The following is a 41,015-nucleotide window of genomic DNA, read 5'->3' on the forward strand; positions in this document are numbered from 1 at the left end:
TCACGCCTGCCATGAAGTTGGCGATGGCCACTTAGCTCCACTTCTGGCGACCGCTAGAAGTGGGGGGATTACCCTGGTTTCGTAGTCCCCGACTGTGAGCAAGAGCGAGAGCGCAATGCCCCTAATCAATCCCGCATCGCACCGATGATCGCTTAGGCCCCGCAAGCAGACTGCCAACATCGCGGGAACCAGATCCTCGCGCTTTGATTGCAACCGATAGAGGGCCCTATCCCAGGCCAGTCCCGCATTGACAAGAGTAGATACCTGCTTCTGCATCGATAGAAGCGTGTCGGCATCGAAGGGAGAGCGCTCTACGACAATGGTGAAGTGAGTGATTAGTCCCGAGTAGGTTCGGCTTTTCGAGCCTTGCTTCGCGAGGATCTTCATAAGTTGCTCGGGAGACATTCGGCTCGGAAAGAACTCAATCACGGCGCGCTGGACAAGAAGGGGTGGACAGTCAGGCACACCGGAAGCGATCTCATCGAGGATTGCAGGCAGTCGAGAATCATCGAGCCGCGATAGCGCTGCCAGGGCGCTGATACGACTTCCAATCTCGGCTAGCGCATCCACCGCAACTTCATAGGCCAGATCGGCATTTCCCTTCATTTGTCCCCAGCCGATCAGCCCTAGCAAGGTGTCTCGAACCTCTGGGTTTTCAATACCAACCTTCCAGAGGCGCGCCACATCTGCGGTGAAATCTTTCGACGCGAAACGTTCGACTTGGAGGCTAGGCACGGCCTGGCCTCGCCACCCGCCCTTTCCAAAGCGGCGAACATAGCCTTCAAGTGCTGCGCGGCGAAGGGGCACATCGAGCGACTCAGGGTCGCCTGCGTGGAGAAGCAGTTCGGGTTCGTGCGTGATGACTTCTCCACGTATAAAGGCGTCATGCGGAGCTAGCCACGCCACCAAAGGCCGCATTGCTGGCTTTACGATGCGCTCACCCTCCTGCGTGTCTGCGAAGAGCAGCCGCGCAACTTCGCGATCTGGAAGCCCCTTTTCTCTAAGTTGGCGAAGTCGCTCGGCGGCCAAGAATTCGATGGCAGATCGGTGGTAGAAGCGCACACGGCCGTAATTGGCGAACCCGAAAAGCCCACGTTCGAGCAGGGTATCAAGCTGATCGCCCGTCCAGTCGGGGAGCACTTCGGCGGGACCAAGCGCGCCGTCTCCGGAGGCGCGGTCTCCCCCCTGTCCATGCCAGATGTTGAACTTGCGACCTAAGAGAGCAGCGAACGCAAGCCTTGCAGCGCCTTCGCGTGCCTTGATGGGCTCCAGTGAGACACGCTCATCGCGGTCTTTGTTCGGGCGCAACCTGATCTCAATTGCCGTATCCACATGTTCGCGGTGCGAGCGAATGTAGCCGTTCTCTTTCCAGTCACCACACAACTCAAGGAAGTCCAGCGGCCTGCGCGCGAAGTCGTGTGCGTTTTGCGAACTGATTGCCTAAAATAACTTGTCTAGATCCTTGACACCAGCGGTCTTCGCCATTCCCCGCATTTGCTCCAATCTGAGCGGCGCGAGAGCGACATTTCTCCACGTCAGGGCCTTACCTTCTTGGTTTTCTGGCTTCCTCTCGCGCATTGCAACACGCGCGAAGGCAACCTCAGGGTCCACCTGCGCTTCGACCACCGGGACTGGGAGATGCTTGGCAATGATCTCGCGATCCACCGGAATAGGACGCGTTGTAATTACGATCGTGACTCGTCCCAGATGCCCCGCAAGTGATCTAGCGACGGACTTGATTGCGCGATCAAAGCTTGAAAGCGTCAGCTTCAACTCATCGATCGAGTCGAGAAAGAAGATCGCACGCTCTGTCTGGGCCAACTTCCAACTGTCGAAGCGAGCTTGTTCCTCTGGGGAGAAGCCGTTTTCAATTGAAAGTGAAGCGAGCGCTGACAACTCCACGAAGAAGGCAGCACGTCCCTCGTTCCACAGAGATTCTGCCGTTCTCTTGCACTCAAACGTCTTGCCCATTCCGGCTTCGGACACGATCAACACCCGATCCGATTCCAACAGGGTTGCCCAGTCGATCTTAGCCCCGCTTGGAAAATTGGCCAGGAATTCGGCAGCTTCCATGCTTTCAACCTTATCGTCCGGTAGATCGAAGAATGAGCGAACGACAGCGGCATCGGTAATCGGCATGCGGTTGAGTGTTCCCTTGTTGTGATCGTTATGAATCTGCGGCGTTTAGGTGTGTTAGCAACCGCCGAGAGCCGAGGCTATTGCACCAAGACCAACGTGCATTTCAGCCTGATGGCTTCCGCTGCTCCTAGATCGGCCTGACCTGATCTTTGATTAGGGCGCGCTTGACTGAGTCCGCCTTTGCCTTCGCTTCTTCATAGCGAAGCTCTTTCAGCACCTCAGCCGCGACCTCCCCCAGCTCATCGGCCAATTCCTGCTCGCCAATGATCCCCATCACTTGCTCCCAGAAGCCTGCCACCCGCACGAAACCGAGACGCGGCCCAATGGCAGACCGTCGTCGGGAGGACGAAGGATTGATGATGGGGGCGACCGGCTGAGGTGCGGGCGCTGGATCCAAGATCTCGGCCAACGCTTCAAGGGGCATCTGGATCAATCCGTCGATCTTGCGAGCACCTGGATAGCGCCCCGACTGCATGCCTTCGCGCACGCGTTGCACGACCCCTCTCGTGCTTTGGCCACGAAGCACATGTGCGACTTCGTCCGGCCGAAGTGCATAGCGCTGCGGATATAGCTCTCGAAGTGTTTGAAGCGCGCTTGCAGACATGCGAGATGGCCCATCCCTAGACTCATTACAAATGTCTTATAGCGCAGCCTAGGAGACCTTGGAAGCGGTGGCAATGCTGTGGCGAACAAGCGCTGCTAGAAGCTGCTTTGGGATGCCTAGACCTGCATCGCACCCGCCGAAAGAGCGACCCGAGGCCTTACTAAACAACAGGTTAGACAAAATAGCGGTGACCGCACAATTCCCCCTCTTCCTTAGGAGGGGGACGCTCTATCCAGCTGAGCTACGGGGCCAAGGTGGGCATTGTCGCACGATCGTTGCGATTGCCAAGCCGGTGGGCGGTTGGCGGAGCCTGCTAAAATCGGCGGCTACTCGTGTCGCGGGGGCCCTGGCCGCCGCGCGACCGTCCCGACCTTTGGAGATCCCATGTCCGCTGACCTGCTCAAGGCGCTCGACCTCGCCGCGTCCAATTCCGGTACCTATCTTGGCGAGGCGACCTGGTCGCAGGCGACCGGCGCCGGGGTGCTGCAGCCGCTCAATCCGACCACCAATGCGGTGATCGCCGATGTGCAGGCGACCACGCCGGAGGACTACGAGCTGATCGTCCAGCGTGCGCAGGCGGCCTTCAAGGTCTGGCGGACCACGCCGGCGCCGCGCCGTGGCGAAGCCGTTCGCCTGTGTGGCGAGGCGCTGCGCGCGCACAAGGATGCGCTGGGCTCGCTGGTGGCGCTGGAAATGGGCAAGAGCAAGCCCGAGGGCGATGGCGAGGTGCAGGAGATGATCGACATCGCCGACTTCGCGGTCGGCCAAAGCCGGATGCTCTATGGCTACACCATGCACTCGGAACGTCCGGGCCACCGCATGTACGAGCAGTACCAGCCGCTGGGCCTGGTGGGCATCATCAGCGCGTTCAACTTCCCGGTGGCGGTGTGGGCGTGGAATGCGTTCCTGGCGGCGATCTGCGGCGATATCTGCATCTGGAAGCCGTCCAACAAGACCCCGCTGACCGCGATCGCGACGATGAAGATCTGCAATGCCGCGCTCAAGGACGCCGGCTTCCCGGACATCTTCTTCCTGATCAACGATGCCGGCACCTCCCTGTCCGAGAAGCTGGTCGAGGACGGCCGAGTGCCGCTGATCAGCTTCACCGGGTCGACCCAGATCGGCCGCGTGGTTGCGGAAAAGGTCGCGCGCCGCCTGGGCCGTTGCCTGCTGGAACTGGGCGGCAATAACGCCATCATCCTGGACGAAACCGCCGACCTGAAGCTGGCCATCCCCGGCATCGTGTTCGGCGCGGTCGGCACCGCCGGGCAGCGCTGCACCACCACGCGCCGCCTGATCGTGCACGCCTCGATCTACGACAACGTGCTGGCCACGCTGGTCAAGGCGTACAGGCAGCTCGACAGCAAGATCGGCGACCCCACCGACCCGGCCAACCTGATGGGCCCGCTCAACAGCCAGGGCGCGGTGGAACAGTTCCTGGCCTCGATCGCCAAGGCCAAGGCGGCCGGCGGCACGGTCGAAGTGGGTGGCACCGCGATCGACCGCCCCGGCAACTTCGTGCTGCCGGCCATCGTCACCGGGCTGCAGAACAGCGACGCGGTGGTGCAGCACGAGACCTTCGCGCCGATCCTGTACGTGATGAAGTACAGCACGCTGGACGAGGCGATCGAGCTGCAGAACGGCGTGCCGCAGGGCCTGTCGTCGTCGATCTTCACCCAGAACCTGAAGGCGGCCGAGAAGTTCCTGTCGGCGGCCGGCAGCGACTGCGGCATCGCCAACGTCAACATCGGCACCTCGGGTGCGGAGATCGGCGGCGCGTTCGGCGGCGAAAAGGAGACCGGCGGTGGCCGCGAATCCGGCTCGGATGCGTGGAAGGTCTATATGCGTCGCCAGACCAATACGATCAACTACTCCGACTCGCTGCCGCTGGCGCAGGGCATCAAGTTCGATCTTGATTGAAGGCCATGGCGCGCCGGGGAGTGACCGGCGCGCTGCTGGACCTGCGGTCGGGCAAGACCGCTGTGCTGCGGTCGGCAGCTTGCTGGCAGTGACAACGTCGGTCGCCGATGTACCGCGACCGGCAGTCGATAACCGCCAGCACCAAGGCCACCGGACCAGCAATCTGCGGCGCGTCCGGCAACCCTTGTTGCCGTAAGTAGCCGCGCCCAACGCCGCACAATCGGCTGCTTCGAGCGCGCAAATGCGTCAAACCCGACCACGCGATCGCGTTTGGCCGCAAACGGCACGCCTTTCGGGCGGCGGCTCTGGGATAATCGGGCCACGCCAGCCGTCGGCTGCCGCCACTTACAGGAGTTCATGATGAACGTCGTTGTTCGACAGACCAGCGCCATGGCCATCGTCAGCCTGGTCTCCGGCATTCTCGGCTGGACGCTGATCCCGTTCCTCGGCAGCCTCTGCGCCATCATCACCGGCCATCTGGCGCGCGGCGAAATCCGCCGCAATCCGCAGGGGCTGGACGGCGACGGGCTGGCCATCGGCGGGCTGATTCTCGGCTGGTTGGCGGTTGCGCTCTGGGTGGCAGGGGTGGCGATCTTCATCCTGTTCTTCGGCGGCCTGGCCTGGCTTGCGGCCGCCAACAGTTGAGCATGGCCGCGCCCTCCTCCGCCCAACGCTTCAACGACCGCGTCGCGGCCTATGTGCGCTACCGGCCGAGCTATCCGCCACAACTGCTGCGCTGGCTGCACGAAGAGCTGGGTGTGACGCCGGCCACCACGGTGGCCGATATCGGCGCCGGCACCGGCATCTCCAGCCGGCTGTTCCTGGAGGCCGGCTATCCGGTCACGGCAGTGGAACCCAACCCGGCCATGCGCGAAGCGGCGCAGCAGTGGCTGGCGGAATTCCCCACCTTCCGCGCGGTCGACGGCACCGCCGAGGCCACCGGGCTGGCCGATGCCAGTGTCGGATTGGTGTCCGCGGCACAGGCCTTCCACTGGTTCGACGTTCGGGCGGTGCGCGCCGAATGGGCGCGCATCCTGCAGCCCGGCGGCCTGGCGGTGATCTACTGGAACAGCCGCGAACTGGACACCACCGACTTCCTGCGCGGCTACGAACAACTGCTGCTGGACTACGGCACCGACTATTCGGCCGTGGCCGAACGCTATCAGGACGATGCCACCATGCAGGCGTGGTTCGGCGACGGCTTCCGCGCGATGGCGCGCTTTCCCAACGTGCAGCGGCTGGATTTCGATGCCTTGCGTGGCCGGCTGTTGTCTTCGTCATATGCGCCGCTGGCGCATGACCCGCGTCATGTCCCGATGCTCGCCGCGCTGCGCACGCTGTTCGATGCGCACGCACGCGACGGGCTGATCGACTTCCAATACCAGACCCGGGTGTTCGCCGGGGGATTGAACTGACCCACATGTATTCGCTTGCCCGCCCCTTGCTGTTTTCCCTCGATGCCGAGCGTGCCCATGCGCTGGCATTGCGCTCCATCGATGTCGCCTACCGCACCGGTACCACGTCGCTGCTGGCCAGGCGCCCGGTGCCGCTGCCAACGCCGGCCTTCGGGCTGATGTTTCCCAATCCGGTCGGGCTCGGTGCCGGCCTGGACAAGAACGGCGAGCACATCGATGCGCTGCTTGCGCTTGGCTTTGGGTTTGTCGAGATCGGCACGGTGACCCCGCGGCTGCAGGAGGGCAATCCCAAGCCGCGCATGTTCCGCTTGCCGGAGTACCAGGCGGTGATCAACCGCATGGGCTTCAACAACCTGGGCGTGGATGTGCTGGTGGCCAACGTGCAACGCGCGCGGCGTCGCGGCGGCCTGCTCGGCATCAACATCGGCAAGAACAAGGACACGCCCAACGAGGAAGCGACCAGCGACTACCGCTATTGCATGGAGCGCGTCTACCCGCTGGCCGACTACATCACCGTCAACATCTCCTCGCCCAACACCGCCGGCCTGCGCGAACTGCAGGAAGAACAGGCGCTGCGTCGGCTGATCGCCGACCTGCGCGAAACCCAGGAAGCCCTGGCCGCGCAGCACGGCAAGCGCGTGCCGATGCTGGTGAAGGTGGCGCCGGACCTCAACGACCGCGACATCGATGCGGCCGCGCGCGTGCTGGCCGATCTGGCGGTGGATGGCGTGATCGCCACCAACACCACGGTGACGCGCACCTTGATCGCCAATCATCCGCTGGCTGGCGAGGCTGGCGGCCTGTCGGGCGCACCGCTGCTGGGGCAATCCACGCTGGTGCTGCGCCGCCTGCGCGCCCGCCTGCCCGAGTCGATCCCGTTGATCGGCGTGGGCGGCATCAACTCCGGTGCGGATGCGGTGGCCAAGATGGCGGCCGGCGCGACCCTGGTGCAGTGCTACAGCGGCCTGGTCTATCGCGGGCCGCGGCTAATCGGCGAATGCGTGGATGCGATCCGCCGCCGCCGCGAAGCGCCCAGCGGCGGTGCGGTGTCGCCGCTATGAGCGCTGCAGCGCAAGCCGGCTGGCGCTTGAGCGAGCACGCGCCACTGCGCGCGCTCAATACCTTCCATGTGGAGGCCACGGCACGCTGGTTGCTGTGCATCCACGCGCCCGATGCGCTACCGCAGGCGCTGGCGGCACCGGAGATCGCCGGGCAACCGCTGCTGGTGTTGGGCAGCGGCAGCAACGTGCTGCTGGCCGGCGACCCGCCGGGCTGTGTGCTGTGTTTCGAAAACCGCGACATCGCCATCATTGCGCATCATGCCGACCACGCCATCTTGCGCGCCGGTGCCGGCGTCAACTGGCATGCGCTGGTGCTGTATTCGCTGCAGCAGGGGTTGTCGGGGCTGGAGAACCTGGCCCTGATTCCCGGCACGGTCGGCGCCTGCCCGATCCAGAACATCGGCGCATACGGCGCGCAGGTGGGCGACTTCATCCACGTGGTGGATGCCTTCGACCTGCAGGCCCAGCAATTCGTGCGGCTGACCGCGGCCGAGTGCGCCTTCGCCTATCGCGACAGCGTGTTCAAGCAGCAGCCGGAGCGTTACCTGATCGTCGCGGTGGAATTCAATCTGCCGCTGCTGCACGAGTTGCGGCTGGACTATGCCGGCATCCGCGAGGAACTGGCCAGCATGGGCGCCGAACTGGCCGGTGCCGCCGATGTGGCGCAGGCGGTGATCAATATCCGTCGGCGCAAGTTGCCGGACCCGGATGTGCTCGGCAACGCCGGCAGCTTCTTCAAGAATCCGCTGCTGCCCAGCGAGCAGATCGCCGCGCTGCAGGCCACGTTTGCGGATATGCCGGTGTATCCCGGCGAACAGCCCGGCCAGGGCAAGTTGTCGGCGGCCTGGTTGATCGAGCAGTGCGGCTGGAAAGGCCGGCGCGAGGGCGATGCCGGGGTATCGCCGGACCACGCGCTGGTGCTGGTCAACTACGGCACCGCCAGCGGCGCGCAACTGCTGGATTTTGCGCGGCGCATTGCCGAGTCGGTGCGCGAGCGTTATTCGGTGATCCTGGAACCGGAGCCACGCATCATTGGAGCGCATTGGTGACAGCGCAGCAGGCATCACGACGTGCTGCGCTGTGGATGCTAACCAGTACCTTCGCCTTCGGCCTGATGGCCATCTGCATCCGGCTGGCGTCGAGCACGATCGCCACCACCGAGATCGCGTTCTTTCGCAATGCGTTCGGGCTGCTAGCCCTGTTGCCGCTGATCCTGCGCCCCGGCAAGGCGCTGCCGCGCACGCGGCAGTTGCCGCAGTATCTGGCACGCACCCTGATCGGCCTGGCCTCGATGCTGTGCGGGTTCTGGGCGATCGGCCACCTGCCGTTGTCGCAGGCGATCTCGCTGTCGTATTCCACCCCGTTGTTCGTCACCGTGCTGGCCGTGGTGTGGCTGCACGAGCAGGTGCGCCTGCGGCGCTGGCTGGCGGTGGCGGCCGGATTCATCGGCGTGCTGGTGATCCTGCGGCCAGGCTCGTCGACCTTTACGCCCGGCCTGCTGATTGCACTGCTGGCAGCGGTGATCAGCGCCGTGGTGGCGATCCAGATCAAGCAGCTCTCGCGCAGCGACGACTCGGACACCGTGGTGTTCTACACCTATGTGTTCTGGGTGCCGATGTCGCTGATTCCGGCACTGTTCCAGTGGAGCTGGCCGCAGGGCATCGACTGGCTCTGGCTGGCGGCGACGGGCATCTTCGGCACCGCCGGCCAGCTGTTCTGGACGCGCGCGCTCAAGCTGGGCGAAGTCTCCGCACTGCAGCCGATCAGCTTCATGCAGCTGCCGCTGGTGGCGCTGCTGGGCTGGTGGTTGTTCGGCGAGGCGATCGAACACCATACCCTGATCGGTGCGGCCATCATCATCTGCGCCAATGTCTACATCGCCCATCGTGAAAGCGTACTGGCGCGTCGCGCCGCCACGCATGCGCCGCTGGAAGGCGCAAAACCGGGCGAGTGATCGACCGTCTGCGGGCGGACTGACCGGCCCGCGCGGTGGCGTGGCGACGCTGCCGACGTACACTGCGCTGGTACGCGCTCCCCGGGCATCGAAGGGGCGATGCGCACGCACTTCGTTGACTGTTCCAAGGTGAGGTCGGCATGCCGGTTCCAAGCAAAACCATCGGCCTGATCGGCGGCATGAGCTGGGAATCCACCCTGCCCTATTACCGCATCATCAACCAGCGGGTGCGCCTGGCCTGCGGCGGCCTGCATTCGGCCAGGCTCTTGCTGTACAGCGTCAACTTCCATGAGATCGAGCGCCTGCAACACGCCGGCGACTGGGACGGCGCAGGCCAGGCAATGGCGGCAGCGGCGCGCGCGCTGCATGCCGGCGGTGCCGACTTCCTGGTGCTGTGCACCAACACCATGCATTGCGTTGCCGATGCGATCACCTCCGCAACGCCGCTGCCCTTGCTGCTTATCGCCGATGCCACCGCCGATGCGTTGATTGCCGCGGGCATCACCCGGGTCGGGCTGCTCGGCACGCGTTTCACCATGGAACAGCCGTTCTATCGCGAGCGCCTGGCTACGCGTGGCCTGCAGGTGCTGGTACCGCCGGCCGACGCACGCGCGCAACTGCATCGAGTGATCTACGACGAACTCTGCCAGGGCATCATCCGGCCGGAGTCGCGCGGCTATTTCCGCCAGGTCATGGCCGACCTCGGCCAGGAGGGTGCGCAAGCGATCATCCTGGGCTGCACCGAGATTTCGCTGCTGGTGGACAGCAGCGATGCGCAGCTGCCGTTGTTCGACACCACCGCCCTGCATGCCGAAGCGGCAGCGCACGCAAGTGTGCACGACTGATCGGCACCAAAGGCGCAGCCAGCGCGCCTTTCCCGAAGTACCCCCGCCTTGCCATTGCGTGCAAACGTGCAAGCTGCGCATTGCTGCAGCGATGGCATGGGTGACTCACAGTCCGCGGCTCCAGCACGCGCATGCGCGCGATCACCTGCCACAGGATGTCATGCCTTGAAGACCCATCCAGCAACAGGCACTGCACCAGCAAGCCAGCTCACACGCGGCGATTACAAGACGCTGGCCCTGTCCGCCCTGGGCGGCGCGCTGGAATTCTACGACTTCATCATCTTCATCTTCTTCGCGACGGTGCTGGGAGAGCTGTTCTTTCCGCCAGGCATACCGGACTGGATGCGGCAGTTGCAGACCTTCGGCATCTTTGCTGCCGGCTACCTGATCCGTCCGCTGGGCGGGATCGTGATGGCGCACTTCGGCGACCTGCTCGGTCGCAAGCGCATGTTCGCGCTGAGCATCGGGCTGATGGCCTTGCCGACGCTGGCCATCGGCGTGCTGCCAACCTACGCGCAGATCGGCCTGGCCGCCCCGTTACTGCTGCTGACGATGCGATTGCTGCAGGGCGCGGCCATCGGCGGCGAAGTCCCCAGTGCATGGGTCTTCGTCGCAGAACACGTGCCTGCGCAGCGCAGGGGGCTGGCTTGCGGAACATTGACGGCCGGCCTGGCCGCTGGCGTGTTGCTCGGTTCGCTCATCGCCGGGGCGATCAATCGCGCCTTCACGCCGCAGGAAATCGCCGACTACGCCTGGCGCCTGCCATTCCTGGCCGGCGGCATCTTCGGCCTGTTTTCGGTGTATCTGCGGCGTTGGCTGCACGAAACGCCGGTGTTCGCCGAACTGATGACCATGCGTGCCCTGGCGCGCGAAACGCCGCTCAAGGTGGTGCTGCGCGATCATCCACGCAGTGTGGCGCTGTCGTTGTGGCTGACCTGGATGGTGGCAGCCGGGGTGCTGGTGGTGTCGTTGATGACGCCGACGCTGCTGCAGAGCGCGTACCACTATCCGGCAGCGGTCGCCTTGCAGGCCAATCTGCTTGCGGTCCTGCTGCAGGCGGTCGGCTCGATCGTGGCCGGCGCCTTGTCCGATCGCTGCGGCAATGGACGCGTGCTGCTTGCCGGCAGCGTATTCCTGGGCGCCAGCGCCTGGCTGTTCTATCGGCTGGCCGGCGATCCGCAGTTGCTGTTTCCGCTATATGCCCTGATGGGCGCGGCGCTCGGCGTCCTGGGCGCGGTCCCGCGCGTCATGGTCGAGGCGTTTCCGCCGGTGGTGCGCCTGTCCGGCGTGTCGTTTGCCTACAACCTGGGCTATGCAGTGTTTGGTGGCCTGACCCCGTTGGTGGTGGTGATGCTGCTCAAGCAGCACCCGATGGGACCGGCGTATTACATGATTCTGCTGGCCGTGATCGGCAGCGTGATCGGACTGCAGTTGTGGCGCCGGGAGCGTGCACGTCGTTATTGAGTCGAACGCAGTACCGGTCTGCGCCACTCACGGTCACACACCTGCGCCGACCACGTTCGACGTCGGCGCGGCCGCACTCAGGCCGAAGTCAGATGGCGACGCCAATGCGGTCGCCTTGCGCCGCGAAACATCACCAGATACAGCCCGACCACCCATACCAGCGCGGCCGACCAGCCGCCCAGGATGTCGGAGGGATAATGCACCCCCAGGTAGATCCGCGACACCCCCACCAGCACCGCGAACCCACTTGCGGCAATGGTTACCGGCCAGCGCCAACGGGTGTTCCAGGCCAGCGCGATGACCACCGCAGCGAGCGTCATCGAGCCCATCGCATGCCCGCTGGGAAAGCTGAAGGTGCTTTCCGGGGCAATCGATTCCCACAAGCTGGGGCGGTCGCGCTGGAAGACCTGCTTGGCACCCATGTTCAGCAAGGCCGAGCCAGCAAAGCCGAGTGCGGCAAAGGTTCCCTCGCGCCAGCGCCGCAGCATCAGCAACACCAGCACGATGGCGATATCGGCCGGGATCACCCCGTACTGGTAGCCAAGCTTGGAAACCACCCCGAAAAACGCATCCAGCCCCGGCGTGGCGATGCTGCGCATGCTCCACAGCAAGGGCTCGTCGAAGTAGAAATTTTCCAGTTCGTGGACTTCGTCGGCCAGGTCGACGAACAACCCCAACGGCAGCAGCACGCCGGCAAACAGCAGCGCCATGCGCCACGCATTGCTGCGCAGCCATCCCCTGAAACCGGCCGGCGATTCAGCCGGCGCGCCGGACATAGGTACGTTCGACGTACTGATCGATCAGATCGATGAATTCGTAGGCGATGTTCTCGCCCCGCAGGGTGACGCTTTTTTCGCCATCGATGAACACCGGTGCCGACGGCGCCTCGCCGGTGCCCGGCAACGAGATGCCGATGTTGGCATGGCGCGATTCGCCCGGCCCGTTGACCACGCAGCCCATCACCGCCAGGGTCATGTTCTCCGCGCCGGGGTTGCTGATCTTCCACTCCGGCATCTTGGCGCGCACATGGTTCTGCACCACGCCGGCCAATTCCTGGAAGAACTCGGAGGTGGTGCGGCCGCAGCCCGGGCAGGCGGTGACCATCGGCGTGAAGGCGCGCTGGCCGGTGGTCTGCAGCAATTCCTGCGCGACGATCACTTCCTGGGTGCGCGACTGGCCAGGCTCCGGCGTCAGCGAGATGCGGATGGTGTCGCCGATGCCTTCCTGCAGCAGCACGCTCAGCGCCGCAGCCGAGGCCACGATGCCCTTGCTGCCGATACCGGCTTCGGTCAGGCCCAGATGCAGCGCAAAATCGCAGCGGCTCGCCATGTCGCGATACACCGCGATCAGTTCCTGCACGCCGGACACCTTGGCCGACAGGATGATGCGCTCGCGCGCCAGGCCCAGTTCCACCGCGCGCTCGGCCGAATCCACCGCCGAGCGGATCAGCGCCTCGCGCAGCACGCGGCCGGCATCCCAAGGCGTGTCGCGCTGCGAGTTCTCGTCCATCAACTGCGCGGCCAGCGACTGGTCCAGCGAGCCCCAGTTGGCACCGATGCGCACCGGCTTGTCGTACTTGATCGCAAACTCGATCAGCTGCGCGAACTGCAGATCCTTCTTCTTGCCGAAGCCGACATTGCCCGGATTGATGCGGTACTTGGCCAGGGCTTCGGCGCAGGCCGGCTCGGCGGCAAGCAGCTGATGCCCGTTGTAGTGGAAGTCGCCGATCAACGGCACCTCGATCCCCATCATGCGCAGCTTGTCGACGATGCGCGGAATGGCCGCGGCCGACTCGGCGTTGTTGACGGTCAGGCGCACCATTTCCGAGCCGGCGCGCCACAGGTCGGCCACCTGCTTGACGCTGCCGGCGATGTCGGCGGTGTCGGTATTGGTCATCGACTGGACGACCACCGGGTGGCCACCGCCCACGGTCACGCTGCCGATCTTGACGGCCTGGGTGATGCGGCGCGGCCAGGCGGTGGCGTCGGCGGGAGGGGTTGGGCGAGTCACGGCGTCGTACATCGCGGTATTTTAGCCTGTCATCGGTCCGCTCACAGCTGAAGCGCTGCGCGCGCCGTCTTCCAGGCCGATGCGACGGTTTGTCGCAGGCCGCCACGCCCCCGAGCGCATAGCATTGCCGTGATGAATTCCTCAGACGCTTCCTTCCTGCGGACCCTGTGCAGCCTGCGCTGGCTGGCCACTGCCGGCCAGGCCGCCACCATCCTGGTTGCCAGCGGGTTGATGGGCCTGGATCTGCCGCAGCAGCCGTTGTGGGCGGGCGTGGCCGCGCTGGCGGTGTTCAACCTGTATGCGCAGCTGCGGGTGGCCCACCGCGGCGCGGTCAGCCCGGCCACCGAGTTCGGCCACATCCTGGTCGATGTCACCGTGCTGACCTGGATGGTGGGCTGGAGCGGTGGCATCGCCAACCCGTTCGGCTCGCTGTTCCTGGTACTGATCGCGCTGGCCGCGCTGGCCCTGCCGCTGGGCTGGGCGATGGCGGTGGCGGCGTCCTGCGTCGCTGGCTATGTAATCAGTGCGGCGTTCGGCTTGCCGCTGCCCTACGGCAGCTTCGACCCGCTCAGCCTGCACATGTGGGGCATGGCGGCCAACTTCCTGCTGTCCACGGTGGTGGTTCTGGCCTTCGCCACCCGGCTGGCCTTGTCGATGCGCGAACGCGAGCGCGAGATTTCCACGCTGCGCGAGCGCTTTGCGCGCAACGAGGGCATCGTGGCGCTGGCTACGCATGCAGCCTCGGTGGCGCATGAGTTGAACACGCCGCTGGCGACGATGACGCTGCTGGTCGACGACATCGCCGACCAGTGCGACCAGAGCGAGTTGCGCGAGGATCTGGACACCCTGCGCGAGCTGCTGGTGCAGTGCCACGAGCGCGTGCTGGCGCTGGCCGCGCCGGCCGACAACGGCCACCTCAGCCGCGAAGTGGCGGTCAAGGACGTCCTGGAACAATGGCGGCTGGTGCGCCCGACCATCGAGCTGCGCCGCAACGACGACGCGCCGATGCGCCTGCTGCTGCAGCCAGGCGTCAGCCATCTGCTGATGGTGTTGCTCAACAATGCGGCCGATGCCGGCGAACGGGCCGGCCGGCCGCAGATCGACCTGACGCTGCGCGTGGAGCAGGATCATCTCAGCGGCGAAGTACGCGACTACGGTCCGGGCTTCGATACCTCGCAAGCCATGCTGCCCGGCACCCTGTTCAACAGCGGCAAGCATGACGGCATGGGTGTTGGGCTGGCGCTGTCGCATGCCACCGTCGAACGGCTGCAGGGCGAGTTGTGGATGCTGCCCGCCGAAGGCAGCGGCGCCCGCGTCGGTTTCCGTCTGCCGCTCTCCGAACACGAGGCACTCGCATGACAAGCACTCCCCTGCGCACCGGCCTGCTGGTCGACGACGACACCTTGTATCTGCGCACGCTGCAACGCAGCCTCGCCCGCCGCGGCGTGGACACCCTGACCGCCACCGATGCGGCCAGTGCCTTGTCGACCGCACGCAGCGCCTTGCCGGATTTCGCCTTGATCGATCTCAAGCTCGGCCACGATTCCGGCCTGAGCCTGATCCAGCCGTTGCGCGAGATCCGCGCCGACATGCGCATCCTGCTGGTCACCGGCTACGCGAGCATCGCCACCGCCGTGGAGGCCATCAAGCTCGGTGCCGACGACTATCTGCCCAAGCCGGCCAATATCCCCACCATCATGCGGGCACTGGGCGAAGAGGACGACGAGCTGCCCGAGCCGGACGAAGAAGAAACTGCCCGGGAAATGATGACACCGCTGAGCCGCCTGCAATGGGAGCACATCCAGCAGGCGCTGCACGAAACCGGTGGCAATGTCTCTGCTGCCGCACGCCTGCTCGGCATGCACCGCCGCTCGCTGCAACGCAAGTTGACCAAGCGGCCAAGCCCGGGGCCGTTACGCGAGCCCGGACGTTGAGACGCGGCCAGTTGGCGTGAGGAGAAATCGGCCGAGGGCGCAGCGCCTCGCCGCTTGCGGGACACGCCTTGAATCCATCCACAGGGGCGCATTGCCGGCATCCATGCCGCCAACGTTCCAGCAACCGGTAAGGGCACGGCTCCAGACAGTTGGTCGACGCGTTTGAAGACCTGTCTGTAGCACGGTGTGCATCAGACGTGGAGCCGATGCTTCATGATCGAACAGGCCCATCCAGCACTGCTCTTATCCATGCGCACCGACCATCTCGACTGGTCCTTGCCGGCCCATCGTCGCTGGACCTTACGCGGCATGGATGCCGCGTAAGAGCCTACAAGGACGTACTCGCGGCGTGTCCTGCGATGGTGGGCGGGCGGGCCCTGCAGCAGACTCGCAGCGTCGAGGGCGCGGTGCCCTCACCGCTTGCGGGACACGCCGTGAATCCATCCTTGGAGGCTCGGTGGCGGCATCCATGCCGCCACACGGTCCCGCAACCGGCGAGGACACCGCACCAGACAGTTGGTCGGCGCTCTTGTGAAAAGCTGTCTGTAGTGCGGCGCCCATCAGACATGGAGCCGATACGTCATGAGCGAACGACGCATCCAGCACCGCTCTTACCGTGCATACCGACCATCTCGATAGGTCCTTGCCCGCCTACCGTCGCGGGACCTTACGCGGCATGGATGCCGCGTAAGAGCCTCCATGGACGGATTCACGGCGTGTCCCGCGAGGGTGGGCGGGCAAGGGCCCTGCAACCAAGCGCCAGATCGACCGCTCTACCGCTGACTGCGGAACTTCACTCTCAACGCGGGCCGAATACGCTCGCCCTGCGCGAGGTCGCGGTGATGCCATCGGCGCCCAGGATCAAGTTGCGGCCCCAGCTACTGAGTCGCGTGGCATTCCAGCCGATCGCGATATCCAGCGATTGCGTGCTGCTGTCGTTGCCCGACCATGACCAGCCCAGGTAACCGACGTTGTATTCGCGGGCGCGGCGCATGATCGCCGCTTCGTCCACGTGCGCGCCGCGATGGTCTCCACCGAACTCGCCGATCACCAGCGCCAGCTTTTTATCGCGGAAAGCGCGCAGATACTTGTTGACCGTCGCATCGCTGCCGAACACTTCGTACATGTGCACGCTGAAGATCAGGTTGCGGCGGCTGTCGCGCGCCAGCAAGGCGGTAGCGTTGTCGCGCATGTAGAACTTCCAGTCCTGGCCCCAGTTCGGCGCATCCACCATCAGTGCGTGGGTCAGCCCGGCCTTGCGCAATGCGGCGATCGCGGTCGCATGGCCGTTGACCCATTCGCTGGCGCTCAACTGGTTGCCGAACGGCTCGTTGCCGATGTTGATGATGACCTGGTCTTCGTTGCCGATCAGCGCCTTGCGGATGTTGGTCCAGTACGCCGTGGCATGGGACAGACCGGCGGCAGCGCCGTCTTCGCCATAGCCGGTGGTGTCGTGCACCTCCAACACCGCGATCAAGCCCAGGCTCTTGCAACGCGCGATGATGCGCGCCACCTCTGCCTCCGGCGTACGGTTCCAGCGATAACCGGAACTGAGCACCACACGCACGCTGTTGGCGCCGGTGGCGGCAATGGCAGCCAGGGCCGCGTCGGTACGGCTTGCGTACCACGCGTGCGGCAGATTGACGCCACGCAATACCACGGTGTTGCCATTGGACTCACGCAGCTGGGTGCCGGACACCGACAGCCCCGCGTGCGCGGCAGACGACAATGCCAGGCCTGCGACGACCAACAGCGTGCGGCGGGCAAAACGGGACAGGTGTGATTTCACGATCGATTTCCAGGCAGAGGGGAGGATGAAGGGCGACGGCGAAAATCACAGTGCGCGTGAACACTGTGTCAATTTGCGTCACCATCCGATGCAACCCGGGTCACATAACGAACAAGCGCCAAAACAAGTGCGCTGAACGATTACTTTGTTGTGGGCCGACAACGGCAGAAGCACCACCAGTGATCGGCAAGGCGTCGATAATGTTGAGCGCCCGCTGCTCTGGTAAGTCGGCGGTGACGGACGTTCGCTTACATCAGGCGTGACGCAGGAGTCAGAGCGCTCGTCGATCTGGCACTTGGCTGCCGCCTCATGCCGGCGCGTCGCACTGTGGCCTGATGCCATCGCGCTCCTGCCTCCCTGCAGCGCGGTGGCCGCGGCCACCGCGCGGCAAGGCCGCTTCAACTGAACGGCGCCCAGCGTGATCGATCAAGGGATTACGCTTCAGGCCGATACGAGCACATGCAATCCGCGCTCGCTCCTGCCAATTCCCTTCCTCCGCCCATGGTCGACGAGTCGACCCGACTGGCCGTCCTGCGTGGTCTGTGCCTGCTGGACTCGCCGCCCGATCCGGTGTTCGAGACCATCGCCGCCATGGCCGCCCGCAACCTGGGCGCGGAAATCGCGCTGGTGTCGTTGGTGGACGAGCATCGTCAGTGGTTCAAGGCCCGCATCGGCCTGGACGCGCAGGAAACGCCGCGCGACCAGGCGTTCTGCGCGCATGCGATTCGCGCCGACGAGGTGATGGTGGTGCCCGACGCGCAACTGGATCCGCGCTTTTGCGACAACCCGCTGGTGCTGGGCCCGCCGTTCATCCGCTTCTACGCCGGCGCACCGCTGACGCTGCGCGATGGCCACCGCATTGGCACCTTGTGCGTGATCGGAACCAGCCCGCGCCCGGGTCTGGACGCCGAAGCGATCACCCAATTGGAAGGCCTGCGCGACCTGGCGGTGCTGCGGGTGGAAAACCTGCGCAGCACCACCTATCGCGACGGTCCGACCGGGCTGCCCAATCGGTCGCGCTTTGCCGAAGACCTGGACGCCTGGCTGTCGCAACGCGACAGCGCCCCGGCCACCACCGCCGTGGCGGTCGACATCTGCGGCAGCGATTATTTCCGCGAAATGGTCAAGGCGCTGGGCTGGGACTATGCAGACGGCTATGTGGCGCTCGCGCAGCGCCGCCTGGCGACCTATCTGCCCGCCGGCACCGCGTTGTATCGGCTGGACCCGACCACCTTCGGCTTCCTGGCCCAGGTCGAGACGCAGCGGTTGTCCACGCTGTGCACCAAGGTCTCCAAGGCCTTTGCCGAGCCGCTGGAACATCAGGGCATTCCACATACCCCGGTGGCCTCGATCGGCGCAGTCTCGCTGCAGACCAGCTATGGTGCAGCCGACACCATCCGTTCGCTGACCACCTCGGTCGACATCTCGCGCGAGCGCGGCGTGCCCTGGAGCATGTACGAGCGCAAGCACGACGTGGCCCAGCGCAATACCTTCCGCCTGCTGGCGGCCCTGCCCGCCGCGCTGGACAGTTCCAGCCAGTTGCGTCTGCACTACCAGCCGCGCGTGGACCTGCACGATCACCGCTGCGTCGGGGTGGAAGCGCTGCTGCGCTGGCAGCATCCGATGATCGGCCCGGTGATGCCCGCCGACTTCGTGCCGATGGCCGAGAAGACCGCGTTGATCAACCGCATCACCGCCTGGGTGATCGACAACGGCATCGCCCAGGCCGCGCGCTGGCAGCAACAGGGCCTGGACTTCAATCTGGCCTTGAACGTGTCGGCCGCCGACCTGGACCGGCCCGGCTTCGTCGGCCTGCTGCGGCGTGGCCTGGAGCGCCACAAGCTGGATCCGCGCCGGCTGGAGATCGAATTCACCGAAAGCGCGATGATCCGCCACCCCGAGCATCTGGCCGAGCAACTGGCAGCCATCGCGGCGCTGGGCGTGCACATCGCCATCGACGACTTCGGCACCGGCTACAGCAATTTCAGCTATCTCAAGCAGCTGCCGGCCAGCTCATTGAAGATCGATCAGTCCTTCATCCGCTCGTTGCCGGACAACCGCACCGACCGTACCCTGGTGCCAGCCATGATCCAGCTCGGCCACAGCCTGGGCCAGCGCGTGGTCGCCGAAGGCATCGAATCGGCGGAGGCCTACACGCAGTTGCGCGCCTGGGGCTGCGACGAAGGCCAGGGCTACTGGATCGCCAAACCGATGCCGGCGGCGGCGTTGGAAACCTGGCTGCAGACACCGTGGCACGAGCAGTTCGAAGCGCCGGTCAACCTGCTCGCTGCAAGCCTGGCCGCGGCGCGGGTGTAAGACGCTGCGTGGCAACCGCCACGTCCAAACGCAATGCGGCGCGACACCTCAATGTCGCGCCGCATGCGCATCGCCGATGTCAGCGCGCCGTCCTGGGGATTACCAGAACACCGCGTACAACGCGATCAGGATCACGACCACTCCGATCGCACCGATCTTGAAGCCCAGCGTGGTGCCGTAGGCCACATCGTCGGTGCGGATCAGATCGCGTGCCTGCGTGGGCGCGGTCATCAACGACACCAGCACCGCCAACACCAGCGCCGCCACGAACACCACGCCAATGCGGTCCATGAACGGCAGTTCCGGCCAGGCGAACTTGAGCGCGAACGACAGCACCACCGAGCCGATCGCCGCGGTCAGTGCGCCGGCTTCGTTGGCGCGCTTCCAGAACAGGCCGAGCATGAAGATCACCACCACGCCCGGGGTGAAGAAGCCGGTGAATTCCTGGATGAACTGGAAGCCCTGGTCGAAGTTGCCCAGCAACGGCCGCGCGGTCAGGATGCCGATGACCACCGCCACGATGGCCACGATGCGACCCACGCGCACCAGTTGCTTCTGCTCGGTCTGCGGGCGGAACTTGGCGTAGAAATCCAGGGTGAAAATCGTCGCCACCGAGTTGATCTTGGAGGCCAGCGAGGCCACGATCGCCGCCACCAGCGCTGCGAACACTAGGCCCAGGATGCCGGTCGGCAACAGCTGCATCATGGTCGGATAGGCCTGGTCGGGCTTGGCCAGGTCCGGCGCCAGCACCACCGCGGCAATGCCCGGCACCACGATCACCAACGGCATCAGCAGCTTCAGGAACGCGGCGAACACCATGCCCTTCTGCGCCTCGCCGATGTTCTTGGCGGCCAGCGCGCGCTGGATGATGTACTGGTTGAAACCCCAGTAACTGATGTTCATCACCCACAGACCGCCCAGCAGCACGCTCAGGCCGGGCAGATCCTTGTAGAACGGGTTGTCCTTGCTCAGGATCATGTGGAAGTGCTCCGGATGCGCACTCCACAGGTGCTTGAAGCCGGCCAGCACGCCGGCACCATCGCCGATCCGTGCCAGGGTCAGCCCGGCCACCAGCAGGCCGCCCAGCACCAGCAGCGTGACCTGCACGATGTCGGTCAAGGCCACCGCCTTCAGCCCGCCATACAGCTGGTAGACCAGGGCGAACACGCCGATCAGCGCCAGCGCCAGGGTCTGGTCCATGCCGGTGACCTGGCTGACCGCGATCGAGCCCAGCCACAGGATCGAGGTGAGATTGACGAACACGTACAGCAGCAGCCAGAACACCGCCATCAGCGTGCGGATCCACTTGCCGTAGCGCTGTTCCAGGAACTGCGGCATGGTGTAGATGCCGTTGCGCAGGAAGATCGGCAGGAAGAACTTGCCGACGATCAGCAGCGTCAGCGCCGCCATCCACTCGTAGGAGGCAATCGCCAGGCCGATCGCATAGCCGGAACCGGCCATGCCGATGATCTGTTCGGCCGAGATGTTCGCGGCAATCAACGAGGCGCCGATTGCCCACCACGGCAACGACTTGCTCGCCAGGAAGTAGTCCTCGGCGCTCTTGGTGTGGCCTGCCTTCTCGCGCGAGACCCACTGCGCGAGCACGAAGATGCCGGTCAGATAGACCAGCACAATCACGATATCCAACGTCGCCAAACCCACTGCACTCTCCTGTCTGGCTCTGGGCGGTGCGTCGTGGACCGGACAAGCCTGCAGACTGCCGCCGCCCGCACCGCGTGCGTGGCGGCAGCGCGGCGAACCGCAGCTGCAGGCCTTCCCGGCCGATCGACGCGCGCATCCCGCGGCGGCTGATGACACCACCGCTGAGGGTGGCCGCTGTAACACGTCGCCGGGGCCGGCGACGCATGTGTCCTGGTTACCTGGACAAACCCGCAAGCGCGCCTGCGGGTGTGTTGCCTACTTGACCGGGCAGTCGAGCGTGACTTCGGCTTCGTTGAGTGCGCCCAGCGCGATCTTCGACACCGACAGATCCAGCGCCGCAGCGCTTTCGATGCTGGCGACCTGGGTCAGCTTGGTCACATCCGCACCGGCCACTGCAAAGCACTTCAACGGTACGCCGACTACCTTCCACTGGCCTTGCGGCAGCGCGGCCAGGGTCTTCTGCGCATCGATACGGCCGCCGCACTTGTCGCCACAGCCCACGCCCAGCCATACCGGCCCGGTCACCGCGCTGTCGCGGCGCATGGTCAGCTGCAACTGCACATCGCCGTTGCTCTCGCGCGAGACGTCGACCGGCTTGCCGGACACCAGCAGCACGCTGGAGGCCTTGGCACCGGACCACACCAGGCGCCGTGCGTCTTCCTGCGCCTTGTGATCGACTGCGGTCATCTTCAGGCTGCCATCGGACAGGCCCACCGGCAGCGTGGTCGCCGGCATGTTGGCCTGGCCGGCGTTGGACAGCTGCATCGCAATCCCCAGTGCCGGCTTGCCGCGCACGAAGTACACCCCGCCCACCGACTGCTCGCCGGACACGCCCGATTCCTCCGGCAGTGCGGCCAGGTCACCCTTGTCGGCGTAGGTCAGGCCGAAGCCGAACTTGAACTGCGGGTCGTAATCTTTCTGCCCGACGTTGTTGGCGAACTGCACCGCGGTCTTGGGCCAGGAGAAGCTCAGCTTGCCCTTGAAGTCGTTCTGCACCGTGCCGTCGGCCTTGCGCAGCAGCACGTCGGCAATGCCCTCGCCTTCCGAACCCGGCAACCAGGCGGCGACGAACGCATCGGCGGCGTTGATGTACTGGTTCATCCACAGCGGACGCCCGCTCAAGAACACCGCCACCACCGGAATGCCTTCGGCCTTGAGCTTCTTGATCAGCGCCAGCTCGCTCTCGTCGCCCGGCTTGTACAGCAGGGTGGCGATGTCGCCCTGGAACTCGGCGTACGGGTTCTCACCGAACACCACCACCGCCACGTCCGGCTTGGTCTTGTACGCACCATCGACTGCCAGTTCGGCCTTGCCGCCGGCGGCCTTGATCTGCTTGTCCAGGCCTTCCCAGATGGTGTTGCCATTGGGGTAGTCGCTGCGCTTGGTACCGGTGCCCTGCCAGTTCAGCGTCCAGCCGCCGGACTGCTTGCCCATGTCGTTGGCGCCATCGCCCAGCACCAGCACGCGCTTTTTCGGATCCAGCGGCAGGATGCCGGCCTGGTTCTTCAGCAGCACCAGCGACTCGCGTACCGCCTGGCGGGCGATCGCGCGGTGTTCCGGCGCGCCCAGCAATTCGTACTTGCCACCGAGCGGGCGCTTGGACGGCTTGCCGGCTTCGAACAGACCCAGGCGCAGCTTGACGCGCAGGATGCGGCGCACCGCATCGTCCAGGCGCTCGGCCGAGATCTGGCCCGACTTCACTGCCGCCAGTTCGGTCTCGTAGATGCCCTTCCAGCTGTCGGAGGCCATCGCCATGTCGACGCCGGCAATGAACGAGGCCGGGCAGTTTTCGTTGGTGCAGCCCTTGACCTGGCCGTGCCCATTCCAGTCGCCGACCACGAAACCGCCGAAGTTCATGCGGCCCTTGAGCACGTCGGTCAGCATGACCTTGTTGCCGTGCATCTTCTCGCCGTTGAAGCTGTTGAACGAGGCCATCACCGTCTGCGCACCGGCCGCGATCGCCGGCGGATAACCGGCCGCGTGGATATCGCGCATGGTGGCTTCGGACACCTTGGTGTCGCCCTGGTCCTTGCCGTCGGTGGTGCCGCCGTCGCCGACGAAATGCTTCACCGAGGAAATCACGTGGCTGCCATCGAGGAACTGCGGGGTGCCCGGCACGCCCTGCACGCCTTCGACCATCTTGCCGGCGAAGCTGGCCACCACATCCGGCGACTCGGAATAGCCCTCGTAGCTGCGGCCCCAGCGGTCGTCCTGCGGCACCGCCACGGTCGGCGCAAAGGTCCACTCCATGCCGGTGACGCGGGTTTCGGCGGCGGTGACTTCGCCGATCTGCTTGATCAGCTCCGGGTTGCGCGTGGCGCCCAGGCCGATGTTGTGCGGGAACAGCGTGGCGCCGACGATGTTGCTCTGGCCGTGCACCGCATCGATGCCGAAGATGATCGGGATCGCGTTGCCGCCCTTGGAGGTGTCCATCGACGCTTCATAGAAGGCGTCGGCCAGCTTCAACCATTCGGCCGGGCTGGCGTCGTACTTGCCGCCCGGATCGGAATTGCCGCCGGCCAGCACCGAGCCGATGCGGTACTTGCGCACATCGTCCGGGGTCATGCTGGCGATGTCGCCCTGGATGGTCTGCGCGACCTTCTCTTCGACGCTCATCTTGGCCATCACATCGGTGATGCGCTGCTCCAGGGCCTGGTCCTGGGCGAACGGCCACTTCGGCGACGGCCACTGGTCGGGATGGATCGTGGTGGACGCCTCGGCAGGTGCGGCGGCCGGCGCGGTCTTGCTCGCCTCGGCAGCGGTGTCCTTGCCTTGGCAGGCGGCCAGCATCAGCACCGCAGCGGCGGTGGCCAGAGAGAGGGCACGACGCGCGACAGGCGCGGCGGTACGACGAAGCAGCTTGTCCAAGATCCAGGTCTCCAGGTGGTTCTCCCCACGGCGTTGCGTGACGCCGCAGGCCATTAGGCGGCGTACGCTTGCGTGATTCCCCTACCCTGTCAACACCGCGCGCTTGCATGCCAAACGACGGCCAACTTATTGGTCCGGGCTATAGGCTTGGAATACCGGCAGTACCTGTCAAACCACGGGAAACCGCTAAATCCGGCGTGGCGCCTGGGCTTGCGTGACGGCGCACTTTGCTGCGATGCACCACCGCGCCGGCTCCGCACTGCGCAGCCCAACTCGCCGGGACAGGTATTGCCGGGTTCGCTTGCGGCGCCATGTTCGAATGCTCGCCAACAGGTGAGCTCGCCGTCAAACAACTGTCATACGTCGGGCCTAGCGTGACCGGCTTGCCGATGCGCCACCGGCCATCGTTGATCGCCGTCTTTGCCTGGAGTTTCGATGTCTGCCTCCCCCGATCCCGCCCGCCGCCGCCTGATGCACCTGCTGGCGGCCGTCCCGCTGTTGCCGCTGGGCAGCGCCAGCGCCGCCGCCCTGCAACACCTCGGTGGCACCGCCTTGGCTGCACGCCCATTACGGCCTTCGGAAAATCCGACCCAGTTGGTGTCGGCCACGTTCCATGGCATGCCCGCGCCCAGTCTGGCCAACCCGGCCGCGATGGCCACCACCACGGTGGGTTCGTCGCTGACGGTGGCGCGCAGCGACGGCAGCACCCAGCGGTATGCGCTTGCGTACCACCCGTTCTTTGTCACCGGCGACCAGGTGCCCGACGGCAAGGGCGGCACCGTGCTGGCCGGCGGCTATTACGACATCCAGCATCGGCCGATCATCGACCGCTCAAAACCCGGTGCCGAACGGCCGTTCTTCTCCGACTGCCCGGACGGCTCGTCGCTGCTGACCCTGCCCGATGCCAAGGTGCCCGGGGTCAAGGGCAACCACGTGTTCGCGGTGGTGCAGTTCGAATACACCACCCGCGACCAGGCCGGTAACGACACCAACCGTCACCTGCCCGCGCCGATCGCGGTGCTGACGCTGGATCAGGACCCGGCCACCGGCAAGTTGTCGCTGGTGAAGTACCACAACGTCGACACCGCCCCGGTGCACGGGCTGTGGACTACCTGCGGCGCCAGCCTGTCGCCGTGGAATACCCACCTGTCCAGCGAAGAGTACGAACCCGACGCCACCGCGCTGGCCGGCAATACCCAGTTCCGCAGCTACAGCACGCATCTATACGGGGACCCGGAGAAAGCCAATCCGTATCACTACGGCCATCTGCCGGAAATCACCGTGCACCCGGACGGCACCGGGAGCGTACGCAAGCATTACTGCCTGGGCCGCATCTCGCACGAGCTGGTGCAGGTGATGCCCGACCAGCGCACCGTGCTGATGGGCGACGACGCCACCAATGGCGGGTTGTTCATGTTCATCGCCGACCGCAAGGCGGATCTGTCGGCCGGCACCCTGTACGTGGGCAAGTGGCAGCAGACCTCGAGCGTCGGCCCGGGCGCGGCCACGTTGCGCTGGATCAAGCTCGGCCATGCCACCAGTGCCGAGATCCAGGCCATGGCCGACCGCCTCACCGCCGCCGACATCCTCGACGTGCATCTGAGCGACCCGGGCGATGCCGCGTTCACCAAAATTCCGTTCAACGGCACCTTCAACTGGATCCGCATCAAGCCCGGCATGGAGAAGGCGGCCACGTATCTGGAAACCCACCGCTACGCGGCCCTGGCCGGCGGCAGCCTGGGCTTCACCAAGCTCGAAGGCACCACCGTCAATGCACGCGACAAGATCGCCTACATGGCGATGTCCTACATCGTCACCAGCATGCGCAACGGCTCGGGCGATGTGAAGGTGGAAGGCCCGGACGCGGGCGCGGTGTACGCCTTGAATCTGCGCGGCGGCCAGCGCGACAACCACGGCGCGCCGATTCACAGCGACTGGGTGCCGATCGACATGGCCGCACCGGCCGCGCTCACCGGCCACGACCTGGCCAAGGCCGACGCGCTGGGCAACCTGGCCGACCCGGAGCGCCTGGCCAACCCGGACAACCTCAAGTTCTCCGAAGCGCTGCGCACCTTGTTCATCGGTGAAGACAGCAGCCTGCATGTGAACAATTTCCTCTGGGCCTACAACGTGGACAGCGGCACGCTGACGCGGGTGCTGTCGGTGCCGGCCGGCGCCGAATCGACCGGCCTGCACGCGGTCGACCAGATCCACGGCTGGACCTACGTGATGAGCAATTTCCAGCACCCCGGTGATTGGGAAAGCCCGCTGCACGACACCGTCAAGGCCACGCTGGATCCGCTGGTGCGCGCCAACTACAAGAACCGCTTCGGCGCGGCGGTGGGCTACCTCACCGGCGACCCGGTGGCGGTGAAGCTGGGCAAGGCCTAAGCGCCGCCGTTCCAGTTGCAGCGCTGCGTGACGCTACAGCTGACACGTGCAGCATGGCGTTCTCGCTGCTGTCGCAATGCCGGTAGGAGCGCACCTGGGCGCGAGGAGCTTTCCCGGTATGCCTGTCGCGCCCGGGTGCGCTCCTACAGGTGAGGTCGCTGGATGTCGGGCCGCGTCGGTGAGAAGCGGATCAGACCGCAAGTGCATGAGCGCGCGGCTCAAGACTGCCGCAACTCCAGCGCCGCCATCACGATGGGCTTGGCCCAATCGGGCACCTGCGCCAATTCTTCGGGCGTTTGCGGGTGCTGCAGGCCGTCGCGGTCCAGTTCCAGCACCAGCAGCGGCGCCGCCTGCCCCGCTGCGTCGGCAGGCGCGCTGTTGTCGTAGACATGCAGCACCGCCAGCTGCGGCAGCAGCGCGATCAGGTTGGCGCGCGAGGCATCGTAACGTTCGCGGATCTTGTAATCGGGGATCGCATGCCCGCCGGCGGCGACGCGCGCGGCCACGCGTTCGATATGCAACTCGACGCTCGACAAGCCGCAGAACCAGATCGCAACCGTATGCATCTCGCAGGCCTCGCGCAGCAGGCGCGGGATGGTCGTCGCGCCCAGGGTGGTTTCGAATGCATAGTCGTGGCCAGCGTCCATGGCCTGACGCAGCCGTCGCACGCCCTCCTGCCAGGCTTGCGCGTTGGCGTCTTCCGGTGACCAACCCTGCTCCACCAGGTCGCGGGTGAACGCGTCCGGGTTGAACCAGGTGCCGCCGTCTTCCCGCAACACGCTGCCCAGCAGCGAACTCTTGCCGGCGCCGTTGACGCCGGCCAGCACCAGAATGTGTCCCACGATTTAGAGCGACGGCCCCAGGGTGACCTTCCTGCTCCGGCGTGCCGGCTTGCTGATCGCCGCAGCCAGACCCGCGCCTTCGGTCACCGCCGCAAGATGCGCATCGAACTTCAGCTGCAATGCCTGCAGCGACTGCGCCCGCGTCGAGGCATCGGCGGCCGCGCTTGCCTGACTCACCAGGCGCCGGTATTCCTCCGCATCCACCACCACCGCCTCGGGGTGATTGTGATTGGTGATGACCACTGCGCCATGCGTGCGCACCTTGCGCATCAGGCTGGGCCAGCCCTTCACCTTGATGTCGGCGGCAGGAGATTTTTCCAGGCCGGGCAGATCCTGCGGGTGTGGCATCGGACGGTCCTGTGAGGAGTACGGGTATCAGCCTACTCCCAAATTTACCATTTTTGGTAATTTGGCCATTTTAGCCAGACCAGCCTATGTCCGGCGCAAAGAGCCGACCTGCAGGCTGCGGGTCGCATGCACCCGTGCACCGTACCGCTTTGCCCAAAGGACAACGAGGCCCGAAGGCCTCGTTGTCCAGCACGCTACCAATGCGCAGCTACTCAGCCGCGCAGCTTGGCCAGCAGTTCGCGCGTCACCGGATCCGCCACGTCGGCCGACTCACCCTTCAGTGCCGGCAGCAACTGGCTGGCCAGCTGCTTGCCCAGCTCCACACCAAACTGGTCGAAGGCATTGATGCCCCACATCACCGACTGCACGTAGACGCTGTGCTCGTACATCGAGATCAGCGCGCCCAGCGCTTGCGGGGTCAGCGCGTCGAGCAGGATCACCGTGCTCGGGCGGCCACCCGGATAACTGCGGTGCGGATCGCTGCTGTCCTGGCCGTTGGCCAGCGCCTCGGTCTGCGCCAATACGTTGGCCATCAGCGCGACATGGTTTTCCGCGTACGGATCGTCGTTGTGCACGGTGCCGATGAAATCGGCCGGCACCACGCTGGTGCCCTGGTGCAACGCCTGGAAGAAACTGTGCTGCACATCGGTACCGGCACCGCCCCACCACACCGACACGGTGTCGCTGTCCACGGCAGAACCATCCAGCTTGACCCGCTTGCCCAGGCTTTCCATCACCAACTGCTGCAGGTAAGCCGGCAGCAGGGCCAGGCGCTGGTCGTAGGTCATCACCGCATGCGTAGCGCTGCCGAGCAGGTTGCGGTTCCACACCGCCGTCAGGCCATGCAGCACGGCGACGTTTTCTTCCAGCGGCGTGTCGAGCGCATGCGCGTCGAACTGCGCCGCGCCTTCCAGCAATTGTTCGAAACGTTCGAAGCCGATCGCCAGGGCGATCGGGAAACCCACCGCCGACCACAGCGAATAACGGCCACCGACCCAGTCCCACATCGGCAGTACGCGGCTCGGCGCGATGTCGAAGGCCTTGGCGGCGCGCTCGGGATTGGCACTCACTGCGTACAGCCGCTCGCTGCCACCCAGCCAGGCGTGCAGGATGCTGCCGTTGAGCAGGGTTTCCTGGGTGCCGAAGGTCTTGGAAATCAGGATGCCGGCAGTGTGCGCCGGGTCCAGCGTGGCCAGCGTGCGCTGCATTGCCGCGCCGTCGACGTTGGAGACGAAATGCACGCGAAACCGCGCACCCGACGGCGCGCGCAAGGCGTCGGCCACCAGCCGCGGCCCCAGGTCCGATCCGCCGATGCCGACGCTGACGATATCGGTGACGTCGGTGGCCTCCAGTTGCTGGATCAGCGCGACCATGCGCTGGCGCACTTCCGCAGCGGTTGCATACGCTTCGGAGGCCACCGGCGCATCGGTCAGGTCGCCGCGCAACGCGGTATGCAGTGCAGCGCGCTGCTCGGTGACATTGACCTGCTCGCCGCGGAACAGGCGCTGGAACGCGCCGGCCAGATCACACTCACGCGCGATGGCGAACAAGGCATCGAGCGCGGCGCGGTCGTACTTCTGCCGCGCGAAATTGAAATACAACGGACCGACCTGCCTGGCGTACTGCGTCGGCCGTTGTGGCTCGGCGGCAAGCAATGCGGGGATGGCAGCGCCGCGCAGGCGCTGGGCGTGGGCGTGAAGCGCGTCGAATCCGTTGGTGTGTGTCATGCGGCCTGCGTGGGGATGCTGTGGTTGGTGTGGGTGATCGTATTGCTGCCGTCCACATATACCAGATTGGGCTTGAAGGTCTCGGCTTCGTCCTCGCTCATGCTGGCGAAGGCGGCCACGATGATCAGATCGCCCACCTGCACGTGACGCGCGGCGCCGCCGTTGAGCGACATGATGCCGCTGCCTTCCTCGGCACGGATGGCATAGGTGCTGAAACGCGCACCGTTGGTGACGTCCCAGATATGCACCTGTTCGAACTCACGGATGCCGGTGGCTTCCAGCAGCAGGCCGTCGATGGCGATCGAGCCTTCGTAATTGAGCTCGGAGTGGGTGACGGTGGCGCGGTGGATCTTGGCTTTCAGCAGGGACAGGTGCATGACGGGCAACGGCAAAGGAAAGCCGGCATTTTAGCGGAAAGCGCCGGTGTCCACCGGCCTGCCCCGCAACCGGTGGTGAGGGCTTCAGGACGGCACTGGACAAACGCACCTGTGCGCCGGATCGCAGGCGTTGCCGGGCACGGCCTGGCCCGGCGCATGCAGCAGCGTGCGGACCGCTCAGAATTCCAGGTTGTCGATCAGCCGCGTGTTGCCCAGGCGGGCGGCGATCAAGGCCACGCGCGCGCCGGCGTGGCCATCGCCCGGCTCGCTCAGGTCGGGCAGCCGCACCACCGCGTAATCGACGCGGAAACCGGCCTGTTCCAGCGCCTGGGTGGCGGCGTCTTCGACCTGCGCACGCGGCGTGCCGGCGGCGTAGCTGTCGCGCATCTGCAGCAGCACCTTGCGGATCTGCGTTGAACGCGGGCGCTCGTCGGCCGTCAGATACTGGTTGCGCGAACTCATCGCCAGGCCGTCGGCCTCGCGCACGATGCTGCCGCCCAGGATCTCGATCGGAAACGCCAGGTCGGCCACCATCTGGCGGATCACCGCCAGCTGCTGGTAGTCCTTCTTGCCGAAGGCGGCCACGTCCGGCTGCACCTGGTTGAACAGCCGCGCCACCACCGTGCACACGCCGTCGAAATGCCCAGGACGGCACACCCCTTCCAGCACATCGCTGACGCCCGGCGCATGGATCGGTGTGGCCAGTGCGGTGCCGAGCGGATACATGGTGTCCACGTCGGGCAACCACAGTGCATCGCAGCCGGCGTCCTCCAGGCCGCGCAGGTCGGCCTCCGGCGTGCGCGGGTAACGCGCGAAATCTTCGTTGGGGCCGAACTGGGTCGGGTTGACGAATACGCTCGACACCACGCGGTCGGCGTACTGGCGCGCCAGCATCACCAGCGAATAGTGGCCGGCGTGCAGGTTACCCATGGTCGGCACCAGCGCCACGCGCAAGCCCTCACGCTTCCAGCCGGTGACCAGCGCGCGCAGGGTGGAAAGATCGGTCAGGGTCTGGATCATGCGGCGTACGCGTGCGCTGCATCGGGGAAGCTGCCGTCGCGCACGGCCTGCGCGTAAGCGCGCACCGCGCCCGCCACCGAGCCGCCTTCGGCGAGGAAATCCTTGACGAACTTGGGCCGGCGGTGGCCGCTGTCCAGGCCCAGCATGTCGTGCATCACCAGCACCTGGCCATCGCAACCGGGGCCGGCACCAATGCCGATGGTGGGCACGCTGAGTGCGGCACTGATCTGTGTGGCGATCGGTGTGGGCACGCATTCCAGCACGACCAGGCTGGCACCGGCATCGACCACGGCCTGCGCATCGCGGCGCAACTGCTCGCCGGCTTCGCCACGCCCCTGCACCGTGTAACCGCCGAAGCGCAGCACCGATTGCGGGGTCAGCCCCAGATGCGAGCAGACCGGGATCTCGCGCTCGACCAGATAGCGGATCACCTCAAGCTTGTGCCCGGCGCCCTCGAGCTTGACCATCTCCGCGCCGGCCTGCAGCAGACGTGTGGCAGCGTCCAGCGCGCGCTCCGGCGTGGCATCGGCCTGGAACGACAGATCGGCCACCAGCAACGCCCGTTCCAGCACCCTGGCCACTGCGGCGGTGTGGTAGACCATGTCGGCGGTGGTCACCGGCAAGGTGGAATCGTGCCCCTGCACCACCATGCCCAGCGAATCGCCGACCAGGATCAGGTCGACGCCGTTGGCATCGAAGGTCCGCGCAAAACCGGCGTCGTAGGCGGTCAACATGACCAGTTTTCGACCCTCGCGCTTGGCCTGCGCCAAGGCGGGCACGGTCCAGGGCTTGCTGTCGGTATGGCTGCTCATGAAGTCATTACGTGGGGTGATAAGCCGGCCATTATCTACCCAATCGGCTCCAGCCCGCAGGCATCGATGGCCTGCAGGGCGTGTCGCACTGTTCCATGGCCCGGAATGATCGCGTCCGGGGCAAGCTCGGACAGCGGCAACAGCGCAAAGGCGCGCGCCTGCAGATGCGGGTGCGGTACCTTCAAACGCGGCAGGTCGATCACCTGGTCGGCGTACAGCAGCAGATCCAGGTCCAGCGTGCGCGGCCCCCAGCGCTCGCCGTCGATACGCTGCCGGCCGAAGGCCTGCTCGATGCCGAGCAGGGCCTCCAGCAGCGGCAGTGGCGCCAGCGCGGTGCGCAGCTGCGCCACGGCATTGATGAAATCGGGCTGGTCTGTGCGACCCCAGGCCGGGGTGCGGTACAGGCGCGAGGCGGCGATCAAGGTGGACTGCGGCAACTCGCCCAGCGCGGCGATGGCCGCCCGCACGCTGGCCTCGGCCGGGCCCAGGTTGGCGCCCAGGCCGACAAAGGCGGTCTGCACGCCCTACTCGCCTGCGGGCGCGCCGGTGCGACGGCGACGACGGCGACGCTTGCGCGGTGCATCCTCTTCGCCGGCGTGATCGGCCTGCGCGGTTTCGATCGCATCGACCAGTTCCTGGCCGGAGGACTTCTGTGCCTCGCGCCAGAACTCCACATCGGCGGCATGGTCGGCCGAGGCGAACTGGCGCAACACCAGGAAATCGAACGCGGCGCGGAAACGCGGATGCGACAAGGTGCGGAACACGCGCTTGCGCTGGCGCGAGGAGAAGCGCGTCTGCAGCAGCCAGATTTCCTGCATCGGCAGCGAGAAACGGCGCGGCAGCGCCACGCGTTCGAGCTGATGCAGGGTGACCCGGTCGGCGGCGCGACGCTGCGCGTCTTCCGGCTGCACGCCCTGCGCCTGCAGGCCCATCAGGGTGCGGCAGAACGCCGGCCAGAGCAGCAGGGCGAACAGGAACGCCGGCGACACCGGCTCGTCGTTGGCCACGCGCGCATCGGTGTTGCGCAGGCCTTCCAGCACCATGGCGCGCAATGCGCCACTGCGGTTGGAGCGCAATGCGGCCGCACTCTCCGGGAACAGCGCACCGAGCAGGCCGTAACGCTCCAGCCCCTCGAAACTGGCCACACCGTGTCCGGACAGGAACAGCTTGAGGATCTCTTCGAACAAGCGCGCCGGCGCGGCCTCGGACAACAGACCGGCCAGGCGCGGGATGGGTTCTGCGGTGCCGGCTTCGATATCGAAGTTCAGCTTGGCCGCCAGACGCACCGCGCGCAGCATGCGCACCGGATCTTCCTGGTAGCGCAGCTCCGGGTCGCCGATCAGCTTCATCAGGCGCGCCTGCACGTCCTCGAAGCCGCCGCAGTAGTCGCGTACCGAGAAATCCTCGATCGCGTAGTACAGCGCGTTGCAGGTGAAGTCGCGACGGATCGCATCGTCTTCGATGGTGCCGTAGACGTTGTCGCGCACCAGGCGGCCGTTATCCAGTTCGCGGTCGCCGCTGCCATCGTCGATGTTGGCGCGGAACGTGGCCACTTCGATGATCTCGCGGCCGAACACCACATGCGCCAGGCGAAAGCGGCGGCCGATCAGGCGACAGTTGCGAAACAGCGCTTTGACTTCTTCCGGCGTGGCGCTGGTGGCCACGTCGAAATCCTTGGGATGGCCGCCGACCAGCAAGTCGCGCACTGCGCCGCCGACCAGGTAGGCACCAAAGCCCGATTCGCGCAGGCGGTACAGCACGCGCAGCGCGTTGGGGCTGATGTCCTTGCGCGAGATGGTGTGCTGATCGCGTGGGATGACGCGCAGCGTGAACGGAGATGTAACTGAGGATTCGATGATGGCGCTTCCGTCTTGTGTTGCAGGATTGCCCAACGGGTTTTAGCGCACTATACTAGCGCGCTGCACAAGACGCACCAAACGCTCCCTTCGTCTAATGGTTAGGACGTGGCCCTCTCAAGGCTAAAACAGGGGTTCGAGTCCCCTAGGGAGCACCACCGTCGTCTGACCGCAGAACACGCCAAGACCCCGCATTGCGGGGTTTTTGCGTTATTGGGCATGGGTACTTGCCGCTGGTCGGGTGATGCGCGATGGTCCTGGTCCCAGGTTGGGCGAAGCCGCCCAACCTGGCGAGTCCGTCGATCCGACGTGCTGATGCGCCAATTGGCTGAGGCCGGTTGCGGCGCCAGACACCCGTGCACCAAGCCATGCAGTTGATCGCCCACTTCAATCCTGCAGTTGCATGTGCGGCCACGTGGTGGTGGCGCATCGGTCTGGCCGACGCTGATCACCCCACCACAAACATCATATACGGCCCGATCAGGACGTAGGCCTGCGCGACAACGCGTCCGCATCGACGCAGCGTGCGATCGGTCTCGCACTTGCACTTGCAAGCAGCGATTGCAGATCGACGTGGATGTTTGCACTGCATGGCAACTCCTCATTCGGCCAATGGATGAAAAATGCCGGCATCGCTGTCGGTTTCGGCGACAGCGTCATGGGCATGCAGACTTTCCAGGTGGCGCACTGCCACATGGAAGACGGCATGCCGCTCGGCCAGCACCTTGCGCAACCGCCGCGCGGCATCTTCGACATACATCAGGTTGGCGCCATTCAAGCGGGCAAACGCCTGCTCGTCGATGCGCCGTACCGCCGCCTGCACCGGCGTCGCCAGCGCCTGTTCGCACAGTCCGACCAGCTCGCGGATCTCGAAGCGCTGCGCGCATGCGCTCAGCTCCACGCGGACCTGCGCCACGCTGCGCTGGCTGTGCGGCGTGGCGTACGAACCGTTGTGTTGCAGCCATTGCGCAACCTCTGCGACCGGTAACGCATCGCGCCCTTGGTGCTGCTGCAAAAACGCATCGCTCAGCAACTGGCGCGACAAGGCCGCCGAACAGGGACAGGTGGAGGCGTACAGCACATCGACCTGCAACTGGATCTCGGTGCGGCCTGCCCTGGATTGCGCATCGATGCGCACCGGATAGGCGCGCCAACCGCTCAGTCCTTCGCTGCGCAGCGCCGGCATCCGCAGCATCAACTCGAAGTTCAGCGCCAGCCGTGCCGCACGGCTGCCGCAATCGGCATGACTGTCGATCAGCGCTTGCAGCAGCTGCGACACCATCGCTGGCGACACCGGCTGCTCCAGATGCCGATCCAGCAGGCGGTACAAGCGCGACATGTGGATGCCCTTGAGTTCCGGGCGCGGCAGATCCACCTGCACGCTGGCACGCGCGGCCACGCTGCCGCTGGGCCCGGCATCGGCCAGGCGCAGCGGCACGGCGATGTCCTGCATGCCGACCCAGCGCAGCGGCGCGCTCAGTGGGGAAGGTTCGGTAACGGCAACATCGGGAAGCGTGGCGGACATCGAAAGCTCGTAGAAGGAGATGAGGGCAATCGCGCCTCAGGCGCGACCGGGAAACATCTGGAAGTAATCGTCAATACCGGCATGCAGCGTGTGCGCCAGTTCGTCCTGATGCGTATCGCCGCACAGCCGCCGGCAGTCGTCGCGATTGCTCATGAAGCCGGTTTCCACCAGCAACGACGGAATGTCCGGCGACTTCAACACCGCAAAGCCGGCCTGCCCGACCTCGTCCTGATGCAGCCGCGTCACCTGCTGCAGCCGCCCGAGCATCAACTTGCCGAACGCCACGCTGCTGGCGATGGTGCCGCTCAGCGACAGGTCGGCCAGCACCTGCGACAGCACCGGGTTGCTGGGCACCCGCAGACGGCGCGCACTGTCGCCCATGTCGTCGGCGGCGTTTTCGCTGTCGGCGATCCAGCGCGCCAATGCAGAGCTGGCGCCGTTCTGCGACAGGGCAAATACCGACGCGCCGCGCGCCTGGCTGCTGGGCGCAGCATCGGCATGGATGGACACGAACAGATCGGCATTGCGGCGATGGGCGATCAACACCCGCTCGTGCAACGCCACGAAGCGATCGTCGCTGCGGATCATGGTCGGCCGGTAACGCGGATCGGCCGCCAGGCGCTGGTGCAGCCGCCCCGCGACCGCCATGGCCACTTGCTTCTCGTAGCGCGCATCGGCACTGACCGCGCCGGGATCCTTGCCGCCGTGACCGGCGTCGATGGCGACCACGTAGGGATGCAGCCGCGAGCGCGTGGGCGCAGCCGCCGCAACGGCCAGCTCGGTCGGATCGGCCGCGGACAACGACGCAGTGCCGGACACAGCAGCAAGATCGACCACCAGTGCACCATCCTCCCAGCGCGCCGTGGCTGTCAGCGGCTGCGCCAGATCGAGCACCACGCGCAGCCCATCGCCGTGCGGGCCGCTACGGATGGCAACGACTGCGAGACCGTCAGGCAATGGATCGATCTGCGGTGGCTGTGTCGAAACGCCCGGCAGGTCGATGACCAAGCGCGCTGGATTGGACAGGCTGAAGCTGTGGTAGGCGACCTGCGCGTTCAATGCGAGTCGAAGTCGCAGCCCCGCATCCTGACGCTGCAGATTGCAGCTGCGCAGCATCGGCAGCGGCTGCGCGTGGACCAGGCGCGGCGACAGCAGCAAGGCTGCGCCGACGGTGTGCAACACCTGCCGCCGCCTCATCGGGCCAACCCCGCTGGATCGACGCGGCCACCGCGCCGCTTGGCGCAGGGAAGGTTCGGCATGGTGACCAGGCAAACAACACTCTGAGGTAAGGAGCGCGACACGATGTAACCGGACGAACGAAGGATAGAGTGTTATAAAGTAACAATTGTCACACAAAAGCAAGTCCGCCGATCCCCGCCGACACCCTCCTGTTCACTCTTGCCGAGGAGCACCACGATGTCCCCCGTCATCCCCGACAGCTATACCGCCTGGCGCCACTGCATCGAAGTCGATTGCGCCCAGCCGCTGACCGCCCCTTTCATCGCCCAACGACTCGCCAGCCTGCGCGACCCCAGCGACCACCACACCCAACAGTTCCTCCGTCGTTGGGGTGAGCCTCATCACCTGCGGGTGATTGGATGGTTCGAGCGTGCTGGTGGCGAACTCGAGCCGAGCCGCTAAATAGCGCGCGCTCCAGCACTGCACATCACGCCTGACCGGATAGGTCCAGGTAACAGCGGATGCGGTTGACTGTTCCTCGCTGATCGGCGGACGGTATGCCGCAGCGATTTTCTGCGACAAACAATCAACAAAACCTGCCATTCAACACGTAACGTATAAGCGCCTGAATCGCAGGCGGAGTTGCCCCATGCAGGGGGAAGGCAAAATCATGAAGAAGGCAAAAAACTGGCCTATGGCTTTTTGTTTAATCGTCGGACTGTTCGCATCAAGCGCGGCGATGGCTGACTGCTGTCCCAGTGGCGGCATCGGCGCACCTGCCATCGGGCTTGGCGATAGCAATCCCAAGGCTGCCAACCTCGCTATGGACTCCTCGCTTGCCATCTATGAGTTCCATCGTGATGGCGTGACATACTTGCAAATCAACGATGTCACCGGCGTAGTCCACGCTGTCGTCGCCAGGGTGGATGACGCTCTGTGGACCCTACCAATGGGCAAGGATGTGGATCGCGTTGTATTGCCCAAGAAAAATAAAATCTCCTCAACTCCAAGCTTGAGCGAGCTGACTGCAGACGATGCAGCCCAGCGCAGTCAAGCCCAACTTGTCTATAAGACAAGAAACTTCACAGTTCTCACACGGCGCGGAGCAACTGGGGATCAGTGGATCGTGTCTCCCTGACCAGCACGGGATTGGCTTCAGCGACCAGGAATGTCAGAACCAATGCATGGCGGCGATGAAACATGCCGCCATGCGCTTTCAATCTTGCTTTCAGTTCTGCTTCTACGTCGTTCGAGTCGCGCCGTACCGCGTCAACCGATGAGGAATCAGCAATAACACGCACTGCAACACCACGGGTCTCCCTCGCTGTCCATGCACGCACCTGAATGAAATGCCTGCCAGCCGGAGGCAGAATCTCGACGCAATTGAGCACACTGCGATAGGCGCTCAACTGTAGCTCCAAAGACAGGCTCCTGCAGTCGCCACGAAACACACACTGGAACTTAGAAGCGCAGAAGCGCTCAAGCGCCGGCGAACATAGCGCTTGATACAACCCATGCGTTTCTATTTCCAACGGATACAATGCAGCCACATATTGCTGCAACAGCTGCGATTCGATAACACCCACTCGTGTCATCTCCATCGCAACCGAATGCTGCCCTTTTGCTCTCAAATCGGCCACAACATCTTTGCGCATCCGATTGATCTGCACATTGATGTCGGAGTATTCAAGCACGCGATTGCGCAACAAGCGCTCGGCGCTGGCATAGCTTGCGCGACCCAAAGTATAAATATCATCCTTCGACTGATTCGATATACCGTCTCGGACAGGCTCACGTAAACGGGCGTTGAAGACAAACAGAATCGTCGTCACAAACGCATAAAGCAGTTGGATATTGAAAACAGCCTGATCAAAGAACCCGAGCTGATACACCTTAGGCATCGAGAACTCAAGCGCAAAACTTGCCAACAGCGCCCCTAAGGCATTCCCTCTCCACCCATGCCTGAAAGTCAGCACCACCATCGGCACGAGCATCGCGACCATCAAAACGTTTCGAATCGATGGATCATTCAAGACACTAAGAGTGAAGAAGAAGCTGAGGACAACAACCACAGCGACGCCAACATCCCGCGGAAAACTGGAACGCACAGGACTCTGATTCCAATTGGCCCACAACATTACCGGCAACAACAGGGTGAGCACGCCGAGATAGCTGCCCGCTCCATATCGCAACAGCAGGTCGATAACAGGGTAGATAGGCGGCCCACCGAGCAACCCATTCAATAACAGGCTGCATAACGCATTCCAAAGCGCTAGCGCGAGAGCAGCGGGGACAAGCCACTGCTCCCGCTTGACGATGTAAGGAGCGCGGTAACGCAGCAGTCCAATCGCACAGGCGATCAAGGGCGCGTGCAATAGGGGACTCAAGTACGACCAGAGCGGGCTGAACCCCTGAAGCTCGCCCAGAGGAATCCGCAGGAACAACATCGCTGCAGCGTCCCCCGCCAACAGAAACGGCCACTCCCGATAGGGTCGATAGAGCAAGGTAACGACCCGCAAACCAACTGGCAGGTACCACTGATCAAGGGAAAAACGCCAAAGCATCAAAAACACCAAGCAGTAGCACACGCTGATCAGCATGCCCCTGACAAGCTCTTTAGCTACTGCCATACCACCACTCCTTGGTTCCACGATTCGCCCTAGTCTGGAGGGAAACTGCCTGGTGGAGTATAGCGGTGGCGCACAATTTGCAAAAAGAGCCGGTGTCCTTCCAGGCGGTTATCGCCGTTGAAGACGCGCATTGCACTTTGCTGGTGCATTGGGCCACGCGGGAATCGGGTCGCCTGACACAGCAGAGGCCAGAGCTGCGAGCAGTCGCGAGGAGGCGCATGCACCGCATCCAGCCCAACGATGACAGCCGGCGCGATTGAGGCGCCTGCAGCGTTGCAGGCATGCGAGACATGGGCGAGATGCCAGGCGAGACCGTCAACGAACAAGGCCGCGCAGTGCGCGGCCTGTTCGTCTTCCATGCGATATCAGCATAAAGAAGGAGATCAGCCCTCCATCTGCTCCAGCTCCTTGCCCTTGGTCTCGTAGACGTATTTGAGCACGAAGAACACCGAGATGAAGGCTGCAACGGTGTAGATGCCATAGGCGCCGGCCAGGCCGATGCTGCCGAGCAGGATCGGGAAGCTGACAGTGATGGCGAAGTTGGAGGTCCACTGCGCGGCGCCGGCAATGGCCAGGCCCGAGCCGCGGATCTGGTTGGGGAACATCTCGCCCAGCATCACCCACATCACCGGGCCCCACGAGGCATTGAAGAACACCACGTAGACGTTGGCGGCCACCAGCGCGAGCATGCCCATGGCATCGGACATGGCGAGCTTGCCGTTGGGATCCAGCGACGCGGTGGCGAAGGCATAGGTCACCAGGGCCAGCGAGACCGCCATGCCGGCCGAGCCGATCCACAGCAACGGCTTGCGGCCGATCTTGTCGACCAGCATCACCGTGACCAGGCAGGCGCCGATGCTTAGGCCGCCGGAGAGCACGTTGATCAGCAGCGCGTCCTGCTCGGAGAAGCCCACCGCCTGCCACAGCACGGCGCCGTAATAGAACACCACGTTGATGCCGACCAGTTGCTGGAACACCGCCAGGCCCACGCCGATCCAGACGATCGGACGGATCTTGCCGGTGGCCTTGTTGATGAGGTCGGAGAACTTGGGCTTGTGCTGGTCGGCCGACATCGAGGCCGAGATCTCGGCCAGCTTGGTCTGCGCGGCGGCGTTGCCGTACAGCCGCTTCAGCACCACCAGCGCCTGCTCGCGGCGGCCCTTGACCACCAGGTAGCGCGGGCTTTCCGGGATGACCAGCAACAGCAACAGGAACAGCAGCGAGGGAACCGCCTGCATCCAGAACATCCAGCGCCAGGCGGCCTGCCCGGCCCATAGCGGCTCGGTGGAGGCGCCGGCGGCGTTGGCCAGCAGATAGTTGCTCAGGAATGCGCAGAACAGCCCGCTGATGATGGCGATCTGCTGCATGGTGGCGAGCCTGCCGCGATAGCGCGCGGAGGCGACCTCGGCGATGTAGGCCGGCGAGATGACGCTGGCGGCGCCCACCGCAAAGCCGCCCATCACGCGAGCGAAGATGAAAAAGCCGGAACTGTGCGAGGCACCGGCGCCAATGGCCGAGAGCAGGAACAGTGCCGCAGAAATGATCAGGACCGCGCGGCGGCCCCAGCGGTCGGCCAGACGGCCGGCAAAGAAGGCGCCGATGGCGCAGCCCAGCAGCATCGAGGCGACTTCGAAGCCGGTCTCGGCGGCGCTGGAATTGAAGGTCTGCTTCAGGCCGTCGACAGTGCCGTTGATCACACCGCTATCGAAACCGAACAAAAAACCGCCGATCGTGGCTACGCAACTGATCAGGACGATAAAACGGGTGTTCTCACCGGCATCGGGGGCGCCGTTTACGGAGACACTGGACATGGATTCACCTGGAAGCATGCAAGGGAGCGGCCACAGGGGCGGCCGACATCGGCCGGCGACGCGCAGTGCGCCGCCGGCCACGGGACATCAACGCGTCAGATACTGGTTGATCAGGTTCTCGTAGGCTTCCTGGCGGCCGCTGAGTTGCTTGGGCGCGTTACCGGCCGCGTACTGGGCCAGATCCACCAGCGTGCTGCTGCCGTTGGCAAAGTCCGCGCCTGCACCGCTGTCGAAGCTGGCGTAACGCTCGGCGCGCCACTGCTCCAGCGGCGAGGCGGTCAGCAGCGCATTGGCCACTTCCAGCCCGCGGGCGAACGCGTCCATGCCGCCGATGTGTGCCAGGAACAGGTCCTGCGGGTCGGACGACTCGCGGCGCACCTTGGCATCGAAATTCAGCCCGCCCGGTGCCAGCCCGCCCTGGCGCAGCACCACCAGCATCGCGCCGACGGTGTCGTACAGGTCGGTCGGGAACTGGTCGGTATCCCAGCCGTTCTGCGGGTTGCCGCGGTTGGCATC

At 65.0% G+C, this 41,015-nt stretch carries 35 protein-coding genes, 1 tRNA gene and 1 pseudogene; 15 read left to right on the forward strand and 22 right to left on the reverse strand.

The annotated features are described in order from the left end of the window. The 3 genes from LL972_RS16970 to LL972_RS16980 all read right to left on the reverse strand — a co-directional run bounded on the left by LL972_RS16970 (window position 1) and on the right by LL972_RS16980 (window position 2,635). On the reverse strand, window positions 1–1,383 hold the full coding sequence (locus tag LL972_RS16970; protein ID WP_228328589.1) for a hypothetical protein: 1,383 nt from the start codon (window positions 1,381–1,383) through the stop codon (window positions 1–3). 57 nt (window positions 1,384–1,440) lie between these two features. Beyond that, window positions 1,441–2,139, reverse strand: a complete 699-nt coding sequence (locus LL972_RS16975) for a hypothetical protein (protein WP_228328590.1) — start codon at window positions 2,137–2,139, stop codon at window positions 1,441–1,443. Window positions 2,140–2,266: 127 nt separating this feature from the next. After that, a complete protein-coding gene (locus tag LL972_RS16980) occupies window positions 2,267–2,635 on the reverse strand; it encodes a hypothetical protein (protein ID WP_228328591.1) in 369 nt (122 codons plus the stop codon). 492 nt (window positions 2,636–3,127) lie between these two features. Between LL972_RS16980 and amaB the strand changes: the two genes are divergently transcribed. From amaB to LL972_RS17020, 8 genes are all read left to right on the forward strand, one after another. Continuing rightward, the gene (gene amaB / locus LL972_RS16985; protein WP_228328592.1) at window positions 3,128–4,663 is read left to right on the forward strand and encodes an L-piperidine-6-carboxylate dehydrogenase; all 1,536 of its coding nucleotides are present in this window, start codon (window positions 3,128–3,130) and stop codon (window positions 4,661–4,663) included. A gap of 360 nt (window positions 4,664–5,023) precedes the next feature. Continuing rightward, window positions 5,024–5,308 (forward strand): DUF4190 domain-containing protein, encoded by a 285-nt coding sequence (locus LL972_RS16990; protein ID WP_016903110.1) that lies wholly within the window; start codon window positions 5,024–5,026, stop codon window positions 5,306–5,308. 2 nt (window positions 5,309–5,310) lie between these two features. Then, window positions 5,311–6,078, forward strand: coding sequence for a class I SAM-dependent methyltransferase (locus tag LL972_RS16995; RefSeq protein WP_164740109.1), 768 nt, complete (start codon window positions 5,311–5,313; stop codon window positions 6,076–6,078). A gap of 5 nt (window positions 6,079–6,083) precedes the next feature. Then, a complete protein-coding gene (locus tag LL972_RS17000; protein ID WP_228328593.1) occupies window positions 6,084–7,139 on the forward strand; it encodes a quinone-dependent dihydroorotate dehydrogenase in 1,056 nt (351 codons plus the stop codon). Next, window positions 7,136–8,188: a UDP-N-acetylmuramate dehydrogenase gene (murB, locus tag LL972_RS17005; protein ID WP_228328594.1), complete on the forward strand. Its 1,053-nt coding sequence runs from the start codon at window positions 7,136–7,138 to the stop codon at window positions 8,186–8,188. The genes LL972_RS17000 and murB overlap by 4 nt, the downstream gene beginning before the upstream one ends. Further along, complete coding sequence (locus tag LL972_RS17010) at window positions 8,182–9,093, forward strand: DMT family transporter (protein WP_228328595.1); 912 nt, start codon at window positions 8,182–8,184, stop codon at window positions 9,091–9,093. Before murB ends, LL972_RS17010 begins: the two co-directional genes overlap by 7 nt. 140 nt (window positions 9,094–9,233) lie before the next feature. Further along, entirely contained in the window at window positions 9,234–9,938 is a 705-nt protein-coding gene (locus LL972_RS17015; RefSeq protein WP_228328596.1) for an aspartate/glutamate racemase family protein, read from the forward strand. 165 nt (window positions 9,939–10,103) lie between these two features. Next, window positions 10,104–11,402 (forward strand): MFS transporter, encoded by a 1,299-nt coding sequence (locus tag LL972_RS17020; RefSeq protein WP_228328597.1) that lies wholly within the window; start codon window positions 10,104–10,106, stop codon window positions 11,400–11,402. Between the two features lie 77 nt (window positions 11,403–11,479). Here LL972_RS17020 and LL972_RS17025 read toward each other — a convergent pair whose 3' ends face one another. Further along, window positions 11,480–12,178: a phosphatase PAP2 family protein gene (locus tag LL972_RS17025; RefSeq protein ID WP_228328598.1), complete on the reverse strand. Its 699-nt coding sequence runs from the start codon at window positions 12,176–12,178 to the stop codon at window positions 11,480–11,482. After that, window positions 12,159–13,424: a flavodoxin-dependent (E)-4-hydroxy-3-methylbut-2-enyl-diphosphate synthase gene (gene ispG, locus LL972_RS17030; protein WP_024940821.1), complete on the reverse strand. Its 1,266-nt coding sequence runs from the start codon at window positions 13,422–13,424 to the stop codon at window positions 12,159–12,161. The genes LL972_RS17025 and ispG overlap by 20 nt, the downstream gene beginning before the upstream one ends. A 120-nt stretch (window positions 13,425–13,544) precedes the next feature. Between ispG and LL972_RS17035 the strand changes: the two genes are divergently transcribed. Together LL972_RS17035 and LL972_RS17040 are read left to right on the forward strand one after the other, a co-directional pair. After that, on the forward strand, window positions 13,545–14,771 hold the full coding sequence (locus LL972_RS17035) for an ATP-binding protein (protein WP_228328599.1): 1,227 nt from the start codon (window positions 13,545–13,547) through the stop codon (window positions 14,769–14,771). Next, the gene (locus LL972_RS17040; protein WP_104585309.1) at window positions 14,768–15,346 is read left to right on the forward strand and encodes a response regulator transcription factor; all 579 of its coding nucleotides are present in this window, start codon (window positions 14,768–14,770) and stop codon (window positions 15,344–15,346) included. The genes LL972_RS17035 and LL972_RS17040 overlap by 4 nt, the downstream gene beginning before the upstream one ends. A gap of 799 nt (window positions 15,347–16,145) precedes the next feature. On the opposite strand, the gene LL972_RS17045 is transcribed toward LL972_RS17040, so the two are convergent. Continuing rightward, the gene (locus LL972_RS17045) at window positions 16,146–17,135 is read right to left on the reverse strand and encodes a glycoside hydrolase family 5 protein (protein WP_429002178.1); all 990 of its coding nucleotides are present in this window, start codon (window positions 17,133–17,135) and stop codon (window positions 16,146–16,148) included. Window positions 17,136–17,594: 459 nt separating this feature from the next. Between LL972_RS17045 and LL972_RS17050 the strand changes: the two genes are divergently transcribed. Next, a complete protein-coding gene (locus LL972_RS17050) occupies window positions 17,595–19,451 on the forward strand; it encodes a putative bifunctional diguanylate cyclase/phosphodiesterase (RefSeq protein ID WP_429002179.1) in 1,857 nt (618 codons plus the stop codon). A gap of 99 nt (window positions 19,452–19,550) precedes the next feature. Here LL972_RS17050 and LL972_RS17055 read toward each other — a convergent pair whose 3' ends face one another. Continuing rightward, a complete protein-coding gene (locus LL972_RS17055) occupies window positions 19,551–21,113 on the reverse strand; it encodes a sodium/sugar symporter (protein ID WP_228328601.1) in 1,563 nt (520 codons plus the stop codon). Between the two features lie 255 nt (window positions 21,114–21,368). Beyond that, window positions 21,369–23,981: a glycoside hydrolase family 3 protein gene (locus LL972_RS17060; protein ID WP_228328602.1), complete on the reverse strand. Its 2,613-nt coding sequence runs from the start codon at window positions 23,979–23,981 to the stop codon at window positions 21,369–21,371. Window positions 23,982–24,416: 435 nt separating this feature from the next. On the opposite strand from LL972_RS17060, the gene LL972_RS17065 reads away from it, so the two are divergent. Further along, window positions 24,417–26,372: a PhoX family protein gene (locus LL972_RS17065; protein WP_228328603.1), complete on the forward strand. Its 1,956-nt coding sequence runs from the start codon at window positions 24,417–24,419 to the stop codon at window positions 26,370–26,372. 218 nt (window positions 26,373–26,590) lie between these two features. Here LL972_RS17065 and LL972_RS17070 read toward each other — a convergent pair whose 3' ends face one another. From LL972_RS17070 to pcnB, 8 genes are all read right to left on the reverse strand, one after another. Then, the gene (locus LL972_RS17070) at window positions 26,591–27,214 is read right to left on the reverse strand and encodes a hypothetical protein (protein ID WP_228328604.1); all 624 of its coding nucleotides are present in this window, start codon (window positions 27,212–27,214) and stop codon (window positions 26,591–26,593) included. A 3-nt stretch (window positions 27,215–27,217) separates the two neighbouring features. After that, window positions 27,218–27,562 carry a type II toxin-antitoxin system prevent-host-death family antitoxin gene (locus LL972_RS17075; RefSeq protein ID WP_228328605.1) on the reverse strand — a complete coding sequence of 115 codons (345 nt, stop codon included), beginning with the start codon at window positions 27,560–27,562 and terminating at the stop codon, window positions 27,218–27,220. Window positions 27,563–27,774: 212 nt separating this feature from the next. Then, a complete protein-coding gene (gene pgi, locus LL972_RS17080) occupies window positions 27,775–29,289 on the reverse strand; it encodes a glucose-6-phosphate isomerase (RefSeq protein ID WP_228328606.1) in 1,515 nt (504 codons plus the stop codon). Next, entirely contained in the window at window positions 29,286–29,666 is a 381-nt protein-coding gene (gene panD, locus LL972_RS17085) for an aspartate 1-decarboxylase (RefSeq protein WP_228328607.1), read from the reverse strand. The genes pgi and panD overlap by 4 nt, the downstream gene beginning before the upstream one ends. A 177-nt stretch (window positions 29,667–29,843) precedes the next feature. Then, window positions 29,844–30,686 (reverse strand): pantoate--beta-alanine ligase, encoded by an 843-nt coding sequence (panC, locus tag LL972_RS17090; RefSeq protein ID WP_228328608.1) that lies wholly within the window; start codon window positions 30,684–30,686, stop codon window positions 29,844–29,846. Further along, window positions 30,683–31,498, reverse strand: coding sequence for a 3-methyl-2-oxobutanoate hydroxymethyltransferase (gene panB, locus LL972_RS17095; protein WP_228328609.1), 816 nt, complete (start codon window positions 31,496–31,498; stop codon window positions 30,683–30,685). Before panB ends, panC begins: the two co-directional genes overlap by 4 nt. Before the next feature lie 35 nt (window positions 31,499–31,533). After that, window positions 31,534–32,019 (reverse strand): 2-amino-4-hydroxy-6-hydroxymethyldihydropteridine diphosphokinase, encoded by a 486-nt coding sequence (gene folK, locus LL972_RS17100; RefSeq protein WP_228328610.1) that lies wholly within the window; start codon window positions 32,017–32,019, stop codon window positions 31,534–31,536. 3 nt (window positions 32,020–32,022) lie between these two features. Continuing rightward, window positions 32,023–33,390: a polynucleotide adenylyltransferase PcnB gene (pcnB, locus tag LL972_RS17105; protein WP_228328611.1), complete on the reverse strand. Its 1,368-nt coding sequence runs from the start codon at window positions 33,388–33,390 to the stop codon at window positions 32,023–32,025. A gap of 47 nt (window positions 33,391–33,437) precedes the next feature. Here pcnB and LL972_RS17110 point away from each other — a divergent pair. After that, a tRNA-Glu gene (locus LL972_RS17110) sits at window positions 33,438–33,512 on the forward strand. Window positions 33,513–33,955: 443 nt separating this feature from the next. Here the strand turns inward: LL972_RS17110 and folE2 are convergent. Together folE2 and LL972_RS17120 are read right to left on the reverse strand one after the other, a co-directional pair. After that, window positions 33,956–34,879 carry a GTP cyclohydrolase FolE2 gene (folE2, locus tag LL972_RS17115; RefSeq protein ID WP_228328612.1) on the reverse strand — a complete coding sequence of 308 codons (924 nt, stop codon included), beginning with the start codon at window positions 34,877–34,879 and terminating at the stop codon, window positions 33,956–33,958. 36 nt (window positions 34,880–34,915) lie between these two features. Further along, complete coding sequence (locus tag LL972_RS17120) at window positions 34,916–36,076, reverse strand: N-acetylmuramoyl-L-alanine amidase (RefSeq protein ID WP_228328613.1); 1,161 nt, start codon at window positions 36,074–36,076, stop codon at window positions 34,916–34,918. Window positions 36,077–36,295: 219 nt separating this feature from the next. On the opposite strand from LL972_RS17120, the gene LL972_RS17125 reads away from it, so the two are divergent. Together LL972_RS17125 and LL972_RS17130 are read left to right on the forward strand one after the other, a co-directional pair. Then, window positions 36,296–36,520 carry a hypothetical protein gene (locus tag LL972_RS17125; protein WP_228328614.1) on the forward strand — a complete coding sequence of 75 codons (225 nt, stop codon included), beginning with the start codon at window positions 36,296–36,298 and terminating at the stop codon, window positions 36,518–36,520. Between the two features lie 208 nt (window positions 36,521–36,728). After that, entirely contained in the window at window positions 36,729–37,196 is a 468-nt protein-coding gene (locus tag LL972_RS17130) for a hypothetical protein (RefSeq protein WP_228328615.1), read from the forward strand. On the opposite strand, the gene LL972_RS17135 is transcribed toward LL972_RS17130, so the two are convergent. The 4 genes and pseudogenes from LL972_RS17135 to LL972_RS17150 form a co-directional block, all read right to left on the reverse strand. Next, window positions 37,150–38,688 carry an MASE1 domain-containing protein gene (locus LL972_RS17135; protein WP_228328616.1) on the reverse strand — a complete coding sequence of 513 codons (1,539 nt, stop codon included), beginning with the start codon at window positions 38,686–38,688 and terminating at the stop codon, window positions 37,150–37,152. The two genes, LL972_RS17130 and LL972_RS17135, sit on opposite strands and share 47 nt — an antisense overlap. Window positions 38,689–38,717: 29 nt before the next feature. Beyond that, window positions 38,718–39,047, reverse strand: coding sequence for a hypothetical protein (locus tag LL972_RS17140; RefSeq protein ID WP_228328617.1), 330 nt, complete (start codon window positions 39,045–39,047; stop codon window positions 38,718–38,720). Between the two features lie 24 nt (window positions 39,048–39,071). Then, entirely contained in the window at window positions 39,072–40,499 is a 1,428-nt protein-coding gene (locus LL972_RS17145; RefSeq protein ID WP_016904374.1) for a sugar porter family MFS transporter, read from the reverse strand. An 87-nt stretch (window positions 40,500–40,586) separates the two neighbouring features. Further along, a pseudogene (locus LL972_RS17150) lies at window positions 40,587–41,015 on the reverse strand (xylose isomerase); the annotation flags it as partial.

It is taken from the genome of Xanthomonas campestris pv. asclepiadis (genome assembly GCF_020784175.1).
Lineage (GTDB): Bacteria > Pseudomonadota > Gammaproteobacteria > Xanthomonadales > Xanthomonadaceae > Xanthomonas > Xanthomonas campestris_D.

What these genes read in the sequence shown, in the direction of transcription:
- LL972_RS17065 (WP_228328603.1), top strand. Translation starts at nt 24,417, where the DNA reads ATGTCTGCCTCCCCCGATCCCGCCCGCCGCCGCCTGATGCACCTGCTG.
- amaB (WP_228328592.1), top strand. Translation starts at nt 3,128, where the DNA reads ATGTCCGCTGACCTGCTCAAGGCGCTCGACCTCGCCGCGTCCAATTCC.
- LL972_RS17145 (WP_016904374.1), bottom strand. Translation starts at nt 40,499, where the DNA reads ATGTCCAGTGTCTCCGTAAACGGCGCCCCCGATGCCGGTGAGAACACC.
- ispG (WP_024940821.1), bottom strand. Translation starts at nt 13,424, where the DNA reads ATGTACGACGCCGTGACTCGCCCAACCCCTCCCGCCGACGCCACCGCC.
- LL972_RS17075 (WP_228328605.1), bottom strand. Translation starts at nt 27,562, where the DNA reads ATGCCACACCCGCAGGATCTGCCCGGCCTGGAAAAATCTCCTGCCGCC.
- LL972_RS17015 (WP_228328596.1), top strand. Translation starts at nt 9,234, where the DNA reads ATGCCGGTTCCAAGCAAAACCATCGGCCTGATCGGCGGCATGAGCTGG.
- LL972_RS16975 (WP_228328590.1), bottom strand. Translation starts at nt 2,139, where the DNA reads ATGCCGATTACCGATGCCGCTGTCGTTCGCTCATTCTTCGATCTACCG.
- folE2 (WP_228328612.1), bottom strand. Translation starts at nt 34,879, where the DNA reads ATGTCCGCCACGCTTCCCGATGTTGCCGTTACCGAACCTTCCCCACTG.
- panC (WP_228328608.1), bottom strand. Translation starts at nt 30,686, where the DNA reads ATGATCCAGACCCTGACCGATCTTTCCACCCTGCGCGCGCTGGTCACC.
- LL972_RS17135 (WP_228328616.1), bottom strand. Translation starts at nt 38,688, where the DNA reads ATGGCAGTAGCTAAAGAGCTTGTCAGGGGCATGCTGATCAGCGTGTGC.
- panB (WP_228328609.1), bottom strand. Translation starts at nt 31,498, where the DNA reads ATGAGCAGCCATACCGACAGCAAGCCCTGGACCGTGCCCGCCTTGGCG.
- LL972_RS16995 (WP_164740109.1), top strand. Translation starts at nt 5,311, where the DNA reads ATGGCCGCGCCCTCCTCCGCCCAACGCTTCAACGACCGCGTCGCGGCC.
- LL972_RS16990 (WP_016903110.1), top strand. Translation starts at nt 5,024, where the DNA reads ATGAACGTCGTTGTTCGACAGACCAGCGCCATGGCCATCGTCAGCCTG.
- LL972_RS17130 (WP_228328615.1), top strand. Translation starts at nt 36,729, where the DNA reads ATGAAGAAGGCAAAAAACTGGCCTATGGCTTTTTGTTTAATCGTCGGA.
- LL972_RS17040 (WP_104585309.1), top strand. Translation starts at nt 14,768, where the DNA reads ATGACAAGCACTCCCCTGCGCACCGGCCTGCTGGTCGACGACGACACC.
- murB (WP_228328594.1), top strand. Translation starts at nt 7,136, where the DNA reads ATGAGCGCTGCAGCGCAAGCCGGCTGGCGCTTGAGCGAGCACGCGCCA.
- LL972_RS17035 (WP_228328599.1), top strand. Translation starts at nt 13,545, where the DNA reads ATGAATTCCTCAGACGCTTCCTTCCTGCGGACCCTGTGCAGCCTGCGC.
- LL972_RS17120 (WP_228328613.1), bottom strand. Translation starts at nt 36,076, where the DNA reads ATGAGGCGGCGGCAGGTGTTGCACACCGTCGGCGCAGCCTTGCTGCTG.
- LL972_RS17025 (WP_228328598.1), bottom strand. Translation starts at nt 12,178, where the DNA reads ATGTCCGGCGCGCCGGCTGAATCGCCGGCCGGTTTCAGGGGATGGCTG.
- panD (WP_228328607.1), bottom strand. Translation starts at nt 29,666, where the DNA reads ATGCACCTGTCCCTGCTGAAAGCCAAGATCCACCGCGCCACCGTCACC.
- LL972_RS17140 (WP_228328617.1), bottom strand. Translation starts at nt 39,047, where the DNA reads ATGGAAGACGAACAGGCCGCGCACTGCGCGGCCTTGTTCGTTGACGGT.
- pgi (WP_228328606.1), bottom strand. Translation starts at nt 29,289, where the DNA reads ATGACACACACCAACGGATTCGACGCGCTTCACGCCCACGCCCAGCGC.
- LL972_RS17000 (WP_228328593.1), top strand. Translation starts at nt 6,084, where the DNA reads ATGTATTCGCTTGCCCGCCCCTTGCTGTTTTCCCTCGATGCCGAGCGT.
- LL972_RS17125 (WP_228328614.1), top strand. Translation starts at nt 36,296, where the DNA reads ATGTCCCCCGTCATCCCCGACAGCTATACCGCCTGGCGCCACTGCATC.
- LL972_RS17050 (WP_429002179.1), top strand. Translation starts at nt 17,595, where the DNA reads ATGCAATCCGCGCTCGCTCCTGCCAATTCCCTTCCTCCGCCCATGGTC.